The organism is Aneurinibacillus danicus (genome assembly GCF_007991215.1).
GTDB classification, from domain to species: Bacteria; Bacillota; Bacilli; order Aneurinibacillales; family Aneurinibacillaceae; genus Aneurinibacillus; species Aneurinibacillus danicus.
On sequence record NZ_BJXX01000045.1, the window covers coordinates 1 to 57,671 of the forward strand.

The window sequence follows — 57,671 nt, forward strand, 5'->3', positions numbered from 1 at the left end:
TAGACAAGGAGGGATATGGATGGATTGGGATTTAGCACATATTATTTACGCGTCAGGAGCCGTCACTGTTGTGCTGGCAATGCTGTTCCGCAAAGGGGTTATTATTCCTTCGCTCGTCACTACATTTTTGCTGGGCTGGGCTTATAAAGGCGGATTCGGGGAAGGTATCGTAGCGGGACTGGCCGCAATCTACAACGCAAATATTATGGCAGCCAAAGAGTTGTTCAGCATTATACTGCTGATTGCGTTTATGGTAGGGATGCTGAACGCTTTAAAAGAGCTCGGAGCTGACCGAAAAATGATTGCGCCCATTCAGGGCGTCATCGTAAACGGGCATATGGCATACTGGATTTTATTCGGCGCAACCGCCCTGTTATCGACCGCATTCTGGCCGACGCCGGCCATTCCGCTTGTCGCTGCGGTGCTTATCCCGGTAGCGCTGCGCGTCGGGTTACCTCCGATGGGCATAGCCATTGCCGTAACGTTGGCCGGCCAGGGGATGGCGTTGGCTGCTGATGCGTTGATGCAGGTGGCTCCCGCGTTATCTGCCAAAGCGGCCGGCGCACCGCAAATAGCCGAAGACGTATGGATGAAGTCTATCGTGCTAACGCTCGTTGTAGGAGGAGTGGCAAGCGTTATCTCTTATGCCCGTATTGCTAAAACCATTAAAAAGCCGGTGGACACCTCTGAAGAACAGGATAACTTGAATAAAGAGTACTTCGGGGAAGGCGAAGCAGAAGCGGCGGCAACTCTGGAGTTTATGCCGCAGAAAGAGTCCGGCACGATTGCTGCATTCTTTGCTATATTTACTATTGTAGCCTTTCTGCTCGATATTGTCGCGATGAGTGTATTCGATATCAAAGGCGGAGACGCGGGCGCATTAATTGGCGGTACTGCAGCGCTTATTATGCTGGTAGCCACGATTGCCAGGCATAAAGGCGAAGCCTTTGAAGAGATTGGAGAACGGCTGACCGAGGGATTCGGGTTTGCCATTAAAATTATGGGTTCGATTATCCCGATTGCCGCCTTCTTCTTTCTGGGTGGACAGGAGCACTCTGTGGCCGTGTTCGGCGAAGGGGCACCTGGTTTTTTGTTCGATATCGTGGACGGTATTCAGGCGTATATTCCAAGCAATGAATTTATCGCGGCATTCGGCGTGCTATTGGTCGGTATTTTGTGCGGTATTGACGGTTCAGGCTTTGCCGGCCTGCCGATTACCGGCGCACTTGCCGGTGCGCTATCGCACGGGACAGGCATTGACACATCCATGCTGGCGGCCGTTGGTCAGATGGGATCGATTTGGTCCGGCGGCGGTACATTTATTGCCTGGTCTTCGCTGGTAGCGGTTGCCGCTTTCGTCGGTGTATCGCCCATCGAATTGGCCAGGAAGAACTTTTTCCCTGTAATAACCGGACTTGTCGTTGCGACTATGCTGGCCGTGCTCATCTGGTAAGCGCAAATGCAAGCAAAAAGCCGTTGAGTCGGTGGTTATACCACTTCATCGACGGCTTTGTTATGCCTTTTTGCCGCTGCGTTAAACAAAGCGGAAGCAATGGTCTTAGCCATGCTGCGTACCGATTTTTCGTTTGCGGTCTGCAGCATCATATAGTTGTACGGACCGGTCGTATTCACGATGCCTTTTATGTGGATATCGCCTACTTCGGGCAACTGCTTTTTCATACTGTTGCCAGGAAAGAGCGGGCCTTCGAGCAATTGAATGTAGCCGATATGGTGCAGGTGGCCGAGCGAGGCATCAATGGCTACCACAAATGGATTGTCGTATTTTTGCTGAATTTCTTTCATCGTATCATGCAGATTCAATGCGTGCACCGGCTCCTTAATCGTGCCGTATACATGCGCGTTCTTCAATTCGCTGTCCTGAAGCAGCGTCCCAATCATCGGCCCGAGCGCATCGCCTATCGCTTTGATTGTGCCGATGCAGACAAACACAAGGGGGCGGTCTCCTGCCGCACGGAACAAAAGCGCCAGACCTTTGCTTAATTGCTCTGCTGCTGTTCTTTCTTTATAATGCGTTTGTACAATCATGGGAATCTCTCCAATAAATTTTTTCGCTCTATTATACCACATGCTACGGTACCTTCTTTTCTCATGATTTTCACAGAAACAAGAGTATGGATATATCAAGACATATTCACATAAGGACTATCCATCATTTAAATTATGGTATACAATATACAGTATAAAAGACAAAAAAACAATCAGGCAGGGAGGAGTAGTTGTGAACATTTATGATCTGCAGCAAATGACCTGGCCGGAAATTAAAGATGCGCTTACGAGCGCCAGATTGGCGATTGTTCCAATTGGCGCGCATGAGCAGCACGGACCGCATATGGTGGAAAGCTGCGATGCGGTGCTGGCGAAGCGAATGGCCGATAGGCTTGCGGAACGCCTTCATCCCCTCGCGCTTGTCGCTCCCGCTGTAACAATGGGAATCTCGCCGCATCACTTGAATTTTCCCGGTACGATTTCGCTTCAACCCGAGACGATGATTAGCCTGTTGCGGGATATTACTGCGTCGCTCAAGCATCACGGTATCACTACGTTTTTGTGGCTGAATGCACACGGGGGGAATCAGTCTACGCTATCGGTAGCCTGCCAGAAGATAAGCGTGGAGCAAGACGTCACCATTTATTATGCAAAAACAACGGCGAGTGCAAGCGACGTTTATAAGGAATATATCGCTTCCTCTCCTTTTGGGCATAGCTGTGAACGGGAAATATCGGAGGCGTATTATCTTGCGCCGGAGCTTATTAGGGAGGATAAATTGCAGAAGGGGCAGTTGAACCCGAATCCACGTTGGCGTCATCTGCGGCCAGGCAAGCCGCTTCAGGGATTCTATCGTTACGAAGAAATGACCGAGAACGGTTGCATTGGGGACGCCACGTGGGGCAGCTACGAACTTGGAGAAAAGATTGTAGAAACCGCGCTGGATCGCTTAGAAGAAGAGCTGCGGTATATGCTCAATGTACAGGGGTCTATAAAAAGTTTATAGAAAACTCGAATTTTTAGATAAATTCTATTGACAGGTTGTTTATATGTGTTAATATAAAAACAAGAAACGATTTGGTATACAATATACTAAAAGAGCAGCCATTTATCTTATTGTTAGAAATACATAGAAGATAAATTTGGACAAGCTCTTACTCTTTCACCAAATTGGTATACAATATACAAGGAGGAATGAACAATGGCAGAATTGATGGACAAAGAAGTGTTTCGCGAGAAGCTGGAAGCGGCGGTAAAAGGCAACAGCAGTGAGGTAGCTCCGTTTACAAACGCATGGGCTGAAGGTCAGCTAACACGCGAGCAGTTCGCAAAATGGGTAGAGCAGCACTATCACTACGTAGGGCCGTTCGCAGACTATTTAGGATACATGTATTCCAATTGTCCGTATGAAGATGCGAAAGATTTCCTCTTGCAAAACATGTGGGAAGAAGAGCTTGGCGGCGACCGTCACACAGACCTGCTGATTCGCTTCGGCGAAGTATGCGGCACGACGCGGGAAAAGGTGGAAAACCCGGACAATATGCTGGCTACGACGCTTGGTCTGCAAAGCTGGTGCTACGCGATAGCCATGCGCGAGAATTTCATCGTAGCAACGGCGGCGCTCATCATCGGACTTGAATCACAGGTGCCGGGCATCTACCGCAAACAGACGCCGATTCTGCGTGAGAAGTATGGATTCACCGATCATGAAATCGAATTCTTCGACCTGCACATCGTCTCCGACGAAATTCACGGCGAGCGTGGCTACCAAATCGTACTGAAATATGCCAATACGCCTGAATTGCAGGAACGCTGCTTGAAAGCGGTACAGAAAGCGACGGAAATGCGCCGCATGTATATCGATGGCATCTACCGTGCTGTCGTAGAAGAAAAGCCGTATGCAACATTATAGAGAATAGAGTGACTGGAAGTAAGAAGTTGGATATATGGTAAGCGTAACCGTGATAAAAGTCAAAATTATACCGTATGCAAGCAGCTCTCTCGGACAGAGAGAGCTGTTTGTACTAAAAATGAAATAAGGATAAAGGTTGAAAGTAGATACGATAAGCTCTTTCTCTTACTTTCTTGTCTAACTTCTAAAAGTTGAGGTGATTGACTTGACAGCAGCGACAGGTGTAACAACGTACCAGAACCTAATTGACGGTGAATGGGTGGCACCTTCTAGCGGTCAGTACTTCGAAAGCATTAATCCTGCCGATATCGAAGATTGCGTAGGCCGCTTCCCGGCTTCCGATGTTCGCGACGCCGAGCGGGCGATTGCGGCGGCGCGGCGGGCGCAGAAGGAATGGGCGAAGCATCCTCCTTCGAAAAAAGCAGCCATTTTATATAAAGCGGCCGATTTGCTGGAGGAGCGGGCAGAGCAATACGGACGGGAACTTACACGGGAAGAAGGAAAAGTGCTGGCGCAGGCCATTATGGAAGTTAAGCGTTCCGCCCAGACGCTTAGATATTACGCATCCGAAGGATTGAATGTAACCGGGCAGACACTTCCTGCTGACGATGGCAGTTTTCTTTATACCAAACAGGAGCCGCTTGGGGTCATTTCTGTTATTACACCGTGGAATTTTCCAATTTCCATTCCGGCGCGCAAAATCGCGCCTGCATTGGTGACAGGAAATACGGTTGTTTTCAAACCGGCTTCTGATACGCCGCTTATCGGACTTCGTTTGACCGAGTGTTTGTATGAGGCGGGATTGCCGGCCGGCGTGCTGAACTTTATCACCGGGTCGGCATCTAAAATCGGCGGCATTCTTGTCTCTCACAAAGATATCAATGCGGTGACATTCACCGGCTCCACATATGCCGGAGAGCAAATTCACAAGAACTCTTCCTTTAAGACACGCTTACAGCTCGAACTGGGAGGCAAGAATCCGCTGATCGTGATGGATGATGCGGATGTGGAGCAGGCGGTGCGGATGACTATTGCCGGCGGCTTCAGTCTGACTGGCCAGGCCTGCACCGGAACAAGCCGGGTATTCGTAATGGAAGCTGTATATGACAGCTATGTGGAAAAGCTGGTGGAAGCTACACGCACGTTGACCATCGGAAGCGGAATGGACGAAGGTGTTAAGTTGGGACCGCTCGCCAATGAAAGCCAACTGCGTACCGTGCTCGAGTATGTAGAAAGTGGTAAGGCGGAAGGGGCGACGCTTCTGACCGGCGGCGAACAGCTGACAGAAGGCGAATTGAGGAAGGGGTATTATGTCTCGCCGGCCGTGTTCGTTGATGTAACGCCTGAGATGCGTATTATGCGCGAAGAAATCTTCGGTCCGGTCATCGGTGTCATGAAAGTTTCTTCATTCGAGGAGGCGTTGGCGCTGGCGAATGATACGGAATACGGGTTGGCCGCGGCCATTTGCACGGCTGACGAAAAAACAGCCACCAAATTTGTCGATCAAATTGAAGCCGGCATGGTAAAAGTGAATAAGCCGACAACGGGAGTGGCATACAACGCTCCGTTTGGCGGCATGAAAAATTCCAGCACGGCCACCTATCGTGAAAGCGGCCGAGACGCACTTGCATTTTATGTCCAAGCAAAAACTGTTTATCGTTAAGTTTGAAGCATAGAATGAAAGAGGAAGGGAGAATCAACTATGCGGCAAGTACTGAGACTTGAACTTGAAGAAGCGAAAATTATGATTGAAGCGGCACGGAAAAAGGCGGAAGAAATCGGCGTGCTGGAGACGATATGCGTGGTGGACGACGGCGGTTATGCGATTGCGCTTGAGAGAATGAACGGCTCGCGCATTACCGGCGTAGAGATTTCAATGGCCAAAGCCTTTACTGCGTCCGGCCATAAGCGCTCCACACATCTATTTAACAAAGAGGGAGGTCCTGCAGCCGTTGGCGGAGAAGCTTTTGGTATTCAGCAAATGATTCCCGGCAAGTTTGCCATCTTCGTAGGAGGATTCCCGGTCGTCGTAAACGGGGAGGTCATCGGTGGCGTCGGCGTGAGCGGCGGAAACGGCGAACAGGATACAGCGGTCGGCACTGCCGCCTTAGAAGCGCTCCAGAAACATCTGGGCAGCGAGTATGAAGTGATGGTAGAGGCCGACATTAAAAAATAACCGAAGAAGGAAAGCTTCTCCAATGAAAAGGGGCGGTACGGATGGCACAACCTTTAATCAGGTCGAGCAGCGCCGCTCCCGCCGCACGCCCCGCCGCGCGGATGGGAGAGCTGAATCGCATGCTGCTTGCGATTTGCCTGGGGGCGTTTGTTTCCCATTTGACGGCGGGCATCGTAAATGTTGCGCTTCCGGGTCTATCCATACTCTTTCAGCAGGACATCTCCCTTGTGCAGTGGGTAGCTTCCGGTTATCTGCTGGTCATCGCTTCCCTGCTTCCGATGATGGGGAAATGGGGCGATAGGTTCGGGGGCAAGCGCATTCATAATACAGGTTATATTATTTTTGGAGTTAGCTCTGTTTTGACGTTATTTGCGGAAACGCTCTATGGTTTGCTTGTCCTGCGGGTCGTTCAGGCGCTTGGCGCGGCGATGTTTCAGGCAACGAACATCGGGCTTGTCAGCCGCTATTTTCCACAAGAGTCGCGTGGAAGAGCGTTGGGATTCGTGAGTACTGCTGTCGCGTTAGGGGCTTTAAGCGGGCCGATGATCGGCGGGCTGATTATGGATTGGCTGAACTGGCATTGGTTGTTTCTGATTCACGTGCCGGTGCTGGCTATCGCTACGTTCCTGGCGATTCGCTACATTCCGGCAGATGGTTCCGGATCGTTTCAGACCCCGGACTGGGTAGGCGGGGTGCTGTTTGCGGCAAGCATTATCGCATTTATTTTCGGTATTTCCAACGGTAACGCCTGGGGGTGGACTTCTTCGGGCATTCTGATTGCGTTTGGCATAAGTGCAGCAGCGCTTGCCGGGCTGTACGGATGGCTGGGTAGACGCATGAGACAGAAGCGGGAGCCGTTTTTGAACCTTTCCCTGTTCGCCAATCCGGCGGTTTCGGTCGGAATGTATGTCGGGCTTGCTACCTTTGTCGCCGTATTTGCGACCCAGGTTACCCTTCCGTTTTATCTGCTGGGTGTACGGCATTTCAGTCCCACACAGACCGGCATTATGATTATGATGTATCCGGTGGCGCTTGGGGTTATGGGACCGATTAGCGGTTCGTTGTCTGATAAACATGGGTCGTCGAAAATTACGTTGATTGGTCTTAGCTGCATGTCCGGTGCACTCCTCCTGCTAAGCTTTATCGGCGCACAGACGCCGATGCTTCTTATCGCGGCAAGCCTGCTGGCCCTCGGATCCGGCATGGGAATGGTTACGTCGCCGAATTACAGCTTAATCTTGGGGAGCGTGGACAAATCGAATTTGGGCGTCGTCGGCGGCATGGTGGCGCTCGTTCGCAATCTCGGACTTGTGCTTGGCACGGCACTCGGTATCGCGCTTCTGGACTTTGCGTTTCCGGGTTCGATCTCCGAATGGATGGTAACGAAAAAGGCTGCGTTTGCGCCGTATGTCGTGGATGGATTAAGAATGGTATTTGTGGTTTCTCTGGCGTTCTGCCTGGTCGGCGTCGCGCTTTTGCGGCTCGTGCCGCGGGCTCGAATTCCACAATTAAAATAAGAAAGGGGGGAGCGCCATGAGCTATGGGCAATTGTTCAACGGTTTTTTTCGCGCCGGTATCCTGGGTTACGGCGGGGGCCCTTCCATGCTTCCGCTTATCCATGCGGAAGCCGTCAAAAAATACAGATGGATCGATGACGAGGAGTTTTCAGACATTGTAGCGCTGGCCAATGCGCTGCCAGGGCCGATTGCCACTAAAATGGCCGCCTATATCGGGTACAAACAAAAGGGGTTTCTCGGCGCCTTTGTCACCATTTTCGCCGTCTCGATTCCGGTGCTGGTGCTGATGATCGGGCTGCTGGGATTTTTGTTCCAGTTCCGGCATTCACCGATAGTAAAAGGGATGGTAGCGGGTATCCAACCCGTTATTGGGGTGATGATGGCAGTACTGGCATATGAATTTTTCAGTAAAGCATGGAAACAGGTAGAGAAAAGAGGAAAAACGTTTGTTATCCTGCTGACAGTAGCCTCAAGCATCCTGCTGACGGTGCTTTCGGTTTCTCCCGCCATTCTGATTGCCGTAGTACTGGCTGGCGCATTTTTGTTCTCGACACGAAAACAGCGGGCAGAGCGAAAAGTGCGGTCTGAAGCTTCGTATGAGACAGACCAAACCAGTACGGAACGGAGTGGATAGGCATGGTGTTATGGCACTTATTCTGGGCCTTTTGCGTAGCGAACATTCTGGGTTACGGGGGAGGGCCTCCTAGCATTCCGCTGATTCAGAATGAAGTGGTAAACCACTATGGATGGATGACGAATCAGGAGTTCGGAGAAGCATTCGCATTTGGAAATGCGCTGCCGAGTCCAATCGCTACCAAGCTGGGCGGCTACATTGGATATCAAGTGGCTGGCGTTCCTGGAGCTATCGCCGCGCTGCTGGGTACGATTGCCCCTTCGGCCATCGCGATGATTGTCCTGCTGCGGTTTCTGACACTATTTAAGACCGCTCCGCAGGTTAAAGCGATGACGCAGGGAATCCGCCCGATTGTCGCTGTGCTGATGGGCCTCCTCGCTTACGAATTTTTTCGGGATGCGGTGATCGGACCTGCCGGTATTCTGCATACCATTTTATTGGCCGGGCTTAGCTATCTATTTATGGAACGCATCAAGGTACATCCCGCCCTTGTCATTAGTTCCTCCCTGCTCTATGGAGCTGTGTTTCTGTCATAAACTTGTACATTTCCACAGCATCCAGTAAGCTTAATAGAAAGAGAATGAAGGAGGAATATTGTATGCAAGCTGATGCCTGGGTGAAAGAAGAACTAAGTCCGATTCGGGATAAAGTATACCGCTATATTAAAGACATGATTTTAAACGGTGAGCTGGTGGCGGGTGAGCGGATTGTAGAGCGGGAATTGGCGGACAAACTGAACATCAGCCGTACGCCGATTCGCGAAGCATTATTTCGCTTGGAGTCGCAGGGATTTGTCAAAACGTTGCCGCGCAAGGGCGTCGTTGTATCGAAAATGTCTACGGAAGAAATTATTGAAATTTTTACGATTTTATCTTCGCTGGAGAGTCTTGCAGTCAAGCTGGCGGCAACCAGGGTAACGGAAGAAGACAAGGCGAAGCTTGCCTCACAGATTGAGGAAATCGAGAAGCTGCTGGCCAGGGACGACCTGGATACGAAGCATCTGACCGATTTGCATATCGATGTAAACGAAACGATTTATAAACTGGCCAGAAGCCCGCGCCTGTATGAAATGCTGCACAGTTTGCTCGAATATATCCAGGCTTTTGCCACGGTCGGACAGGAAGTACCGGGAAGGCTGCGCAAATCGCTTGAAGAACACCGGGCCATTGCAATCGCCGTGCAGAGCGGAGACAGCGAGCTGGCCGAGCACCTGGCGAAAATTCATATCGCCAACTCCAAAGCAGCCTATCTGGAAGCGCTGCAAACGTAATGAATGGTTAATAAGGGGGCATACGATGAGCAACAAAATCAAAGTGGAATTTTGTCAGAGTAACATGAGCCGCCATGCTTCTTCCCGCGACGCCTTTGCGTTCGTGAAGGAGCATGCTCCGGCGGATGCGGTAGATGTAGTGGAGATGAAATGCGGCGGTATTTGTGTTGCCTGCAAGATGAGCCCTTACGCGTTAATCAACAAAAAATACGTAACCGCACTGGATGCGGACGAATTTTTCCAGCGCTTCAAAAAAGAACTGGAGAAGCAAACCGCAGCGGATACGACCAGGAAGGCGATATAATATGCGGGTAGAAAAGAAGTTGGCTCAGAGCGGTATCGTGCTGACCGATAACCCGGACATCACCAAATCGTATGTCACGTTGATACACGATAAGTACCATGTATATGTAAGCGGGATTCAGGCTCACTGTCCGAGCCATCTCTTCTATGATGGTAATATTATTGGCAGGCAGTTATCCCTGGAATGGTTGAAAGTGTGCGCACGGCGCAGCATAAGCAATCAGCTCAGCATGCTGAAGCGTATCGTAGAGGATTTAGATACGATTGACCATATTATTAAAGTCGTCTATTATATTAACGGTATCGGGACAAAAGAGGACTGGCGTCAAATTACGAACGAGACGACTGGTATATTGCGTGATGCATTTGGTCAAGCGGGAGACTGCGAAATATGCACCATCGCGCCGGTTCCGCTTCCGCCAGGCCAACCGGTGCAAGTTGACATTCTCGTCTCACTGCCTGCTTCAATTTTTCCGGGTTACCCATGGATGTATGAAGGAGTTAAGAGTAGTGGGTAGATCTATAATTTTTCGGTATACAATATACGAAAAGCCGGAGCTTATTTCTGTGAAAATCATGAGAAAAGAAGGAGGGGAAGAAGGAAAAAGATCCAGGGAAGAAAAAGGCCGTCGCCTTTTTCTACATTAAAATCCTCTCCTCATTCCTTCATCTTTTTTCCTTCGTACCACTAAAGTCAGCTGTTCTTCCCATCATTTTTATGTCGGTTGGTTTTCACTTCTTTGCTGTTCTTCCATTTTATTCACCCCGCTAATATTACAAATAGTGTTTACGAAAAAATGATACAGGGAAATCGCCGTTGGTACACGGGGTGTTCGCAGGAAAGAATTCCACGTGCTTCAGCTGCGGGAGAAGGTCAAACTCGAAATTTAGTAATTTCAGCCTGCAGTTCCTGAGCAAGCCTGCTAAGCGAGTCGGCGGCAGCCGTAACCTCTTCGATGGAGGCCAGCTGCTCCTGGGTGGAAGCGGCGACACCCTGTGTTCCGTCTGCAATTGTCTGGGAGATAAGCAGTAGTTGTTCTAAGGAGGATATCAGTTGTGCCGAACTGGCTGAAATCTCTTCTGCACCGGCTGAGACTTCTTGGATTTCTTCCGCCACATGCTGGACTAGTGTCACAATGCGGGCAAACGCTTTGCCTGCTTCACCTGCAATGGCGGTGCCGGCTTCCGCTTCATTCGTCCCATAATCCATCGCCTGAACGGCCTGCGCCGTACGATGTTGAACTTGGGAGATAAGCTCTGCAATATGTTCCGTTGATTGGCGGGATTGCTCGGCCAGCTTCCGCACTTCATCTGCCACGACGGCAAATCCTTTACCATGCTCGCCCGCCCGTGCTGCTTCAATTGCTGCGTTAAGGGCCAGGAGGTTTGTCTGGTCAGCAATCTGCTGGATGGTTTGGATGATATTTCCGATTTCTTGTGAGCTTTCTCCCAGCGTATGTATGACATTTGCAGACTCTTTCACCGAGTTTCGGATACTTTGCATCTGCTGTATCGTTTTAGTAATGACAGCCTGTCCTTGACGCGCTTCTTTTAACGTATCGGCGGCTGATTCGGATACCGTTGTGGTCGCTTCGGCGATACGGTGGATTGCCCGAGCGTTTTCTTCAACGACCCGCTTGCCTTCATTTACGCTTTTTAGCTGCTGGTCCGCTCCGCCTGACACTTCCTGGATAGCAGAAGCGACCTGGGTAGCGGCTTCAGACGTTTGTTCGGCGCTGGCGTACAGCTCTTTTGAGGAGACTGCTACCTGTTCGGAAGTAAAGCTGGCTTTTTGAATCAGCGCTCGAATGTTTTGCTTCATCTGATTGAAAGCATTTCCCATCTCACCCAGCTCGTCTCTGTTTTTAACCTGTACATCCGCACCGGATAGAACGCCGGTTGCGATTTCCCCTGCACTTGCGGCAATTGCCCGTACCGGAGCAGATATCAGACGGCTAATATACAATGCAATAAGACAACCGGCAGCCAGTGCAGCAAGAGAAATAACGAGAACAATCATCTCTATGGACGCTACGCGGGCAGATGTTTCTTCGCTTCCTTTTTGAAGCATTTGCTTTTGTATCTGGCCGAATTCTTCAGCTTTGGCAATAAACTGCATGGATAACGGACGTTCTTTTTCTACGATTAAACGCAAGTATTCTTTCGTGTTGTTTTGGTCCTTATAGAAAATCATCTGTTCGGCCGCGTTACCGTAAGCGGCCTGCAATCGATTCAGTTCACTCAGGCGCGCTTTGTTTTCAGGCGTATGGATGGCGGTGGACATTTCCTGGCTGGTCTTAGTATACTCGTTTTTCGCCGCCTGATAGTTTTGCAGACTACCTTTTTCCCCTGTCAACAAATAAGAGCGTAGCGACGCAGATTGTTTATTGGCAAGAGTAATAAGTTTTTCCACAATGATTATTTTTTTTACACGATCGTCAATAAGCTGCTTGTACACCTGGTCGACCGCTCTTAATTGGTAACTGGCAATGCCTGCAGCCACGCTAAAAATCAGAAGGACAGCAAAAAAACCAGAGAATAGCTTTTTTCTAATTGTCATCTGCATTGTTTTTTCTCCTTTTTCATCTTTATTTCGGTTCAATACCAAGCCATGTGGTTGACCGTTTGAAGCGTACCCATGTGTGGCGAGGGACAGGCGACATTTGTGTAAAAAAGAAGCCGACCACAGAGTAGGATGATGAGTCTTTTTGCATTACGTAAAACATTAAATATTAAGACTATTATATCATTTAATAAATATAATTTGTTACAAAAATAACAGGCATAAAGACCCTGTTTGTTATTAAACAAAAAAATCCCGGCACCAATTCGTCATTTTCGAATGGTTACCGGGGAGAAAATGGATTATACACCCGTTACAAAAGGTTCAGTATACTGCCGCAGCGCTTTCACAATACTCATCGCCACAATGTAGCCCGTTTTAGGATTGCCTGCTGAAGGGGTATTCTGCAGCGAGAGTTCAATCTTTCCGGCAAACCCTTCCGCGATAATTTGATGCGTATTGCGGGTAAGGGTCGGATCTACATATACCTGTACACGCGTCTTTTGAAAACCTACACCGGCCAGGCTAAGCGCAGCGGAGACATTTATACTCTCTGGAAATAGGAGCGCCGATTCATTGGCCGTACCGCTAAAAATAAGTGTAGGCTCAGTCACGGAATCCAAATCAACCTTTTCTTCTGCTATCGTCCCGTACCAGGCAGCCGGCGGTTTGCGTGTAATCAGCTCCACACGCTCGATATGTTCAAGCGTCATCGCCCGAATCCGATCCAGCCCTCCGATGGCAGCGGAAGGAACAATTAACCGGGTTCCATGCCGCGCTGCCGTCTCTTTTAATTCCTGCAGCAGCTTTTCTTCCGCAAGGGCTCCAATGCTTGCTACTACAAGGGAGGCCTGGTTTAATGCACGCGCCCCATAAGCTTTTACTGCTGCATGTCCGGCCGCTTCTACTATAACGTCGAGCTGTTGGGCAAAGAATCGTTCTTCGTCTGAAGTAATCAGGCAAGAGCCTGGCAGGTGGTACTCCCGCGTTTCATCCCGGACCAATGCCGCTTTTACTTCGATTTGCTCTCTATAGCGTTCCATACTATAAGAGGCGACCGCATGCCCGATAGTTCCCAGGCCAATGATTCCGATTTTTAATGTATTCACATTTTCCACCTACTTTTTGTATTTTGTATACCAAATAGTATATAAGAAAATGAGGAAACAAGCTAGATTTAAGTTTTGTCTTGTTAAAAAATAATAAATTTTAGTATATTGTATACCAAAAATAAATATGATATAGTATGAATAATTAGAAAACGAAAGGCAGGGAATATACAATGCAAACGATTGATTTCAAAACCAGCGGCAAAAGAATCGAGGTCGAAAAGGAATCAAACCTGCTGAGAATGTCCATTCGCTATGAAGGTGGAATTCCTTATAAATGCGGAGGAGGCATCTGCGGCACCTGCGTAGTAAAAATTGACGGCGGAGAAGAGAACTTAAGCAAAGTCAGCAAGAAAGAAATTGAGAAATTAGGAGAAAATTTGATTGCGCAGGGATATCGGCTCGCTTGTCAGACGTTTGTGAACGGCGATGTGGAATTGAATTGGGAAGAGAATCCGATTCGTCCGAAGCGAAAAGCCGCCGCAAAATAACTTTTTATTCGACAACCTCTCCCCCTGTACAGATGTGCGCAAAACAGGGAAAATAATAACAAAAGGAATGCGCAGGGGGAAGCGGCACGGTGAAAAAGCAAGCGGGAATGGTGCGGTGGAGCAGATATTTTTTGGTTCTCGTCACAGGGCTTGTGGTTGTACGTATTTTCTTTTTCGCGCCGTATGTAGTAGAGGGCATTTCTATGTATCCGACGCTTGAGAACCATGATCGTATCGTAGTAAACAAATGGATTTATTATATGAGAAATCCCCAATATGGTGATGTCGTCGTATTGCACGCCAACGACAAGGAAGATTATATTAAGCGCATTATCGGGATGGAAGGCGATGAACTGGAGCTTAAGGAAGGCGTTTTATATCGAAATGGAAAGGTGGTGGACGAGCCGTACATTAATGAAGCGACCCTGGGGGAGTTCGATAAAATCAAAGTCCCCCGCGCTTCGTACTTTGTCATGGGGGACAACCGGAACCGAAGCATGGATAGCCGAGAAATCGGGTTTATTTCCCGCAGCAGTGTAGTCGGAAGGGCGGAATTTATATTCTACCCGTTTCAGGATATGCAGCGTATCGAATAAGAGATAGAAAAAGGAGGATCAGGGTCGATCCTCCTTTTTATTTTCTAAACATCTATATCTGCGTATAGGTGTTTTTTCATCTGCGTCCATTTTACTTTGAAAATAAGCTTGCTCTTTGCTCCGTAGCCCATCATCCAGAAACCGTACGTCTCGTACATGAAGCTTGAGAAGTGCATCTTCTGCCAGAAAAGCAGATTTTCCGGAGCGCTCTCCAAAATGATGACCCAGTGGTGTTCTTTGGCCCATTCTTTCATGATGCCAACAAGGTCGGCACCGATGTTCTTTCCGCGCAGCGAATGAGGAATGCGAATCATACCGAGAAACATGGCCTCGTTTTTGTAATCGAAGACCAAATCAAGCATCACATTGTCAGGTGTCATGCCGGCATCCCTCATCTCTTCATCCGTACGGTAGAGATAATGGTTCTCGTTTTTTTGTTCCAAACGATACGGGATACTGTGTGTCTCGAAAACACGTTCGAACTCTCGCAAAATCTTCATCGTAATTCCTTTCCATCCATGTTTTGGCCGCGCATCTGGATGTTTGTGTGGATTGCTAGAAATTGTTTCCTCACTCAATATACATGGATTTTTCACAGGCCGCAAATATTGTTTTTAAACAATTTGTGAACAAAGAATAGACGCGGTTCAAACAAAGCGCTTTCACAGGAATGGGCTGTATTTTCGTGCTTTTTCACGGCTGAACGAGTACAATGAATAGAGAGAAAACATCGATGTGGAGGATGGAAAATAATGTATAAAGTGGTAGTGACGAACGATGACGGTATCCATGCACTTGGTATTCATAAACTGGTAAAATCGCTCGACGGATTGGCCGAGATTATTGTTGTAGCTCCCGATACGGAGCGCAGTGCCGAAGGACATCGGATTACGGTACGCGAAGGATTGACCGTGAAACAGGTCGATTTTCATGGCATGAATCATGTACAGGCATGGGCGGTCAATGGCACGCCTGCCGATTGTGTGAAGATGGCGATTAACGTCATTTTGCAGGAGAGGCCCGACCTGGTCATCTCAGGTATTAACGCCGGATTGAATCTGGGTAAAGACATTTACTATTCGGGAACCGTGAGTGCGGCCCGTGAAGCCGTTATTTATGAAGTGCCGGCAATAGCGGTATCTTATGATAATCATTTCTATAAAGACGACTTCGGCGAAGTAGAGAAATTAGTTCGTCCGATCTGGGAAGAGATTAAAATTCACGATATTCCTGTAGATGTATTGATTAATGTCAATATCCCGCATATTAAAGTGGACGAATTGCGGGGCGTAGCGGTCACCGGGCTCGATATTCATCATTACCGTGATCGTATCGATGAGAAGCCGGGTGTTTCCGGTGTGCCGGAATACTGGTTAGACCGTGAGTACGGTGAACTGAAAAAAATCAATAACAACGACTATCACATGATTCAAAATAAATACATTACAATGACACCGGTCCATATTGACTCCACGGATTACAAGTTCCTCAAAGAAATGGAGAAGTGGAAAGTGATCAAGAAGAACTTTCTTGAGGAAAAGTAGAGGAGGTGCGGTTGTCCATGACAGATGAATGGAGAACGATAAAGCCGGAGGTGCTCCTGCCTGCAGGGCGCATCTCTCCCGGTGAGGAAACAATGGGAGACACGCTAAACCGGCTTGTGTTTCAGGATATATACAGAGCAGTCAGCGAGGATGGCGCTCGGTACTTTCCCCGGTTAACCGCCGCAGGTGACGTGGAGATCTGTATCGTATATGAAGACATTGAAAGCTTCAGCGAACAGGTGGACGCCCGTGTGTACCTGGATTTCTCGAGTTACAGGCAGAACTGGATAGCTGTGCTGTGGGTGGTGACGGACCCGGAGGACCCGCTCGGATATCCGCTCTCATTTCGTACAATGAATGAGGAAGAACGCTATCTGGCGGTTCGCTTTCTTGAACAGGAACACGTCTGGGTGCATTATTTGGCGGATATCGAAGAGGGAATCACTCATCTCTATTCGGAAGCTATTTCTTTTTCCGAAGAAGAAAAGGAAGAGGCGGGAAAGCTCCTTCTCGCTGCGTATCGGTATGATCCGGTCGGGCAAGAGGAGGAAGAGATGCCGGAGAAAACGATGGGCGGAGAAGAACTGGCCCAAAATCGCCTCCTTGAGAGAGGATTCGCCTTTTATTTTGATTATCGGTTAATGGAGAATAGGTTCGGCGAAGAGGGGGCGCGGGAGCAAGTCATGGGAGCTGTATATCGTTCCCTGTGGATGATGCATCGTCATCCAAATGCACAGGCGCGCGATGCCGAGTTGCTTATATGGGTCGGTGAGAAAACGGGAAAAAACCGGGCAGGGGAAGACACGCGCCTGCTGGTGGTAGCTATGACCCCGCAGTTGCTTGACGTGTACCAAATCGTGCATATGAGCGAGCTGGAAGCCAATCCGCTCGCCACGATGCTGATGGCGCTGACGGAGTATCAGTATCTCGAAGAGGAATACCCTCTTGAATACGGATACATCCCGATTGTCGGGTACGATGGCGGTACGATTACCCATATAGAATGGAACGAGAATTCGTTTTTTTGGCTGGATGAAGCATATATTGCTATGTATCCGGAGCATACTTCCAGCCCCTACCGCCTGTAGTCTAGGCTGAAAAACCATCACGTGTAGCTGTCTAGTTCACAGGATTTGTGGTAAGATAAGGGGAGAGGAAAGGAAGTGAGTTCGATGGGAAATTCTATCGTATAGGAGAAGTGGCAGCACGTGCACAGCTAAGCAAGCGTACGATCGATTACTATACGAACCTGGGACTTCTGAATGCGCAGCGTTCAGAAGCGAATTACCGCCTCTATCCGGAAGAGACATTGGAACGCCTGAGGCTAATTGAGTGCTTTAAGCGCCAGAAACTAACGCTTGAAGAAATTAAAGAGCGATTGGAGCAATGGCAGGTCGGCAGGGCACAGGGGGAAACGGCGGATGTTATGAAGTGCATGCAGGAGATACAAGGGGATATGCGCGAACTTGAAGAACGCGTACAAGAATTAACGCTGCGTCTGAAGAAGATGGATGAGAAGCAGGCGCGTCTGGTTGCCAGACAGCTATCGCTGCAGGGCAGTTCGCTTCTGCATACGCTGATGCTTTTGCTTGGCGATGCATCGTTTTAAGAACATAATCTTTGTGGAAATTTTTGAGACAAAGATAAGGAGGCAATATAACCGTGGTATTTACGTGGATGACTCCCTTGATTTTAGCGGCTTTTGCGCTGACCATCTGGGCGCAGTTCAAAGTGAAAGGGAATTTCAATAAGTTCTCTCAGGTTTCCGCACGCTCCGGAATGAGCGGTGCGGAAGTGGCACGGCGTATTCTTGATGATAACGGCTTGCACCATGTACCGGTGGAACCTGTACCCGGCACGCTGACGGACCATTTCGATCCGATATCCAACGTAGTGCGCCTGTCGGAGCCTGTATACTATGGCAATTCCATTTCTTCGATTTCTGTTGCCGCACATGAAGTAGGTCATGCCATTCAGTACAAAGAAGGCTATAGCATGCTGGTGCTTCGCCATCGCATGTTTCCGGTCGTAAATCTGACGTCCGGCATTGCGCCGTTTCTTTTGCTGGCAGGAATTTTCTTCAAGATGACGAACCTTCTGCTCATCGGGATTATTCTTTTTGCCGCAGCAGTGGCATTCCAGCTGGTTACCCTGCCGGTGGAATTTAATGCAAGCGCCCGGGCGAAGCGTTTGATGCTTGCGGAAGGGTTCGTGGCAAGCGACGAGAAGCGGGGCGTCGATAAGGTGCTGGGTGCCGCAGCGCTGACATATGTTGCATCTACGCTGGTGGCGGTATTGCAACTGCTCGAATACATTTGGATTTTCACGTCTAACAATGAAGACTAATAGAAAATACAATGGGCTGCGTGTAATGTTCGCAGCCCGTTTATAAATCATTCAACCTGTGGTATAAATAAAACTATATGGGTAGATGCGTGAGTTTTATATTTTTTGTTGCGACAAAGGAGGTGTATCTGTCATTCTCTAGAGTGACAGAGACTAGTTGAGTACTGACCCATTGTCTGCCTTACTTTACCTTGCTGCCGTCTTTTTTCTGGTCTTTTTAAACGGTTTTTTTGTGGCAGCGGAATTTGCGATTGTGAAGGTGCGGAGCACAAGGATTAATCAGCTTGTAATGGAAGGGAATAAGCGGGCCAATCTGGCGAAAAAGCTGACTGACAATCTGGATGCCTATTTATCTGCGACCCAGCTCGGCATTACGCTCGCGTCATTGGGGCTTGGATGGATCGGGGAGCCGGCCATCGCAGAGTTGCTTGGACCGGTCATGCAGGCGCTGTATGTACCGGAGACGCTTGTCCATACGCTCTCGTTTGTAATTGCTTTTGCGACGATTACGTTTCTTCACATTGTGCTGGGGGAATTGGCCCCGAAATCAATGGCCATTCAAAAAGCGGAGCCGACGACATTGTGGACAGCAGGACCATTAATTTTATTCTACAAAATTATGTACCCGTTCATCTGGGCGTTAAATCGCGCCGCATTTTTCTTCCTGCGCTTTATCGGCATTCAGCCGACGACGGATCATGATTCGGCACATACCGAGGAAGAAATCCGAATTTTGATGCAACAAAGCCACAAGAGCGGTTTAATTGACCAGACGGAATTGACATTGGTGGACAACGTATTCGAATTTGCGGAGCGCAACGCCCGCGAAATTATGATTCCGCGTACCGACATGGTATGCGTATTCCAGGATGATCCGTTTGAAGACATATTTAAAACCGTCATGGAAGAGATGCACACCCGTTATCCGGTAGCTGACGGAGATAAAGACAATATTGTCGGGTTCGTCCATATTAAGGATATTTACCGTTTGTATATGAGCGAGAATCAGAATGAATTAAGTTCGATTGTCCGCCCGGTAGAGCGCGTGCCTGAATCGATTCATATCAGCGACTTGCTGAAGCAAATGCAGCGGAATCGTTCGCAGATGGCGATTGTTATCGATGAATATGGCGGTACGGCGGGTCTGGTGACCGTTGAGGATATCCTGGAAGAAATCGTAGGAGAAATCCAGGATGAATTCGACGAAGAACGCCCGCATATCGAGCAGAAAGCCGATACGACGTATTCGGTGGACGGTCGTCTGCTGATTGAGGAAGTCAATGATCGTTTTGGTTTGGAAATTAATTCCGATGACTATGACACGATCGGCGGTTGGGTATTCTCCCAGGTTGAATTTCCGCCTCAGGTAGGGCAGGCTGTATATGCGCACGGCTACGAATTCAGGGTAATTGAAGTAGATCACTTGCGGATTGTTCGATTGATGTTGCGCAAGCTGGATAAAGCTGAGGAAGCGGCCCTGCTGAAGAGCGAGAGCACCGGGGAAGAAGAAATATATGCAAGTGGAATGAAGGAATAGCGAAAGGCCGCGGAGACGCGGCCTTTTTTATACTTTTAATTCTTAACCTCTATTTTCTTTTTTTTCGACTTAGCCGGAAAACGGAAAAAGGACCAGGAAAATCCTTTTTTCCTTTTTTCCTCCTGCTTTTGCATCGCGCCGATCATCTGAATTTCGAAATTCATTTTACGCATTTCAAGTCGCAAATTTTCTTGCTTCTTCTCTATTTCTTCCATTTTACGGAGGATTTCTTTGTAGTATTGCGTAAGCATTAAATCTTCCGGCAGCGCCGTCTCTTTCTGCCGCTGGGCGGCTTGAGTCTCATAGGCCTGTCCGAGTTCATGGATAGTTTCGAATAGCTGCTGGCTTAGATGGCGTTCCATTTCGTTTATCCGATTAAATAGATATTGCGCTGTATCATCCGTTTCCAGGCGGAGAAGCGGCTCGTCTTCTGGGGGAAGCCCGTAATCAATATCCAGCGTTTTTTTCTCAGGGAGAACTTTTTCGAGCAACAGCACTTCTTCGACTTCTTTTAGCGTCTGGACTCCGGAATCTTTGACCCGCTTAATCTCGATGAGCAAATTGAACGCCTGCTCGCTTAAAAGAAAGTGTCCCTGACTGTTTTTCTGCAGTACCATATAAGGGCTGAACGTATCGATCCAATTTCGGATTGTCCGTACACTTACATCCAATTTTTCCGCTACATCTTTTGAGGCCATCCACATGCTATTGCTTTGCATTGTATTCATCCTCCTTGTCGTCACACGCTTTACAGTAAGAATACGGCATAAATGAAAAAGTTCCTACCTACTCGACAAAGGTTATCAAAAGAAGTGCCGTTTCGCTTTTTTCGACAAAAAAAGCATAAAAAACGCAAGTGCAGGCATACTATGAGTACTTTCACGGAAAGGACGGGAGATGTATGGCTTTCATGAGAGGCAAACAGCAGGCGGAAGAGGTTCCTCTATTTGAGATGAGCGTATGGAACTGCACGAATGACGCGTGTAATGGGTGGATGCGGAAGGATTATTCGTTCTCGGTGCAGCCTGTCTGCCCTCTCTGTCAGTCCGGCATGAGTGAGGGGGTGCGCATGCTGCCGCAGCTATCTCATTACATCGGATCATAAAATATTGTTACAGGGGCTTTTGCACATGCAGAAGCCTTTTTTCTGTGAAAATCATGAGGAAAGAAGGAGAAAAAGAGGAAAGGAGATCCAGAGAAGAAAAAGGCGAACGCCTTTTTCCCCATTGAAATCCTCTCCTCCTTCTTTCCTCTCTTTTTCTTCGTACCGCAAAAGTCAGTTGTTCTTCCCACGATTTTCATGCCGGGGTTGCGGCTGAGAAGCCGTAGTGGTTTTGTATACAAAGCAATTTATATAAATTGTTCTTAAATTCTTCCCAATTTATATATTGCTAAAAATAGGAAGTTGGTTATATAGTTAAAAAGTCGGAATTCGACAAATAGGGGGAGGAGAATGTCATGAAGTCGTTGAGAAGCAAATTACTGGGAATGGTTTTGCCTATCCTGATTGTGTCGCTGTCGACCATTGCCTGGATTAACCATTCGAAAGCAACGGAGTTTCTCGAGCAGAATTTCAACGAAAAAGCGAATCTGCAGCTTACCGATTTGAAAAAGCAAATCACTACATGGCTTTCTGTACAGCAGAGTATATTAAATACTATTTCTCAAGCGGATGTTTTGAAAGAGAGTCCTCCTGAGACGGCCATTTCGTATTTGAAAAAACAATTAGAGATAAACCAGGAGTTCGATTATTTTTTTGTCAGCGATGAGAAGGGAAATACGTTAACCACGAACGGAGATCGGGCCAATGTTGCAGAACGTCCGTATTTTAAACAGGCGATGAGCGGGCTTTCCGCCATTTCCGATGTTATGGTAGCGAAGACCACCGGCAAAAAAATTGTTGTATTCGCCGTGCCGCTGGAGACAAAGACCGGCGAGCGCAAGGGAATTCTTGCCGGAGTCATTACGGCAGATTACATTACGAGCGTGATCTCGGACGTGAAACTCGGCAAAACGGGCTATGCCTTTATGACTCAGAAAGACGGAACAATTATCGCCCATCCGAAAAAAGATAAAATTCTTAAAGAGAATGTGCTGGAAAACCCAAACCAAGATCTCGTTTCCATTATTAAAGACTCGCAAAAGGGACAGACCGGTGCGAAGCGTTACGATTATGAAGGCGTCAGAAAAATAGGCTATTATACATTCATTCCAAAGACAAACTGGTCGCTTGTCATCACTGCTCCGGCACATGAAGCGACAGAACAGCTTTCGTATCTTGCAAAAATTTCACTGGCTACCGTTGTCGGAGTCTTAATTTTTACATGCATTGTCCTTATTCTTTTTGCATCCCGCTTTGTGCGTCCGATTCGCCAATTGAGCGATTTGACGTCTGAATTAGCGCAGGGGAATTTAACGGTACGTGCCAATGTGCGCGGCGAAGATGAGGTAGGAAAGCTAAGCGAGAACTTCGATAAGATGATCGAAAACATGAGCGGTATCGTAGAGACTATGAAGACAACCTCTGCACACCTGGAGCAATCGTCGCAAAATATGACGATTTCCAGCGAGGAAACGAAGCGAGCCGCCGAGGAGGTAGCGCTTACTATTCAGGATTTGGCGACCGGATCGACCAATATTGCCGACTCGGTCAGCGAGGTGACCGGGGAGATGGGGGCGATGAAGCATACGATTGACAACATTTCACGTGAGGCGTCCCGTATGGTCGGGGCATTTACGAAAATGAACGGTCTATCCAGAGAAGGGCTTGATGCTTCCGAGCAGGCGATCAGCCGAATGCAGGATGTAGACGAGCGCATTCACCAATCTGCCCGGATGATGCACGAGCTTGAGGAAAAATCGAACGAAATCGGCAGCATTGTCACGCTGATTGCAAACATCGCCGAGCAGACGAATTTGCTTGCGCTCAATGCCAGTATTGAAGCGGCGCGGGCAGGTGAGCACGGTAAGGGATTCGCGGTCGTTGCGGGCGAAGTGCGTAAGCTCGCCGAGCAGACCAATCGGGCGACCGCACAAATACAGACGCTCATCTCCGATACGCAGAAAGAAGCGAATCGCGCTTCGCAATCGATTGCCGGAGGTGTATCCATCGTTCAAGAAGGCCGTACGATGGTTGAGAAAACCGGAAGCTATTTCTCGGAGATGGCCGGCATGATCGACGAGGTGACCGAGCTGGCCCGAGCGATTGCCGAGGAGCTTAAACAGGTAGAGCACAACGCCGTGATTGTGGCGGAATCGATGGAGAGCATTGCTGCCATTACAGAGGAAGCGTCGGCGAGCACGGAGCAGGTCAGTGCTTCCAGCCAGCAGCAGGCCGCATCAGCACAGGAGATTCTCATTGATAGTCATCGACTAAAAGAGCTGTCCATCCAGCTCCAGGAAGCCGTCAACCGTTTCCGTGTTCAACAATAACCGTGTACGATTTAACTTACCTCCGGGTATGCATCCCACAGGTCTTTTGCTGCTGGTTGCAAGGTCAAATAAGCTGTAGTACGATACTTTTATTGGCATATCAAAGGTAAGGAGAGAAAGAAAGACATGGATTGGTTAGCTGTAGCGTTGCTGGGACTTTTACTTGTATTTATTTTCTTTCGCATACTGCCGCCGCGCGGAGTAAAAAGCATATCGGTGGATGAGTTGCAAGAAGTGTTGAAGCAGCCGAAAGGCAAACAGATTATTGATGTGCGGGAGCCGAATGAATACCGGAGCGGACATATTCAGGGGGCGCGTAACATTCCGCTCGGCCAGGTAAAGTCGGCGGTCAACGGTATTCCGAAAGACAGAGAGACGTATCTGATTTGTGAGAGCGGATTCCGCAGTTCGCAGGCGGCCCGCATCCTCAAGAAGGAAGGCTTCAAGAACTTGTACAATGTATCCGGTGGAATGAAACGCTGGCGGGGGAGGATCGTAAAAAAATAAACGTATCAAACGGGAGAAGGACAAAACGCCGACAGGCGGGATTCCTTCTCTATTTTGTTTTCGTATGGAACCGCTCTCTCTCTTCCATACTAAATAAGGAAGGAGATGAGCGGATTATGTTTATGCGTCTGGGAAAGAACAACCGTATTGTCCGCGGCCCGGTTCGGTGCGGACATATTACAAAACATGTAACAGGATCGCTTCGTCCGGGCGATATTGCGGTTATTGCACATACGAATATCGATGAGCTGGCGGCCCGCGGGCTTATTGAGCGAAAAGTAAGAGCGGTGGTCAACTGTGCTGTATCGTTTACCGGAGAATATGAGGCGCATGGAGCACGGCTTTTGCTTGAAACAGGCATTCCGCTATACGAGTGCCCGAGCCGCCCCTATCTTTCAAGAGAGCTTGCTGACGGTGAAGAGGTGGTCATTGACGGCCATTATTTATTCCGGAAACAGGACCGTACCATGTTGACCCGACTTGTGCCGGTAACGCGCGAAGAGTGGCAGGTGACCTATCGGAACGTGGAAAAAAACGCGCCCGAAAAGCTTGCTTCCTTTGTCGACAATACCATTCAGTACGCGCTGCAGGAGAAGGAGCGCTTATTTCGGCCGCTTGTCCGGCTCCCGCTTCGTACGACGCTTGCGGGCAGACATGTGGTGGTGGTCTCGCGCGGCAGGCATTACAAAGAGGACCTACAGGCGTTATTCAGCTATGTTGCTGCGTACCGGCCGACGCTTATCGGTGTGGATGGCGGGAGCGACGCGCTGCTTGAGCAGGGATGGAAACCCGATATTATCATGGGTGATATGGATAGCGTAAGCGATGTGGCGCTTCGTGAGGCGAAGGATGTTGTTGTACATGCGTATGCGGACGGAAGTGCACCCGGCGAAAGCCGGATAAAGGCGTTGGGGGTACCGTATCATCTGCTGCAGGCTCCGGGAACAAGCGAGGATATGGCGCTTCTGTATGCTTACGAGAGCGGTGCGTCGTTGATTGTAGGTGTGGGCACCCACACGGCAATGGATGATTTCCTGGAGAAAGGACGCCAGGGAATGGCGAGTACGCTGCTGGTGCGGATGAAGATTGGAGGCAGACTGGTGGATGCAAAAGGCATTCACCGCTTGTATCCGTCGATCATAAACACCGGACTGCCGTTCATGCGTTATTTAAAAATGCTTATGCAGGGAAAACGATGAAAGAAACGACCGCCATCATCGTTCCCGCTTACAATGAAGCGGCATGGATTACGGAGACACTGCGGACGTTGCGTCATTCTAAGGTGCTTGCCGGATTACAGTTGGTTGTAGTGGACGACGGAAGCAGGGATGATACGTCACTGCTTGCAGCACCGTGGGCGGATACGGTGCTGCGTCTTCCGCAAAATCAAGGCAAAGGAATTGCGCTCTGGCGTGGGATTGAATTGTCGGACTGTGAGCGGTTTTTATTGGTGGATGCTGATTTGGGAACGACCGCTGCCTATACAGCATTGCTATTGAATGAGCTGGAAAGCGGAACATGCGAGATGACGGTTGCCTGCCCGCCTCCTGCGGAGCAAGGAGGATTCGGGCTTGTCAAACGGCTGGCGCAGCGAAGCATCCGACAGATGACAGGCATTACTCTTCAGGCGCCGCTATCAGGTCAGCGGGCATTAACACGCCGGGCGGTGAAAGCGGTACGGGACTGGAACTGTGGCTTTGGTATCGAGGTTGCCATGACGCTCGATATACTGCGGGCCGGCTTTCCAATGCGGGAGATCCCGCTGCCAATTCGGCATCGTGAGCACGGTAGAAGTCTTGGCGGCTTCTGGCACCGCGGACGGCAGTGCGTGGCCATTCAAAAAGCGGTGGCGGGAAGGCGGGAGGCGAGAAGATGAGCGGTCTTATATTCGCGGTCGGTTGGCTTATGGGTTACATAGGAATGAGGCTGGCTTGTGCTATTTTCATCCGCATGAAGTGGGTAGCGTCCAATTATGCCGGACATGCTATTCCATTAGGGTACGGTTTGATATTGTCATTCGGTTTGCTGGGATTTGCCACCCTATCAGTATGGAGGATGCAAGGGTTTCTTCTATCGTGGGTCGTTTGTGCGGCGGTTGTTGTCTCACTGGCAGGCTGGTTGGATGACCGTTATGGACAGACAAGAGCAAAGGGGTTACGCGGCCACTTCAATGTGCTATGGCGTGAAGGCAAAGTGACGACCGGTATCGTGAAACTTGGTATAATTGGAATCTGCGCGGTAGCCGTGGCTGCTTCTGCATCCGCAACAGCCGTATCATTCATGGTAGATGCGCTGCTGCTTGGATTGAGCGCAAATTTTGTCAATCTGCTTGATGTGCGTCCCGGACGTGCGTTAAAAGGCTTCTGGTTTATTCTGATCATCTGTGCAATATTCGGAACTTTATCGCCCGCACTGGTACCGTTGTTTTGGTATATGCTTGGCTGCACACTGGCCGCTGCACCGTTTGATTGCTCTGCACAGGCTATGCTTGGAGATACAGGCGCCAATCTGCTGGGATTTGTGGGCGGTATTTTTTGTGTGTATTCGTTCGATGCATCGGTAAAATGGCTGCTTATCGGAACGTTATTTCTTATCCAACTGTATGCCGAAAGAGTATCGTTGACCGCTGTAATTGAAAGAAGTCCTGTGCTGAGCCGGATTGATCAGTGGGGCAGGCCGCCGGAAGCGAGATAGACAATAAAAAAGAACCGCAGTACGTACGATAAAGGACGGACAGTGCGGTTCTTTTTGCGTGTGTTTAGATCTGCTCTTTCTTTTGGAAGCGGGGCTGCACGAGATTTTTCTTGCGATCCCTGTGAAGGATAAAGCCGGCGATAATCGCGACACCAATCACAAACAGCACGAATCCGAGAAAAAACTTCCCCAGAAGGAACTGATTGACGGCCGGATCAAAGTATAAATACAGCGTATCCCGCATCGTTTTAAAGCCGTACGCCGCGACGGCACCCGGAATAACATAAATAATAAGCACGGCGACGAATCGTAATAGCATACATTCTTTCCTCTCTTTTCCTTCGTACCGCAAAAGTCAGCCGCCCTTCTCATGATTTCCATGTCGTGGTTGCGGCTGAAACGCTATGGTGGTTTTCTATGCCCTCATCTTATCTGTTTCTTTTGGGTTTGTCTACTATTGCTGAACCAGAGTTGTTCTGTTTAAATAAAAAAGAAGTGTGCAATTTTTTTCATGGTGAGGGAGGAAGCACATGAAAGTTGTGATCATGGGAGCCGGTCGTGGGGGTACGGCTCTTTTGCGTGTACTGCATCAGATGGATAGTGTGAATATTGTCGGTGTAGTCGATATTGACGGGAAGGCTCCTGGCCTTATGCTCGCCAGGGAGCTTTCCATTCCGGTCGCTGATACGATAGACCGCTTTTTTAAGGAAGGCGTAGACGTCGTGCTGGAAGTGACCGGTGACAGCCAGATGTATAGAAAACTACAGGCGGTAAAGCCGGAAGAGACCGTCATTATTCCAGGAAGCGTTGCTTCTGTGATGATGCAGCTAATCGAGGAGCGTACCCGGCTGGTCAATGTGCTGCACGGTAAGCGGAGGGAAATCGATACCGTGCTTAATTCTACGCATGACGCACTGATCGCAGTCGATAAAAATGGAATGATTTCGCTGTACAATCGTGCCGCCGAGCGAATTTTGGGTATAAAGAAAGAGGATGCGTTTGGAAAAAAGGCAGAGGAAGTCATTCCGAACTCCCGTCTGCATATCGTGCTCAAATCGGGAGAGCCGGAGTTGAATCAGGAACAGTTCCTTGGTGAAGCCCGTCGTATTGTGACTAACCGCGTCCCGATTCTGGAGCGGAACGGGGAGGTTATCGGTGCAGTCGCTGTATTTCGGGATGTTACGGAAGTGGCCACCCTGACCCGTGAAATTACAACGCTCAAAGATATGCAAAGCTTGCTTTCCGCCATTATCCAATCATCCAATGATGCGATTTCCGTGGTAGATACGCAGGGGAACGGTCTAATGATAAATCCCGCTTATACCCGTCTGACCGGACTGAGTGAGGCGGATGTCATCGGTAAGCCAGCCGATGTGGACATCTCTGAAGGGGAAAGCATGCATATGCAGGTACTCAGAACGAGCCAGGCGGTGCGCGGTGTACCGCTCAAGGTGGGGCCAAAAAAGCGGGATGTCGTGGTGAACGTGGCACCGGTCGTCGTTGACGGCGTGCTTAAAGGCAGTGTCGGAGTTATCCATGACGTTTCCGAGATTAAGAAGTTGAACGAAGAGTTAGAGCGTGTTAAGCGCCTGGTGCGCAAGCTGGAAGCGAGCTACACATTTGATGACATTGTCGGTAAAAGCGAAGGAATGCTGCATGCGATCGAGCAGGGGCGCAAGGCGGCCCGAACGCCGGCTACGGTGCTGTTACGGGGAGAATCCGGTACGGGCAAGGAGTTATTCGCCCATGCCATTCATAATGAGAGTACACGAAAATACAACCAGTTCGTTCGGGTAAATTGCGCTGCCATTCCGGAAGCGTTGCTTGAAAGCGAGTTGTTTGGCTATGAAGAAGGAGCGTTTACCGGAGCAAAGCGGGGCGGAAAAAAGGGATTGTTCGAAGAGGCTAGCGGCGGCACAATCTTTCTCGATGAAATCGGCGAGCTGTCGATGAGTACGCAGGCCAAGCTCTTGCGCGTGCTGCAGGAGAAAGAAATCGTGCGTATTGGGGGTACAAAGGCAATCGCGGTCGACGTACGGGTCATTGCGGCTACTCATGTCAATTTAGAGCGGGCGATGCAGGCAGGCACTTTCCGCGAAGATTTGTATTACCGAATTAACGTGCTTCCGATCGTAATTCCACCGCTGCGCTATCGGGTGCAGGATATGGTTGAGCTTGTGGAGCACCTTATTCACAAATACAACCAGGAATACGGAAGAAACGTACGGAATATAGAGCCGGAAACGCTGCAGCGTCTGATGGAGTATTCATGGCCGGGGAATGTGCGCGAGTTGGAAAACGTCATTAGCCGTTCCCTCATTAATATGAAGTTTCAAGAGACATCAATACAGCCGTATCATTTGCCGGACCTTGCAGGCACGGAAGAAGGGCGGCCCGATGTCCAATACGGCAGCGCGTTATCCTCCGCAAGCCCGCAGGATACCCGAACGCTGAATGAACGGCTGGAAGAAGTGGAAGCGGATATTATCCGGGAAGCGTTGAAACGCAATAAAGGAAATAAAACAGCAACGGCTAAGCAATTGGGTGTTTCCATTCGTAACTTGTATTATAAAATTGAAAAGTATAAGTTATAGAAAAATATTGCTTGCAATTTTTTGCGCACTATGAATTTTTTTGCAGGGATGATGGCGGCTTCCGATCCGTTTCCTGAGAAAAAATTCAGGTGTGCCGCTACCTTTTTCGGAAGCGTTTACAAAACTAAAGTTGGCATTTTTGTTGCATGTTAACAATAACAGGAGACAATAATAAACCATATTAAAAACAAAGAATATTGGTTGGCTGTCGTTTAATGGTACGAGGTTAGAAGATGAAGGTAAGAAATTGGAAAAATAATTGGTCCATTCATTTTCTAATTCCCCTTGTTTTTCTACCTTCTAAATATCTAGTTGCGTTGTGTGCCAGCGATAAAATGTACACTTCTTAGGAGGCATGAGTCTGTATGGGAATCTTTGAATATATGGAAAAATACGACTATGAACAGCTGGTTTTCTGTCAGGACCAGAACTCCGGTTTAAAAGCGATTATCGCCATACATGATACTACGCTTGGACCTGCACTGGGCGGTACGCGCATGTGGACATATGATACGGAAGAGGAAGCCATTGAAGATGCGCTGCGTCTGGCGCGCGGCATGACGTACAAAGCGGCCGGTGCAGGTCTTAACTTAGGCGGCGGCAAAGCGGTTATTATCGGCGACCCGCGCAAAGACAAGAACGAAGAAATGTTCCGCGCGTTCGGCCGCTATATTCAGGGGCTGAACGGCCGCTATATTACAGCGGAAGACGTGGGCACAACCGTAGCCGATATGGACACCATCCATATGGAAACCGACTATGTGACCGGTGTTTCTCCCGCATTCGGCAGCAGCGGCAATCCATCGCCGGTAACGGCATATGGTGTATATCGGGGCATGAAGGCTGCGGCGAAGGAGGCGTTTGGGACAGATGATCTGAGCGGCAAAATCATCGCTGTGCAGGGCGTGGGCAATGTAGCATATAACCTCTGCCGCCATCTGCACGAAGAAGGCGCAACATTGATTGTCACCGACATCAACAAAGACAATGTACAGTGTGCCGTTGACGAATTCGGAGCCAAAGCGGTGGACCCGAACGATATTTACAGCCAGGATTGCGATATCTTTGCCCCGTGTGCGCTTGGAGCAATCATTAACGACAACACCATTCCGCAGCTTAAGGCGAAAGTGATTGCCGGCGCGGCCAACAACCAGTTACGCGAAGAGCGGCACGGAGACATCATTCAGGAGATGGGCATTGTCTATGCACCGGACTATATTATCAACGCGGGCGGCCTGATTAATGTGGCTGACGAACTGCAGGGCTATAACCGCGAGCGGGCCATAAAAAAAGTCGAAACGATCTACGATACCATCCAGAAGGTCATCGAAATCTCCAAACGGGATAACATCCCGACGTATAAAGCGGCCGATCGTATGTGTGAAGAACGTATCGCCAGCATGCAGCGTTCGCGCAGTACATTCCTGCAGAACGGCAAACATGAGCTTTCCCGTATCCATCATAAGCAGTAAATACCGTCATATATTCTTTCTTCTTGATTTTTCACTAAAACGGAGGTGCCCTATGTCAAATGAATATGATGTAGTGGTGCTCGGCGGAGGCACGGGTGGCTATGTGGCCGCCATCCGTGCTTCTCAGCTGGGTATGAAGGTTGCAGTGGTCGAAAAAGATAGGCTGGGCGGAACATGCCTGCATCGCGGGTGTATTCCAAGCAAGGCGCTTCTGCGCAGCGCGGAAGTATATCACACGTTAAAAAACGGCGCTTATTACGGAGTTGAAGCCGGAGACATTGGCATTAATTTCGTGCGGATGCAGGAGCGTAAACAAGAGATTGTAAACCAACTGCATAAAGGGGTCCAGCATTTGATGAAGCAGGGCAAAATCGATGTATACGAAGGTACGGGCCGCATTATGGGACCGTCCATTTTTTCGCCGCAGGCGGGTGCTGTAAACGTTGAATATAAGAACGGCGAATCCGAGATTCTCGTACCGAAATTTGTGCTGATTGCTACAGGTTCCCGTCCGCGTACGCTGCCGGGGCTTACCATTGATAAAGAGACGGTTATCACGAGTGATGAAGCATTGGAACTTACAGAGTTGCCGAAGTCTGTACTAATTGTCGGCGGCGGTGTTATCGGGATCGAATGGGCGTCGCTGTTTAACGATCTGGGAGTAGAAGTGGAAATCGTTGAATATGCCGACCGTATCCTGCCGCTTGAAGATGAGGAAATCAGCAAGGAAATGACGCGCCTGCTTAAGAAACGAAAAATCAAAGTACATACGGGAGCAAAAGTATTGCCTGAAACGCTGGCGCGCAGCGAAGGAAACGCAACGATTAAGGCGGAGCAGAACGGAAAAGAGATGGTGTTTACAGCCGAGAAAATTCTCGTGTCCGTCGGCCGTCAGGCCAATATCGAAGACATCGGGCTGAACAACGTGGAGGCGCAGGTAGAGAATGGCTACATCAAAGTGAACGAGATGTTCCAAACCGGAGAATCTCATATTTATGCGATCGGCGATGTTATCGGCGGCCTGCAGTTGGCGCATGTGGCGTCGCATGAAGGCATCGTCGCCGTCGAGCATATGGCCGGACAAAAACCGCACCCGATCGATTATACGATGGTACCGAAATGCACATACAGCCGCCCTGAAGTGGCCAACGTGGGCTTAACCGAAGCGGAGGCAAAAGCACAAGGATATAGCGTGAAGACCGGAAAGTTCAATTTCCGCGCCATCGGCAAAGCGCTTGTATATGGCGAGTACGATGGTTTCGTCAAGCTGGTTGTAGATGAAAAAACGAATGACGTGCTGGGTGTACACATGATTGGACCGCATGTCACCGATTTGATTGCGGAAGGTGCGCTGGCGCGTGTGCTGGATGCGACTCCATGGGAAATTGCGCACACGATTCATCCGCATCCGACGCTGTCCGAGATTATGGGCGAAGCGGCACTGGCGGTGGACGGCAAAGCAATTCATTCATGATAGAAAGTAGAGGTAAGAAATTGTAAGTTGGAAACAGAATGTATCTTACGTTCTAACTTCCTACCTCCATCTCACCAATATTTAAGGAGGCGATTGTTTATGGCGGAAAATCGTCATCAAGCGGCAGGCTTAACCGATGAACAGGTTTTAGATATGTACTACACTATGCTTTTGGCCCGTAAAATTGATGAACGGATGTGGCTTCTCAACCGCGCAGGCAAAATTCCGTTTGTTATCTCCTGCCAGGGGCAGGAAGCGGCACAGGTAGGTGCGGCGTTCGCGTTTAATCGAGAAACGGATTATGCGTGCCCGTACTATCGGGATATGGGCGTCGTACTGGCGTTCGGCATGACGGCTAAAGATATGATGCTGTCGGCGTTTGCGAAGGCGGAAGATCCGAACAGCGGCGGACGTCAGATGCCGGGCCACTTTGGCAGCCGCAAACATAATATCTTAACCGGATCAAGTCCGGTAACGACCCAGGTACCGCATGCCGTAGGTCTTGCGCTGGCAGGTCGGATGGACGGTAAGAATCCGGTCGTATTTACTTCGTTCGGCGAAGGATCAAGCAACCAGGGCGATTTCCATGAAGGGGCGAACTTCGCCGGAGTACACAAGCTTCCGGTTATCTTCTTCTGCGAAAATAACAAGTATGCCATTTCCGTACCGATTACGAAGCAACTTGCCTGCAAGAGTGTGGCGGACCGGGCGCAGGGCTATGGATTTCCGGGCGTGTCTATCGACGGAAATGACCCGATTGAAGTATATAAAGCGACGAAAGAAGCGGTGGACCGGGGCCGCCGCGGCGAAGGCCCGACGCTGATCGAGGCCGTTACGTACCGTCTTGTACCGCACTCGAGCGACGATGACGACCGTTCGTACCGTTCGCGCGAAGAGGTTGAAGAAGCGAAGAAGAAAGATCCGATCCTGCGCTTCTCCGTCTATCTGCGCGAAGTAGGCTTGTTGACAGAAGAAAAAGAGAAAGAGTTGAACGAACAGGCGGCGCGTGAAGTGGACGAAGCGACCGAGTACGCTGAGAATGCGCCTTATCCGGAGCCGGAGTCCGCGCTCAATCACGTATATGCGGAATAAGAGGGGGTAGAATAGGATGGCAATCATTTCATATATCGATGCGGTAACCCAGGCGCTGCGCGAGGAAATGCAGCGCGACAGGCGCGTGTTTATCATGGGCGAAGATGTGGGGGTGCGCGGCGGCGTATTCCGTGCGACGAACGGACTGTACGAAGAATTCGGGGAAGAGCGCGTGATTGACGCACCGCTTGCTGAATCCGCGATTGCCGGCGTGGCAATTGGCGCCGCTGCCTACGGGATGCGGCCGGTAGCAGAAATGCAGTTCGCTGACTTTATCATGCCGGCGGTTAACCAGATTGTCAGCGAAGCAGCGAAAATGCGCTACCGTTCCAACAATGACTGGCACTGCCCGCTCGTTATCCGCGCCCCTTATGGCGGAGGCGTGCACGGTGCGCTCTATCATTCACAGAGTGTAGAAGCGATGTTCAACAGTACGCCGGGTTTGAAAGTTGTGGCTCCTTCTACCCCATACGATGTAAAGGGCATGTTGAAAGCGGCGATTCGTGATGATGATCCGGTACTCTTTTTTGAACATAAGCGTTGCTACCGATTGATTAAAGGCGAAGTCCCAGAGTCGGATTATACCGTGCCGCTGGGTAAAGCCGACATAAAGCGCGAAGGTGAAGACATTACGGTTATTAGCTACGGTCTGACGTTGCATTTTGCGCTGCAGGCAGCGGAGAAGCTGGCTGAAGAAGGTATTAATGCCCACGTTCTTGATTTGCGCACGCTCTATCCGCTCGACAAAGAAAGTATCGTGGAAGCGGCTCGCAAAACCGGTAAGGTGCTCATTATCCATGAGGACAACAAAGAAGGCGGCGTTGGCGGCGAGGTAGCGGCTGTAATCGCCGAAGAATGCTTGTTCGATCTAGATGCACCGATTAAACGTCTGGCAGGACCGGACGTACCGGCGATGCCGTACAGTCCGACGCTTGAGAAATTCTTCATGCTTACTCCTGACAAGATAATGGCCGCAATGCGCGAGCTGGCCGAATTTTAATATCCGGATTTTTTCATGATTTTCTCAGATAGAAGGAGGCAACACGCGTTATGGCAACCGAAGTGTTTATGCCCCAGTTAGGCGAATCCGTTACAGAAGGCACCATTGCGAAATGGCTGGTCAAACCGGGCGATAAAGTAAAAAAATACGAACCGTTGTGCGAAGTAACGACTGATAAAGTCAATGCCGAAGTTCCCTCGACCTTGGAAGGTACGGTAGCGGAGCTGGTAGCCGGCGAAGGCGATACGCTTGCTGTCGGCGAGCTGATCTGCTATATCGAAACCGAAGGCGGCGCCGCGGCTGCACAAGCGGCAGCACAGCCTGCCAATACGCAGGAGACCGCGTCTGAGATGCCGGCGGCCGAATCTCCCAAAACGCCGGTAGCATCGGCACGGCCGAGTGATGCGGGCGGCGCGGCGGCAAAAGCAGCCGGCAAGCGTTATTCTCCGGCCGTGATGCGTCTCGCCCAGGAAAACAATATTGATTTGAATCAACTCGAAGGTACGGGCAAAGAAGGACGGATTACCCGTAAAGATGTAATGAGCTTTATCGAACGGAGCAGGACAGCGGCACAGCCGGTTCCGCAGGCAGAACCGGCAATCCAGGCAGTATCGGCTCAACAGCGGACTGCCACCCGGCAGCCGACTGCAGCGGCAGAGCCGGAGCCGAGCGTACGTCCTGCGGTGGGCACGCTGGAAGTCAGCGTTTATCCGGGCGATACGGAAATTCCGGTTACCAGCGTTCGAAAAACGATTGCAAACCGCATGGTGCAGAGCAAGCATGACGCGCCGCACGCCTGGACGATGGTCGAAGTCGATATGACCAATCTGGTGAAGTTGCGCAACAGCTTGAAAGACGAGTTCAAAGCAAAAGAGGGCTTTAATCTGACGTTCCTGCCATTCTTTATCAAGGCGGTTGTGGAATCGATCAAACAATTCCCGATTATGAACTCCGTCTGGGCAGGCGATAAAATCATTATGCGCAAAAATATCAACATCTCCATCGCCGTAGCCACTGATGACGCGCTGTTCGTGCCGGTCATTAAAGATGCCGATCAGAAGAGCATCTATGGTTTGGCGCGTGCAGTGGACGAATTGGCGGCGAAAACGCGTCAGGGGAAGCTCTCGATGGACGATATGTCTGGCGGCACATTTACCGTAAACAATACCGGTTCATTCGGCTCCGTGCTGTCCGCGCCGATTATCAATCAGCCGCAGGCGGCTATTGTTAGTATGGAGTCGATCGTCAAGCGTCCGGTCGTTATCGATGATATGATTGCCATCCGCGATATGGCCAATCTTTGTCTGTCGCTTGACCATCGGGTGCTTGACGGATTGGTGTGCGGCCGCTTCCTGCAAAGTGTGAAGCAGAAACTGGAAGCATACGGCTCGCATACAAGCATTTACTAAGAGGATATGATAAGGAGGAGCGGGACGAACGCCTCCTCTTTTCTTTTTCTTTGAAAATCATGAGAAAAGAAGGAGGGGGGAAGAAGAAAATGAGATCCAGGGAGGAAAAAGGCGTTCGCCTTTTTCCACATTAAAATCATCTTCTCGTTCTCTTCTTTCTTTTCTTTCGCATCTCAAAAGTCAACCGGTCTTCCCATGATTTTCATGTCGGGGTTGCGGCTGAGATGCCATGGGAGTTTTTTGTGTGAAATTTTGTCGAAACAAGCAGGAGTTCAAGGGAAAAAGAAGAATATATAGAAAGATTGGAACAATTCTTTTGTTTCAAAAATAGAAACAGATACAAAGAAGAAATGATATGGAGTGCTCTATGAGGAGGGAAACCATGGGCAAAAACAAAGCGAAGAAAGCGCTTCAAGCGTGGGAAGAGAAAGTGGAAGCACGCCTTGCCAAAGTGCCGGAGCGCAAAGAGAAATTCGAAACCTCATCAGGTATCGAGGTGGAACGCGTCTATTTTCCGGAGGAGCTGACGGACGAGTATATGGAAAAATCCGGCTTGCCGGGTGAATATCCGTATACGCGCGGCGTACAGCCGACCATGTACCGCGGCCGCTTCTGGACAATGCGCCAGTACGCCGGATTCGGTTCGGCGGAAGAGACGAACAAGCGTTTCAAGTACCTGCTGGAGCAGGGACAGACGGGCTTAAGTTGCGCGTTTGACCTGCCGACACAAATCGGCTACGATTCAGATGATCCGATGTCCACCGGCGAGGTGGGAAAGGTGGGCGTAGCCATCGACTCGCTCGAAGATATGGAGATTCTGCTGGACGGCATTCCGCTTGACAAAGTTAGCACATCCATGACAATTAACGCGCCGGCGTCTGTACTGCTCGCCATGTACATTGCAGTCGGCGAGAAGCAGGGCGTGCCTCCGGAGAAGCTGTCCGGTACAATCCAGAACGATATTTTGAAAGAATACATCGCGCGTGGCACATACATTTTCCCGCCAAAACCGTCCATGCGCTTAATTACCGATATTTTTGCATACTGTGCCAAGAATGTGCCGAAGTGGAATACGATCAGCATCAGCGGCTACCACATTCGTGAAGCCGGTTCGACGGCTGTGCAGGAAGTGGCGTTTACGCTTGCCGATGCCGTGGCGTATGTTGAAGCCGCGCTCGAAGCCGGCCTTGATATTGACGATTTTGCGCCACAACTGTCTTTCTTCTTCAACGGGCACAACAATTTCTTTGAAGAGATTGCTAAGTTCCGGGCGGCCCGTCGTATCTGGTCCCGCCTGATGAAAGAGAAGTACGGCGCGAAGAATCCGAAGTCCTGGCAGTTCCGCGTGCATACGCAGACGGGCGGTTCGACGCTTACCGCGCAGCAGCCGGATAATAACATTGTGCGCGTGACGATTCAGGCGCTGGCAGCAGTGCTTGGCGGAACGCAGAGCCTGCACACGAACTCCCGCGACGAAGCGCTGGCGCTGCCGACGGAAGAGTCAGCCCGCATCGCGCTGCGTACCCAGCAAATTATTGCGTATGAGACGGGCGTAACTGATACGGTTGATCCGCTTGCGGGCTCATACTATGTAGAAAGCCTTACCGATCAAATCGAGCAGCGGGTGCTCGATTATCTGAAGAAAATTGAAGATATGGGCGGCGCGGTTTCCGCCGTTGAACAGGGCTACATGCAGCGTGAAATCCATGAGAAGGCCTACGAGTTCCAGAAGAAGGTAGAATCCGGCGAAGAAGTTGTCGTCGGTGTAAACCGCTTCCGTATTGAAGGCGAGAAGCAGCCGGAGCTGCTGCGCGTAGATCCGAGCCTTGGCAAAATACAGCGCGCCAAGCTTGAGAAGTTGCGCGAACGCCGTGATAATGACAAAGTAAAAGAAACGCTGGCGGCGCTTAGAGAAGGCGCGAAAGGCAGCGATAATCTAATGCCGCTCATTCTAGACGCGGTCCGCGCATATGCCACCATCGGAGAAATCTGTGGCGTTCTGCGTGAAGAATTCGGCGAATACCGTCCGGTGTAAGGAGAGGATGAGAGAGATGGAGAGAAAAATACGCGTACTTGTAGCTAAACCCGGCCTTGACGGACATGACCGCGGCGCGCTGGTTATCGCGCAGGCGCTGCGTGACGAAGGAATGGAAGTAGTATATACAGGCTTGCGCCAGACACCGGCGCAAATCGTAGCGAGCGCCATTCAGGAGGACGTGGACGTTATCGGTCTGTCCTGCCTGTCCGGCGCACATAATGAGCTATTTCCGGAAGTCATCCGCCTGCTGAAAGAGCAGGGAGCGGAAGACATCGTCGTCATCGGCGGCGGCGTTATTCCGGATGAGGACATTCCGTTCCTCGAAGAGCAGGGTATTGCCAAGATATTTACCCCGGGAACCAAGACGAAGGACACAGCGGATTTCATCCGTCATAAAGTAAGAGAAAAACAGGGTTCCGCTGAGCCGCTTATGAGCTCGCCGGAAAAAATTGAACACATCGGTATCGCAGTGAAAAATCTTGATGAGTCCGTTAAATTTTATACGCAGATGCTCGGCCTGAAGCTGGTAGGCTTTGAGACGGTGGAGAGCGAGCATGTACGCGTGGCGTTTCTTGAAATCGGTGAGACGCACATCGAACTGCTGGAGCCGACAAGCGAAGACAGTGCTATTGCCAAGTTTATTGCCAAGAAGGGAGAAGGCATTCACCATATCGCGCTGAAGGTGGATAACCAGCAGGAGCGACTGAACAAATTGAAAGAAGCGGGTGTGCAGTTAATCAGCGATACGCCGAAGCTGGGCGCGCATAACAATATGGTTGCGTTCCTGCATCCGAAAGCGACGAACGGCGTACTGCTCGAACTGTGCCAGAAAGCCGATACAGCGGAACTTTCTGATCACGCAGACAAACACTAGATCGGATGTAAGAAGAGAAGATTAGAGAAGTAGAGAATAGAAGTCGTAGAAGAAGAAGGCGGGCGGATTCCTGCCTTGTTTTCCATGTGTGATGGATAGGAGGACTATACAAAGATATGAGCACCATGTACGAGAAAATTGACGAGATGTACGAACGGCGCCGCAAAGTGGAGCTTGGCGGCGGCGATAAGCGCATTGACGCGCAGCATAACCGCGGTAAATTGACCGCACGCGAACGCATCGATTTACTGCTTGATGAAGGCACATTTGTAGAGTTAAATCCGTTTATTGAACACCGTGCCACTAACTTCGGCATGGATAAAATGGAAGGGCCGGGCGAGGGCGTAGTAACCGGCTATGGAAAAGTGAACGGCCGCCTCGTATTTGTTTTTTCGCAGGACTTTACCGTATTCGGCGGCGCACTGGGAGAGATGCACGCCTTAAAAATTGCCCGCATTATGGACCTGGCGGCAAAAAACGGTGCCCCGATTATCGGTCTGAATGATTCGGGTGGCGCCCGGATTCAAGAAGGAGTCGAATCGCTGGACGGATACGGTCATATTTTCTATCGCAACTCCATCTATTCCGGGGTCGTTCCGCAGATTTCCGTTATTATGGGACCGTGCGCCGGCGGAGCGGTTTATTCACCTGCGATTACGGACTTTGTCTGCATGGTAGAGAATACAAGCCAGATGTTTATTACAGGACCGAAAGTGATCGAGGCGGTTACCGGAGAGAAGATTTCTGCGGAAAATCTGGGCGGCGCCAAAGTGCATGCCTCAATTAGCGGCAACGCGCATTTCACCGCACCGAGTGAGCCGGAAATGCTGGAACAGGTGCGACGTCTGTTGAGCTTCCTGCCGCAGAACAGCCAGGAGCAGCCTCCCGTTGTTGCGCTTGAGCATCAGGATGACGGTTGGGATGATGAATTAGCGGAAATCGTGCCGATTGCCGGAACAAAAGTATATGATGTACGCAAGGTTATCCATAAGATTGTCGATGGCGGCGATTTCCTGGAAGTGCAGCCGGATTTTGCGAAAAATATTGTGATTGGTTTCGGACGCATTGACGGCCATAGCGTAGGCATTGTTGCCAATCAGCCGAAGTTCATGGCAGGTGGTCTGGACATAAATTCGTCCGATAAGCTGTCACGGTTTGTCCGCTTCTGTGATTCATTTAACATTCCGCTCATTACGTTCGAAGACGTATCCGGCTTCTTTCCGGGCGTCAACCAGGAGCACGGCGGTATTATCCGTCATGGCGCAAAGATTTTGTATGCATACTCCGAAGCGACCGTGCCGAAGATTACGGTCATTCTGCGTAAAGCGTTTGGCGGCGCGTATGTGGCGCTGAATTCCAAAGCGATTGGCGCGGATGTCGTATACGCATGGCCGAACGCTGAAATCGCCGTTATGGGTGCGGAGGGTGCCGCTAATATCATCTTCGCCCGCGAGATTGAAAACAGCGAGAACCCGGCCGAGACAAGACAGGCCAAAATTGAAGAATACCGTGAACGCTTCGCCAATCCTTATGTGGCGGCGAGCCGCGGAATGGTTGATGATGTCATCGATCCACGCGAGACACGGAAAAAGCTGCGCGAAGCATTGGACATGCTGCGCAACAAAAAAGAAGAGCGTCCCGCAAAAAAACACGGCAACATTCCGTTGTAATAAATGGACGAAACAATACAAACAAAAACCGGGGAGGTTCCCCGGTTTTTTATATGGCTATCTCAACAGCTTGAATGCCGCATGGACGAACATTTTCACGCCTTTTTCCAGCGCATCCTCGTCAATTGTAAAACGAGGGTGATGGTGCGGATACGTAATGCCTTTCGCAGGATTACCTGCTCCTACGTAAAAGAATGTACCGGGTGCTTTCTGCTGGAAAGCGGAGAAGTCCTCACCACCCATATTGGGACGTAGCATCTCCAACGCTTCCTCGCCGAATACTTCAAGTACGGTCTCGCGAATTTTCTCCGTAACTTCTGCATCATTAATTACAGGGCGATAGCCGAACTCGTATTTGAATGTGTAAGTGGCGCCATGAGCGTCTGTAATCCCTTTTACTACCCGTTCCATTAGTGCGGGCACCGACTCACGCAGCGTGGCATCGAAACTGCGTACGGTTCCGCAAATTTCAACCGAGCCCGGAATGACATTGTGGGTCGTGCCTCCAATAAATTGGGTTACCGAGATAACGAGGTTATCGAGCGGATCGGTATTGCGCGAGACAATATGTTGCAGGTTGGTGACAACCTGTGCAGCGACGGCAATGCTGTCGATCGTCTGATGCGGAAGCGCCGCATGACCTCCCCTGCCCTGCACCGTGATCCAGAACGTATCCGGTGCCGCCATCATCGGGCCGAAAGTCACTCCGATTTTTCCGATTTCAAGCGGGGACCAGAGGTGGGTTCCGATGACATAGTCCACCCCTTCCATCACGCCCGCCTGCACCATTTCTTCAGCGCCGCCTGGAGCAATCTCTTCTGCATGCTGGAACAAAAAGCGAACCTCTCCCTGTAGCTGGTCTTTAAGAGCAGTAAGCACTTTGGCGCATCCGAGTAGCATGGCGGTATGGCCGTCGTGACCACAAGCATGCATGACACCGGGGTTTTTGGAAGCGAATTCAAAATCGTTTTCTTCTTGAATCGGAAGGGCATCCATATCGGCCCGAATCGCGAGTGTTTTGCCCGGCTGTTTGCCGACAAGACGGGCCATGACGCTGTTTTTTGTCGGGCGGGAAAGTTCGAGTCCGCCGAATGAAGACAGCGTATCGTATACGAATTGTGCGGTTTTTTCCTCGTAGAAAGACAATTCCGGATGTTCGTGAAGATAACGTCTCCAAAGGATTACTTCCTCGGCAATGTCGCGAATCAAAGCATCTGCCGTATGCGTTGTCATCATGGACTCCCCCTTGCTTTTTTAATGCATCGTTACGTTTATATAGCAGTTACGTCTTATGATGTATAGTGGTATTTATAGAGTAGCATAGATACCACGGAAGCATATAGAGTAAGCTTGCTGTGAATTGGCAGCCGTTGTTGAATTTTCCCCTGGATTGATAAACAATAGAAAAAGACGATATCACAAGAATAGGTGGGAATACATAGATGGTACAAGAGAACCGGATTGTCAGCGAATTCATGGAACTTGTGCAGGTGGATAGCGAGACGAAGCATGAGAGAGCCATCTGCGATACACTAAAAGAAAAGTTTTCCGCGTTGGGATTGGAAGTGGTGGAAGACGATGCGCATGAGAAAACGGAGCATGAAGCCGGTAATCTGGTAGCAACGCTTAAAGGTTCGGTGGATGGTTGTCCGACTATTTATTTTACATGTCATATGGATACGGTCGTTCCCGGGAAAGGAATTAAGCCGAGCATAAAGAACGGCTATATTGTTTCCGATGGTACGACGATTCTTGGAAGCGATGACAAAGCAGGTATTGCTGCGATGCTTGAGGCGGTACGTGTACTTAAAGAACGGGAAATTCCACACGGTACGATTCAATTCTTGATTACTGTCGGCGAAGAGTCGGGCCTTCAGGGGGCAAAAGTGTTCGATCCTGTATTGCTCCATGCCAAATATGGATTCGCATTGGACAGCAACGGCAAAGTCGGAGACATTATCGTAGCCGCTCCCTATCAAGCCAAAATTACTGCAACCATTCGTGGCCGTTCCGCCCACGCGGGAGTGAATCCAGAAGCCGGTATCAGCGCCATTCAAGTCGCCAGTAAAGCGGTCGCCCGCATGCCGCTCGGTCGCATTGACGCAGAAACGACCGCCAATATCGGCAGTTTCCAGGGAAGCGGTCCGACAAATATCGTTTGCGAACAGGTACAAATTACAGCGGAAGCGCGCAGTCTCGTCGAAGAGAAGCTAAACGCGCAGACAGAGAAAATGAAGCGTGCATTCGAGGAGGCGGCGCAGGAGTTCGGGGCGACAGCCGACGTAGACATCACGCTCGTCTATCCCGGCTTTAAATTTTCCGAAGAAGATGTAGTTGTCAAGAAAGCGATCGAAGGCGTAAAAGCGGTGGGACGCGAACCTCGTCTGCTTGCAAGCGGTGGCGGGAGCGACGCCAACATTTTGTCCGGCCATGGTATTCCGACGGCTAATCTTGCCATCGGTTATGAAGACATTCATACGACCGGCGAGAAAATTTCAGTCGAGGAGCTGGTAAAGAGCGCGGAGCTTGTCGTAGCCCTCTGCGAACAGGCAGCGAAATAGCTGAAAAAGATGGAGTCCCGAAGCGGGCTTCATCTTTTTTTGTCCTGCCTTTTCCCTCTTTTGCATATTCTTGTTGTAGAAAAGGAGGGAGCGAGATGATTGTATGGTCATACGGAACAGTGATGCGTATCATACGGGAGGAAGAGACGCTTCAAGAAGTGGAAGTACGAGTAGGAGAGAAAGATTTGTCCGCTGCTTTAAATTATCCGCAGTTGACCGGGCGTATCGAGCCGGGAGAGAAGGTTATCATGAATACGACTGCGTTTGAACTTGGACTCGGCAGCGGAGGAAAGCACTTTGTATCAGCTCGAATCGGGGCAGACGGACAGCCGATTATAGACGCGGAGGCGGCGCAATGCGGTCATATTATAAAACTGAGGTATACTCCGTTTCAGCATGCTGTGCAGACAGCGGAAGAAGGAAAGATCATAGCTGAGTCCCTTGATATGGCAGAAAAGGCGCTGAAGCAGACGCCGGTCATTATCGGCGAAACACACAGCATGCTGCCTGCTTTCGTTCTCTCCATCCGGTATTTATCACAACGGGAAGGAGAAGGAAAGATGCCGCGCATCTGCTATATTATGAGCGAGGGAGGCGCACTGCCACTGGCGCTTAGTGATCATATACGACACTTGCAATCGCTCGGACTTCTGGTGGGTACAATTACATATGGCCACACATTCGGGGGACAGACAGAATGCGTCAACCTTTATACAGCATTGTTGGCTGCACGTTTTGTATGGGAAGCGGATATGATTGTGATTATGCCTGGACCAGGTATTGTGGGAACAGGTACAGCGCTTGGCTTTAGTGGAATGGAACAAGTCGCAATAATCGAAACCGTGCACAAACTGGGAGGGATACCAATCCTGATTCCCAGAGTAAGCAGGGCCGATTCCAGAGAGCGTCACGCAGGCATAAGCCACCATACAGCTACCGTGCTGCGATTCGTCCGCAATACGCCGCTTTTATTGAATCTGGAGCAAAATCCTGAATTGATTGCGCAAATAGGAGAGCAGTCCAGACATCATACCCTTATTCTGCATGACCCGTTGAACAGGGAAGAATGGCAGGCAATTGAGGCTTCCTATCCGGGTTCGCTTACGACAATGGGGCGGACTGCCGAAGAAGATCCGGCATTCTTTGTCCATACGTATTATGCGGCCCGGCTGGCTCAGAGCCAGTACGAAAAGCGGGAAGCAGTACGGAAAATGGATTTGTTTGCCTGAATATGCTTCAATAGAGAGGAACACTATGTCGGAAAGGATGAACAGGAACTCGATGATTGAAAAAACAATCACAAGCAAGTCGATATACGACGGGAAAATTATCAAAGTAAAAGTAGATGACGTAGAGTTGCCCAACGGTAAAACGGCGAAACGGGAAATCGTGACCCATCCGGGCGCGGTCGCGGTCATGGCGATTACAGAAGATGATCGAATGATTATGGTGCGGCAATTCCGCAAGCCGCTGGAGCGGATGCTGGTAGAGATTCCGGCCGGAAAACTGGAGCCGGGTGAAGAGCCGGAAGTATGTGCAGGACGTGAACTTCAGGAAGAAACCGGTTATACATACACCTCCCTGCATCATCAGGCATCTTTCTATACGTCACCGGGCTTTGCCGATGAAATTGTGCATCTTTACCGGGCAGAAGGAGTGGTACCCGGTAAAGCGCGGCCGGATGAAGATGAGTTTGTGGAGCTTTTGCATGTGACAAAGGAAGAAGCGCGTGATCTGATTGCTAGTGGCGACATTCGCGATGCGAAAACGATTCTGGCTGTGTACGCGTGGGAACTAGAGGCGAAATGACGGCCTACATGAATGAATGTTTTGCCGATCTGCATATTCATATTGGGCGGACAATGTATAATCGTCCGGTAAAAATTACGGCATCCCGTACGCTTACTCTGACAAGCATCGTTGAAGAAGCGGTAAAGCGTAAAGGCATGCACATGGTCGGTATTATCGACTGCCATTCGCCCGAGGTGCAGGAAGAGATTGACGGACACCTGCAGACGGGACGGATGGAGGAACTTCCCGGTGGCGGCTACCGCTATGCCGCACCGGAAGGAGAAGTGACGCTCATTGCCGGCGTTGAAGTAGAGCTTAAGGTAGGGCACGGACTGGCGCACTTCCTTGTCTATCTGCCGGACCGGACCGCGTTTGCCTCCTTTCGCGATTGGTATCAGACAAAAGTTAAAAACATTCACCTCAGCACCCAGCGTATGTATACGGACATAGATACGCTTATTTCAAAGGCAGACAGGCTGGGCGGTATCGTGATACCCGCTCACGCGTTTACGCCTCATAAAAGTGTCTATGGCGCATGTGTGGATAGCTTGTCTTCCGTGATTGCGGTGGAGCGATTTGCGGGGCTTGAATTGGGACTAAGTTCGGATTCAAACTTGGCCGATGGCATCGCAGAGCTTGGTCCTCTTACCTTTGTCACGAATTCGGATGCTCATTCCACCGCTAAAATTGCGCGGGAATACCAGAATCTCTATGTAAAACGCGCTGATTTTACGGAACTGTGCTTAGCGCTAGGACGTAAGGAAGGTCGCCATATACGAGAGAATTACGGTTTACACCCGCAGTTAGGCAAGTATTATCGAACACGCTGTACCAATTGCGAGGAACTGGTGGCGCAGACGGATACATCTCGCTGCCCGCATTGTGGCAAAGAAGGGAAAAAAGTTATCACGCGCGGCGTATACGAACGATTCCAGGAAATTTCAACACAGTCGCCTGCTACGCATCCGGCACATCGCCCGCCGTACCGATACCATATTCCTCTTGAGTTCGTGCCGGGGCTTGGCGCGGGCCGGATGAAAAAATTGCTGGCTGAATTCGGGACCGAGATGAACATTTTACACCATACTTCGGTAGAGAAGCTCGCAGATGTGGTCGGTGCCGCCGTTGCAAAAGCGATTGACCGCAGCCGACGCGGCGATGTATCGTTTCTTGAAGGTGGAGCCGGCATCTACGGAAAGATTTCGCTCGAGTAATACGTCCCCCCTGTCCTACATATATATCGTGATAAGAGAAGGACAGGGGGGATTCCCATTGGTAAGGAGTAAACTTGGACAAACATTGCAGCAGAATGTACGGGAGAATTCGTCGCTCTACTTGTTTATCATTGTGCTGTTCATCATGGGAGTGGGGTTCGGCGCGGTTGTCGTCAACTCGCTTGGCCTGACGCAGAAGCAGGAACTGTTCATGTATGTCAGCCAGTTTTTTCACGAACTGAAAAACGACAATATTACCGACCCGCTGCGCAGCTTTCAAAGCTCGCTCGGTCATTATTTAAAATATGTAGGTTTCATGTGGATTCTTGGACTGTCCATTATCGGACTTCCGCTGATTCTTGTGATGGTATTTCTAAAAGGAGTTGTCGTCGGATTCACGGTCGGCTTTCTCGTCAACCAGCTGCAGTGGAAAGGTCTGTACTTTGCCGTGGTGTCCGTGCTTCCGCAAAATCTGCTGGTTATTCCTGCGGTTATCATCGTAGCAACTGCCGGCGTCTCATTCTCCTTGCATCTTGTGCAGTCCCGGTTTTTGAAGCGCGGTGGGGCACTATATCCGCGTTTTCTCGTTTACAGTGCGTTAATTTTAATCATGGGAGGCGTCATGACGGCGGCTGCGGCCTTTGAAGCATTTATTTCTCCCGCATTGATGAAGCATGCCAGCATGACACTTTTAAAATTTATAATAATTATTATTTAATAAGAATTATATTTGACTCCCTATTCCGGCTCCACTATAATGAGGATGTAGGAAGCTGCTCGGGGAGGTCTTTTTATGAGGGAAGAAAGAATTGATAAGATCAGACAGCAACTGCATGCGCACAGTTATAAGCTGACTCCGCAACGCGAAGCCACGTTGCGTGTTCTGTTGGAGAACGAAGAAGACCACTTATCCGCCGAAGATGTCTATTTGCTCGTCAAAGAGAAGGCTCCTGAGATCGGTCTGGCTACCGTATATCGTACGCTCGAATTAATGAGTGATTTGCATATTCTGCAGAAGATTAACTTTGGTGATGGGGTAGCTCGATACGAATTCCGCAGCGAAGACGCCGAGCATCACCATCATCACTTGATTTGCGTTATGTGCGGTGCGGTGGATGAGATTCACGAAGACCTTCTTGGAGAGGTAGAGCAGGCGGTAAGCGATAAATTTAAATTTCATATTCTCGATCATCGCTTATCTTTTCATGGCGTTTGTCACCGCTGCATTGATAAAGTGGATGCAAGTGAAATTGCCAACGTGAAAAGCAATATTCCAGGCTAAGAAGCAGGGGCTCATGAGAGAGCCGCTGCTTTTTATATTTTTTTTAAATCCCGTGGTAAAACATAAGAATAGTAAGAGAAAGGCCATGGTGGCTTTATTGTGTTTTGCCTGCTTTCTTATTGTTTTGCTTTTTTCGCTGTTTGCCCCTCATCCGGTACTGCCGTAGCCGGATCATACGGTTTGTCCGTCGGTCCCAGCCCAACATACTTGTCGTATGCGTCATAAATGGCGCGGGCGATGCGACCGGCCGATGGTCCGCCGTATCCGCCTTCCGGAACGACAACGGCTACCGCCAGCTTCGGATTTTCGAGCGGCGCAAACGAGATGAATACCCCATTGTTGATTTCTTTGTATTTATGCCAATTGACCCCTTTTTCAAAATCAAGGGAATCCGGCACATAAATATCCTGCTGAGATGTGCCTGTTTTTGCTGCTACACGGTACGGGAATCCGGCGAATACGCCTGCCGCCGTTCCGCCCTGCTGGGTAACCATGCCCATTCCCTCATGCACGATACGCCAGTAGCTGTCCGGTTCATGTAGCTGGCTTAACACTTCTGATTTAAAAGACTTAATAACTTTACCGTTATTATCCGTGATACGGTCAACCAATTGCGGCCGCATGCGCGTTCCTTTGTTGGCCAGCGTTGCCGCATATTGTGCAAGCTGCATTGTCGTGTATCGTCCCTGCTGACCGAAAGAAGCCTGTACCATGGCTGCCAGCGGGCCATAGCGTTCATTCATAACCAGGAAGTCTTCGCCGCCTGCCGATTCGCCCGGAAGGTCCACTCCGGTTTTTACTCCAAGGCCGAACGCATGGTAGTACTTCTGGTATACGCTTACTGAATTCTTCTTGTATTTCTGGCTTAGCAGCTTTCCGATGTTTGCCATATACGTATTGGACGATTTTTGAATGGCCGTTTGCGGCGTCAGCATACCGTAGTTATGTCCGTTGTCATTGCGGACGACATCCCCGGCGCCGCCGTAACGGTATGCACCGGGATCGGGCCAGTAGAAGGGGGCTATTCCTTCCGACAGACCCATTAATACAGTCGCAGGCTTGACAACGGAACCGGCCGGAACAACGGATGCAGGATGTTTGTAGTTCTCCATCTCCGCATCTTTGCCGGTTTTTGGCCGCACGTCATGCGGTGCACTGCGGATGGTACCGTTTGTAAACGAATATTTATTTTGTTCGTACGTTTCTTTGTCCGGACCGGATGTCCAGATATTCGGGTCATATTCGGGATAGCTGACCATAGCTACAATCTTTCCGGTTTTCACTTCCATCGCTACGGCGTATGCATTTTTTGCATAGTAGGCGTTACGGCCGGTGGCGCGCAGCTTCGGCAGGAAGTTCTTAATAAAATCGCGTGTCTCAAGTTGTACCCGCTGGTCAATCGTCAAGTACAGGTTACTTCCCCGCTTAGGCGGCACTTCTTTAATTTGCTGAAGAATGGTTTGATCCGCCGCTACCTGATACATACGGTAGCCGTTTTCTCCGCGCAAATCTTCCTCATAACTCCGCTCGATGCCTTCGTAACCGACCATCTGGTTTGGCAGATAGATGTCTTTATTCTTTCGATAGTACTCGATTCCTTGATTATCTGCTACGTTAAACGGTCGTACATAACCGATGGCCTGCACCGCCACCTGTTTTTTGTCGTATTCCCGAATGGGCTTGGTTACGACGGATACGCCGTCAAGTTCATTACGGTGCTCTGCCAGGTAGGCGATTTCTTTCTGGGATAAATCGTACTTCAAGTCTTTTTCGAGAAATTTCAATGTCATGCGTGCCGTTTTTTCGACTTTGCCGTTTTTGTATTCGTAGCCGACATCCATTTTTTTCAGCAAATCTTCCTTGGTAGTGCCGGACAGAATTTTTTCCAGTTTGGTGACAAGGCTTATGTAGTAGTCTTTGTCCATATAGTCTTTTTCCTGAAAAACGGCAGTAAAAGAGCCGCGGCTATGCACAATAAGATTACCGTTTTTATCGTAGATATTACCGCGCAGGGCCGGGATCGGAACTTTCTTGTCAGATTTAGCGGTCGCTTTCTGCTCGTATTCTTCGCCATCTATAATCTGTACGTACGATAGGCGGAAAATAATGGCGGCGAACACGAGAAATACAAGTAAGAGCAGCAAATTTAGACGATTGAATACTTGCCTGGTTCGGCTGTTTTCTTTTTCTTCGTGAGTGTACATCGGTTGACCACACCTTGCCGTGAGTTTAATCCAAAAATAGATTGTATCATGTGAAACACAAATTGAAAATGAACAAAAGGTATAAAATTTTCATAGAAGGAATAGGCTTGAAGAGAGGCATACCGGAATTAAGAAAGGAGAAAAAATATGTTTATTCCATACAACCGTGTTATGGACGCTATCAGGCTGCTTGCCATTTTCATTTTTTGCACGTTTGTGTTTTATACGGTGATTACATATGTGAGCGATGCGATAAAACCGGCTGAGCCGTACAAAGAACCCCAGGGTAAAGCCATGAAAGTAATGAAGCATACATCCACATTCGAAGGTACGTACGAAGAAATGAAACAGCGCCTCTTTGATTTCTACTGGTATGGGGAATAATTTTTTGTCTATGAGCAGGAAACGAGAGAACATTGTGGAATAAAGTAATTAAAGAATAGGTATGGATAACATTTATAGAGAAGATTGGATGTTGAGGAGATTAAGAGATGAAAGAGTTAATTACCCAATTTATCCATTATTTAACAGTGGAAAGAGGGTTAGCGAAGAATACGCTGGAGTCGTACCAGCGGGACCTTCATGCATACTGCGCCTACTTAAGCCGTGAGGGTATTACGGATTTAAATGGGACAAGCCGCATGCAGATTATGGGTTATTTGCTTTATCTTCAGGAGCAAGGACGTGCGACGGCGACATTGTCCCGTAATTTGGCTTCTATTCGTGCGTTTTATCAATTTTTACTGCGAGAAAAATTTATTGATAAAGATCCGAGTGTAAATCTGGAATCTCCGAAAATTGAAAAAAAGCTGCCGCAGGTGTTGTCGGTAGTGGAAGTGGAAACACTATTGAACGGACCGGATACACGTCTTGCTTCGGGTATGCGCGACAAAGCGATGCTTGAACTTTTGTATGCGACAGGTATCCGTGTATCGGAACTTGTATCGCTTAATCTATCCGATGTGAATTTAAATATGGGCTTTATTAAATGTTTCGGTAAAGGATCGAAAGAGAGGATCATTCCGCTTGGACGCCTTGCGATTGAAGGCGTAAGCCGTTATCTGGAGCGCGGTCGGCCGATGCTCAAGAAGCGGGGGCAGGAAGAGGCGCTGTTTTTAAACCATCATGGCCGTCGCTTGTCCCGGCAGGGATTCTGGAAGATTATTAAGAAATACGCTCAGTTGGCCAATAGCCACAAAGAGATTACGCCGCATACGCTTCGTCACTCGTTTGCGACGCATCTGCTGGAGAATGGAGCTGATCTCCGTTCCGTGCAGGAAATGCTCGGGCATGCCGACATTTCGACCACTCAAATTTATACGCATGTTACACGCTCACGTCTGAAAGAGGTGTACGCCAAGGCCCATCCGCGGGCATAAAAAGAGGTACTTCGGGGTAATGTTTGAAGTGCCTTCCTTATTTTCAGTAAAAGATGTGAGGAAAGAAATTGGAGGTTAGAACAGATGAAGCGATTTAAGCGGATATTTCTAATCGTGTTAGATAGCGTTGGCATCGGCGAGCTGCCGGACGCGAAAGAGTATAATGACGAAGGGGCGCATACGCTCGGCCATATTGCTGAGAAGATGGGCGGTTTGAACGTACCGAATCTGGCCGGACTTGGACTTGGGCATATCGAGCGGCTCCAAGGTGTTTCCGCCGATGCGCCACCTATGGCCGCTTTCGGCAAAATGAGAGAGATTTCGCTTGGCAAAGATACGACGACCGGTCACTGGGAGATTATGGGGCTTCGTGTAGAGACGCCGTTCAAAACGTGGCCAAACGGATTCCCCGACAGTCTGCTGGGACCGTTCTCTGAGAAAATCGGGCGCGGTGTGTTGGGCAACAAGCCTGCCTCCGGCACGGAGATTATCGAAGAGCTCGGCGAAGAGCACATGAAGACGGGGGACGTAATCGTCTATACATCAGCGGACAGCGTATTCCAGGTCGCGGCGCATGAAGAAGTGGTACCGCTTGAGGAATTGTATAAAATTTGCCAGGTTGCGCGTGAGCTCACGCTTGAGGATGAGCACTCCGTCGTACGCGTTATCGCCCGTCCGTTTGTCGGCGAGCCTGGCCATTTTACCCGTACGGCTAACCGGCGTGACTTCTCGGTATCCCCTCCGGGCAAGACCGTAATGAATTTTCTGAAGGAAGCGGGTTTAGATTCCATTGCTATCGGTAAAATCTCGGATATTTATGCGGGACAAGGGGTAACCGAATCCATCAAGACGAAGTCGAATATGGATGGCGTGGACAAATTGCTGGGTACGATGAAAAAAGATTTCACAGGTCTTTCGTTTGTCAATCTGGTCGACTTTGACGCGCTGTATGGCCACCGCCGCAATCCAATCGGCTACGGCGAAGCGCTCGAAGAGTTCGATGCCCGTCTTCCGGAAATTCTCGATGCGTTGACAGAAGAGGATCTGTTAATCATTACGGCGGATCATGGTAACGATCCGGTACACCACGGTACGGATCACACCCGCGAATATGTGCCGCTGCTCGTATACCATAAGGGGCTTACAGGCGGAAAGGCGCTTGGTATACGCGAGACTTTTGCCGATATCGGCGCCACAATTGCGGATAATTTCGAAGTGACTCAACCGCGTTTCGGCACAAGCTTTTTGAAACAAATTACCGAGTAATAAAGTCTGCGGGAGGTAGATAGGATGTCGATAGCAGCACACATTGCAGAAGTCCAGGCTTATATCGCAAGCAAGACAGATGCAAAACCGGAAATTGGCTTGATTCTTGGATCCGGTCTGGGTGTACTGGCGGATGAAATTGAGAATCCGACCGTAATTCCGTACGGAGACATTCCGCATTTTCCGGTGTCTACCGTGGAAGGTCATAAAGGCCAATTGGTCATCGGTACGCTGGAGGACAAGCCTGTGGTGGCAATGCAAGGCCGCTTTCATTATTATGAAGGGCACGGGCTTGAGGCCGTTACGTTTCCCGTGCGTGTCATGAAAGCGATCGGCGTCGACAAAATCATTGTCACGAATGCAGCCGGCGGGGTGAATGAAAGCTATCGCCCCGGTGATTTAATGCTAATTAAAGACCATATTAATCTTACCGGCCAGAACCCGCTTATCGGGCCGAATGACCAGGAGATGGGTGTGCGTTTCCCGGATATGTCTACTGCCTACTGTCCGGATCTGCGTGCGATTGCGCGTAATGCGGCCGAGCAGAACGGTATTCAAGTACAGGAAGGCGTTTATGTGGGAATGCTGGGTCCAAGCTATGAAACCCCGGCAGAAATCCGCATGCTGCGCATTCTGGGTGGTGATGCGGTCGGAATGTCTACCGTGCCGGAAGTAATCGTGGCGCGTCATGCTGGTATCCGTGTGCTTGGCATCTCCTGCATTAGCAATATGGCGGCCGGTATCTTGCCGCAGCCGTTGTCACACGACGAGGTAATGGAGACAGCGGAGAAAGTGAAGCATACGTTCTTAACGCTAGTCAAAGCCGTGATTACGAAAATGTAGAAGTATTCAGAAAAAGCCTGAAACAACATGTTGTTTCAGGCTTTTTCTGTGAAAATCGTGAGAAAAGAAGGAGAGAATGTCATGGTGGTTCTGTATAAATAATACGAAAAACGTATATTTTTTTAAAATATACTGATAAAATCGCAGCATAGAAATTCCGAATAGCCATTCGTTTTAAGATGTAAGGAGGTCAATTGCTGTGAAGAAAAGTTTCTCAATCATGTTGAGCCTTGTTCTGCTGCTTATGTTAGCGCTTACAGGGTGTGGTGGCGGTAATGGAGAAAAAAAAGCGGCCGGCGGCAATACAGAAGGCAAAGTAATGCGGGTAAATAACTCATCCGAACCCGGCTCACTTCATCCGGCGAAATTGCAGGGGACACACGAATCATGGCCGCTTCGCCATCTATTTGTAGGTCTGACAATGAAAGAGCCGAAAGGGGATAACGGCGAATTCGAAGTTGTTGGTGCTATGGCGGAAAAATGGGATAGCAGCGAAGACAAAAAGACATATACGTTCCATCTTCGTAACGGACTGAAATGGTCTAACGGCGATCCGTTAACCGCAGAGGACTTTGAATTTGCATGGAAGTATGCATTGAACCCGAATACAGCTTCCGATTATGCTTATCAGCTTTATTACATTCAAGGTGCTGAAGAATACAATTCTTCCAAAGAAAAAGACCCGGCAAAATTAAAAGCCCTTGAAGATAAAGTAGCCGTAAAAGCAAAGGACGAGAAAACGCTGGAAGTCAGATTGGTAAATCCGACTCCGTACTTCCTTGAACTTGTGTCCTTCTATACGTATTATCCGGTAAATAAAAAAGTGCAAGAACAAAACAAAGATTGGGCTAACGATGCAAAAACATTCGTGTCTAACGGTCCGTTCAAGCTGACGGAATGGAAACATAAAGAAGGCCTGAAAATGGTCAAAAATGAGAACTATTTTCAAAAAGACCGCATCAAACTTGCCGGTATTGATTGGGCAATGGTAGAAGACGAAAACACGGCATGGCAAATGTACCGCTCGGGTCAGCTTGATCTGTCTTATCCGCTGCCGGGCGACGTAGTAGGTCAGTTGAAAGGCCAAAATGCTCCGGATTTCAAGATTGTTCCGGAATACGCAACATACTTCTATCGCTTTAATACTCAGAAGAAACCGTTTACTAATGTAAAAGTACGTAAAGCATTGGCAATGGCTATCGAGCGTAAGACCATTACGGAAAACATTACGCAGGGCGGACAAAAGCCGGCGTTTGCGCTTGTGGCCGAAGGTTCTGAGGATACAAACGGTAAAGATTTCCGTAAAGTTGGCGGCGATTACTTTAAAGAAGATATAGCGGAAGCGAAGAAACTGTTAGCTGAAGGCCTGAAAGAAGAAGGCATGGACAAAATGCCGAAATTCAACATCATGTATAACAACCTTGATCTTCATAAGCGCATCGCCGAAGCCATTCAAGAGATGTGGCGCAACAACCTCGGCATTGAAGTGGGACTTGAGAACGTAGAATTCCAGGTGAAAATCGATCGTGAACACAAACTTGATTATGACGTATTACGCGCAGGCTGGATTGCGGACTTTATTGATCCGATGACGTTTATGGACATGTTTACGAGTGTAAGCACGCAGAACGACACCGGCTGGAAGAGTAAATCGTACGATGCGGAAATAAACAAAGCGAAGCAATCAAGCGATGCGAAAGTTCGCATGGAAGCGATGCATAAAGCGGAAGACATCATCATGAAAGACATGCCGATTATGCCGATTTATTTCTATACGAAAGCCTACACGCTGAAAGAAAATATTACTGGCGTATTCACTCCGCCGGATGAATATCCGGAATTGAAGTACGCGGAAATCAAGTAATAGCGCATGAAATCAGGGGAATGCTTAAACTTAGGAGCGTTCCCCGTTTTTCAAGTAAAAATAGAATGGAGGGTATACGTTGTTACGATATACTTTACAGCGCTTGGGCTGGGCCCTCTTAACTTTGTGGGTCGTTGTGACTCTCACGTTTTTCCTGATGCATATGATTCCCGGTAATCCGTTTGCCAAGGAAGGCAAAATGCCGCCGGGGGTTTATGAGAACTTAATGAATTATTACCATTTGAATGAACCGCTGTATGTGCAGTACGGGCTGTATGTGAAATCTTTGCTTTCCCTTGATTTCGGTCCGTCTTTGAAATCGAGCACGATTACGGTGAATGATTATATTACAGAAGGGTTTCCGGTGTCCCTGCATCTTGGATTGCAGGCACTGGTTATCGGTGTAACGCTTGGTATTATTTTCGGTGTGATTGCCGCGCTTTACCATAACCGTTTTCCTGACCATGTATCTATGATTCTAGCGATTATCGGTATTTCTGTACCAAACTTTATTCTTGCAACCGTTCTGATTCACTATGTCTCCGTTGAATGGGGACTGCTGCCTGCGGCCACATGGGGCACGTGGAAGCATACAATTTTACCTTCGCTGGCGCTGGCCGCGATGCCGATGACGTTTATCGCACGCCTGCTGCGTTCGAGCATGCTTGAAGTGCTCGGACAGGATTATATTAAAACCGCCAAAGCCAAAGGATTGGCGCGCAATGTCGTTATTATCAAGCATACGCTGCGCAATGCGATTCTGCCGGTAGTTACCGTTCTTGGGATTATTACTGCAAATCTTGTTACTGGAAGTTTTGTTATCGAACATATCTTTGGGATTCCGGGAATGGGTGAAATGTTTGTTAAGGGCATTTTCAACCGTGATTATCCAGTCATCCTGGGTTCCACCATTTTCTACAGCGCGATTCTGATCTTCTTAATCTTCCTGGTAGACGTCATGTATACCTGGATCGATCCGCGCATCAAAGTTACAGGGGGGAGTAAGTAATGCAGCCTGAAACACGCTTAACCGCCGATATGTTCCGTCCTGTAACGGATAACTTTAAAGATGCGGAAAAAATTGAGCGCCCCAGCATCTCCTACCGGGCGGATGTATGGCGCCGTTTAAAACTGAATAAATTGGCGATGGCCGGTCTTTTTATCATCATCGTGCTTGTCATTATGGCGATTATCGGGCCGATGATTAGCGGCTATACCTACTATAAGCAGGATTTCACGGCCAGGAACCTGCGGCCGAGCGCGGAGCACTGGTTCGGTACGGATTCTTCTGGCCGGGATATTTTCACCCGTATCTGGTATGGGGCACGCATCTCCCTGTTCATCGGGGTTATGGCGGCATTTATTGATTTTGTGATTGGGGTTATCTATGGTGGTATCTCCGGTCTGAAAGGTGGCCGTGTCGACAATATCATGATGCGTATCGCTGAAGTGTTATATAGTGTGCCATACTTGCTGATGGTCATTCTTCTGATGGTCATCATCGGTCCCGGTCTGTGGACAATTATCATGGCAATGACGCTAACTGGCTGGATTCCGATGGCGCGTCTGGTGCGCGGACAGGTTCTACAACTGAAGGAGCAGGAATACGTTCAGGCGTCGATCGCGCTGGGCGCTGATGCAAAATGGATTCTCATGAAGCACATCCTTCCAAATACGATGGGACTGATTCTTGTAAACGTAACGCTGACCGTTCCGACGGCGATTTTCGCAGAAGCGACGCTAAGCTTCTTAGGTCTCGGGATTCCGGCGCCGCGCGCAAGCTGGGGAACGATGGCCAACGATGCGCTGGTAAGCTTGCTAATCGGAAACGCGTACCAGCTATTCATTCCGGGCTTCTTCATTTCACTCACAATGTTCGCTTTCAACGTATTGGGAGATGGCATGCGTGATGCACTCGACCCGAGAATGCGCAAATAACCTGAAAAGTAAAGGGTGAAAAACCTATGGAAAATATACTCGAAGTACGTGATTTGCATATCTCGTTTCATACTTATGCAGGCGAAGTGAAAGCTGTACGGGGCGTTAACTTTGAAGTGAAAAAAGGCGAGACGATAGGTATTGTAGGTGAGTCAGGATGCGGTAAAAGCGTAACTGCTCAATCCATTATGAAACTATTGCCGCAGCCGCCGGCGCAATACAAGCAGGGAAGCATTATGTTCAACGGCCAGGATTTGCTTAAGAAAAAAGAAAAAGACATGCAAAAAATTCGCGGCAATGAAATCGGAATGATTTTCCAGGATCCGATGACGTCGCTAAACCCGACAATGAAAATCGGGGTGCAAATTACAGAAAGTTTGATGAAGCATCAAGGCATGTTTGCGGGAGAGGCACACAAGCAGGCGATTGAACTGTTGAAGATGGTAGGTATTCCACAGCCGGATAAGCGGGTGAACCAGTACCCGCATGAATTTTCCGGCGGAATGCGGCAGCGCGCCATGATCGCAATTGCGCTTGCCTGCCGTCCGAAACTCCTGATTGCCGATGAGCCGACAACGGCGCTTGATGTAACGATTCAGGCACAAATTCTGGAGTTGATGAAAGAACTGCAGGATAAGACCGGTACATCCATTATTCTTATCACGCACGATCTCGGCGTTGTGGCTGACATGTGCGATCGTGTCGTCGTCATGTACGCAGGTGAAGTAGTAGAAACCGGTACGGTGGATCAGATTTTTTACAAGCCGCAGCATCCGTACACGAAAGGACTGCTGAAGTCTGTGCCGCGTCTTGATATGAATAAAAACGAGCCGCTTGAACCGATTATCGGCACGCCGCCGGATCTGCTTTATCCACCGATCGGCTGTCCGTTCTTTGCCCGTTGTGAATATGCAATGGAAGTGTGCCGGAACCATAAGCCGGCCCTTGAAGAAATGGGCGAAAACCATCAGGCGGCCTGCTGGCTACACCACCCGTTGGCAGGCACCCGGAGGGAGGAATTCGCACAATGAAATCGACCGTAACGGAAATTCCGGTGCAAAATGGACA

General features: G+C 49.4%; 56 protein-coding genes (1 of these 56 running past the window's edge). 48 read left to right on the top strand and 8 right to left on the bottom strand.

Going from position 1 to position 57,671, the window contains the following annotated elements; translation table 11 throughout:
* The first annotated feature begins 19 nt into the window (after positions 1-19).
* Positions 20-1,453: a hypothetical protein gene (locus tag ADA01nite_RS04440; protein WP_146808704.1), complete on the top strand. Its 1,434-nt coding sequence runs from the start codon at positions 20-22 to the stop codon at positions 1,451-1,453.
* A gap of 35 nt (positions 1,454-1,488) precedes the next feature.
* Here the strand turns inward: ADA01nite_RS04440 and yyaC are convergent, their stop codons facing one another.
* Positions 1,489-2,046, bottom strand: coding sequence for a spore protease YyaC (gene yyaC, locus ADA01nite_RS04445; RefSeq protein WP_170230148.1), 558 nt, complete (start codon positions 2,044-2,046; stop codon positions 1,489-1,491).
* Between the two features lie 193 nt (positions 2,047-2,239).
* Between yyaC and ADA01nite_RS04450 the strand changes: the two genes are divergently transcribed.
* The 10 genes from ADA01nite_RS04450 to ADA01nite_RS04495 all read left to right on the top strand — a co-directional run bounded on the left by ADA01nite_RS04450 (position 2,240) and on the right by ADA01nite_RS04495 (position 10,337).
* Complete coding sequence (locus tag ADA01nite_RS04450; RefSeq protein WP_146808706.1) at positions 2,240-3,013, top strand: creatininase family protein; 774 nt, start codon at positions 2,240-2,242, stop codon at positions 3,011-3,013.
* A 195-nt stretch (positions 3,014-3,208) separates the two neighbouring features.
* A complete protein-coding gene (locus ADA01nite_RS04455) occupies positions 3,209-3,919 on the top strand; it encodes an iron-containing redox enzyme family protein (protein WP_146808707.1) in 711 nt (236 codons plus the stop codon).
* Positions 3,920-4,115: 196 nt separating this feature from the next.
* Positions 4,116-5,582: an aldehyde dehydrogenase family protein gene (locus ADA01nite_RS04460; RefSeq protein ID WP_307724479.1), complete on the top strand. Its 1,467-nt coding sequence runs from the start codon at positions 4,116-4,118 to the stop codon at positions 5,580-5,582.
* Between the two features lie 39 nt (positions 5,583-5,621).
* Positions 5,622-6,095, top strand: a complete 474-nt coding sequence (locus ADA01nite_RS04465) for a GlcG/HbpS family heme-binding protein (RefSeq protein ID WP_146808709.1) — start codon at positions 5,622-5,624, stop codon at positions 6,093-6,095.
* A gap of 41 nt (positions 6,096-6,136) precedes the next feature.
* A complete protein-coding gene (locus ADA01nite_RS04470; RefSeq protein WP_146808710.1) occupies positions 6,137-7,612 on the top strand; it encodes an MFS transporter in 1,476 nt (491 codons plus the stop codon).
* Between the two features lie 16 nt (positions 7,613-7,628).
* A complete protein-coding gene (locus ADA01nite_RS04475; protein WP_146808711.1) occupies positions 7,629-8,246 on the top strand; it encodes a chromate transporter in 618 nt (205 codons plus the stop codon).
* A 2-nt stretch (positions 8,247-8,248) separates the two neighbouring features.
* Positions 8,249-8,782, top strand: a complete 534-nt coding sequence (locus tag ADA01nite_RS04480) for a chromate transporter (protein ID WP_146808712.1) — start codon at positions 8,249-8,251, stop codon at positions 8,780-8,782.
* Positions 8,783-8,844: 62 nt separating this feature from the next.
* A complete protein-coding gene (locus ADA01nite_RS04485; RefSeq protein WP_146808713.1) occupies positions 8,845-9,516 on the top strand; it encodes a GntR family transcriptional regulator in 672 nt (223 codons plus the stop codon).
* A gap of 25 nt (positions 9,517-9,541) precedes the next feature.
* Positions 9,542-9,820: a DUF1450 domain-containing protein gene (locus ADA01nite_RS04490; RefSeq protein ID WP_146808714.1), complete on the top strand. Its 279-nt coding sequence runs from the start codon at positions 9,542-9,544 to the stop codon at positions 9,818-9,820.
* Between the two features lies 1 nt (position 9,821).
* Positions 9,822-10,337: a hypothetical protein gene (locus ADA01nite_RS04495; protein ID WP_146808715.1), complete on the top strand. Its 516-nt coding sequence runs from the start codon at positions 9,822-9,824 to the stop codon at positions 10,335-10,337.
* Positions 10,338-10,693: 356 nt separating this feature from the next.
* On the opposite strand, the gene ADA01nite_RS04500 is transcribed toward ADA01nite_RS04495, so the two are convergent.
* Positions 10,694-12,385: a methyl-accepting chemotaxis protein gene (locus ADA01nite_RS04500; RefSeq protein ID WP_146808716.1), complete on the bottom strand. Its 1,692-nt coding sequence runs from the start codon at positions 12,383-12,385 to the stop codon at positions 10,694-10,696.
* A 299-nt stretch (positions 12,386-12,684) separates the two neighbouring features.
* Positions 12,685-13,491 (bottom strand): aspartate dehydrogenase, encoded by an 807-nt coding sequence (locus ADA01nite_RS04505; RefSeq protein WP_146808717.1) that lies wholly within the window; start codon positions 13,489-13,491, stop codon positions 12,685-12,687.
* A gap of 173 nt (positions 13,492-13,664) precedes the next feature.
* On the opposite strand from ADA01nite_RS04505, the gene ADA01nite_RS04510 reads away from it, so the two are divergent.
* On the top strand, positions 13,665-13,982 hold the full coding sequence (locus tag ADA01nite_RS04510) for a 2Fe-2S iron-sulfur cluster-binding protein (protein WP_146808718.1): 318 nt from the start codon (positions 13,665-13,667) through the stop codon (positions 13,980-13,982).
* Between the two features lie 89 nt (positions 13,983-14,071).
* Positions 14,072-14,578: a signal peptidase I gene (gene lepB / locus ADA01nite_RS04515; protein ID WP_246147216.1), complete on the top strand. Its 507-nt coding sequence runs from the start codon at positions 14,072-14,074 to the stop codon at positions 14,576-14,578.
* 44 nt (positions 14,579-14,622) lie between these two features.
* On the opposite strand, the gene ADA01nite_RS04520 is transcribed toward lepB, so the two are convergent.
* Positions 14,623-15,078, bottom strand: a complete 456-nt coding sequence (locus ADA01nite_RS04520; RefSeq protein ID WP_146808719.1) for a hypothetical protein — start codon at positions 15,076-15,078, stop codon at positions 14,623-14,625.
* Positions 15,079-15,330: 252 nt separating this feature from the next.
* Here ADA01nite_RS04520 and surE point away from each other — a divergent pair, with 252 nt between their 5' ends.
* From surE to ADA01nite_RS04545, 5 genes are all read left to right on the top strand, one after another.
* Complete coding sequence (gene surE / locus ADA01nite_RS04525; protein WP_146808720.1) at positions 15,331-16,122, top strand: 5'/3'-nucleotidase SurE; 792 nt, start codon at positions 15,331-15,333, stop codon at positions 16,120-16,122.
* Between the two features lie 17 nt (positions 16,123-16,139).
* Complete coding sequence (locus tag ADA01nite_RS04530; RefSeq protein WP_146808721.1) at positions 16,140-17,210, top strand: hypothetical protein; 1,071 nt, start codon at positions 16,140-16,142, stop codon at positions 17,208-17,210.
* 101 nt (positions 17,211-17,311) lie between these two features.
* Positions 17,312-17,731, top strand: a complete 420-nt coding sequence (locus ADA01nite_RS04535; protein ID WP_146808722.1) for a MerR family transcriptional regulator — start codon at positions 17,312-17,314, stop codon at positions 17,729-17,731.
* 68 nt (positions 17,732-17,799) lie between these two features.
* Positions 17,800-18,468, top strand: coding sequence for a zinc metallopeptidase (locus ADA01nite_RS04540; RefSeq protein WP_146808781.1), 669 nt, complete (start codon positions 17,800-17,802; stop codon positions 18,466-18,468).
* Between the two features lie 157 nt (positions 18,469-18,625).
* The gene (locus ADA01nite_RS04545) at positions 18,626-20,005 is read left to right on the top strand and encodes a hemolysin family protein (RefSeq protein ID WP_146808723.1); all 1,380 of its coding nucleotides are present in this window, start codon (positions 18,626-18,628) and stop codon (positions 20,003-20,005) included.
* 35 nt (positions 20,006-20,040) lie between these two features.
* Here the strand turns inward: ADA01nite_RS04545 and ADA01nite_RS04550 are convergent, their stop codons facing one another.
* On the bottom strand, positions 20,041-20,724 hold the full coding sequence (locus tag ADA01nite_RS04550; RefSeq protein ID WP_170230149.1) for a MerR family transcriptional regulator: 684 nt from the start codon (positions 20,722-20,724) through the stop codon (positions 20,041-20,043).
* A 182-nt stretch (positions 20,725-20,906) separates the two neighbouring features.
* Between ADA01nite_RS04550 and ADA01nite_RS04555 the strand changes: the two genes are divergently transcribed.
* From ADA01nite_RS04555 to ADA01nite_RS04580, 6 genes are all read left to right on the top strand, one after another.
* Positions 20,907-21,110 carry a cold-shock protein gene (locus ADA01nite_RS04555; protein WP_146808725.1) on the top strand — a complete coding sequence of 68 codons (204 nt, stop codon included), beginning with the start codon at positions 20,907-20,909 and terminating at the stop codon, positions 21,108-21,110.
* Positions 21,111-21,463: 353 nt separating this feature from the next.
* A complete protein-coding gene (locus ADA01nite_RS04560; RefSeq protein ID WP_146808726.1) occupies positions 21,464-23,437 on the top strand; it encodes a methyl-accepting chemotaxis protein in 1,974 nt (657 codons plus the stop codon).
* A gap of 126 nt (positions 23,438-23,563) precedes the next feature.
* Positions 23,564-23,944 (top strand): rhodanese-like domain-containing protein, encoded by a 381-nt coding sequence (locus ADA01nite_RS04565; protein ID WP_146808727.1) that lies wholly within the window; start codon positions 23,564-23,566, stop codon positions 23,942-23,944.
* A gap of 116 nt (positions 23,945-24,060) precedes the next feature.
* Positions 24,061-25,143: a putative cytokinetic ring protein SteA gene (steA, locus tag ADA01nite_RS04570; RefSeq protein ID WP_146808728.1), complete on the top strand. Its 1,083-nt coding sequence runs from the start codon at positions 24,061-24,063 to the stop codon at positions 25,141-25,143.
* Positions 25,140-25,820: a glycosyltransferase family 2 protein gene (locus ADA01nite_RS04575; RefSeq protein WP_146808729.1), complete on the top strand. Its 681-nt coding sequence runs from the start codon at positions 25,140-25,142 to the stop codon at positions 25,818-25,820. The genes steA and ADA01nite_RS04575 overlap by 4 nt, the downstream gene beginning before the upstream one ends.
* Positions 25,817-26,638, top strand: a complete 822-nt coding sequence (locus ADA01nite_RS04580; RefSeq protein ID WP_146808730.1) for a hypothetical protein — start codon at positions 25,817-25,819, stop codon at positions 26,636-26,638. Before ADA01nite_RS04575 ends, ADA01nite_RS04580 begins: the two co-directional genes overlap by 4 nt.
* Positions 26,639-26,702: 64 nt before the next feature.
* On the opposite strand, the gene ADA01nite_RS04585 is transcribed toward ADA01nite_RS04580, so the two are convergent.
* The gene (locus ADA01nite_RS04585) at positions 26,703-26,957 is read right to left on the bottom strand and encodes a DUF2627 domain-containing protein (protein ID WP_146808731.1); all 255 of its coding nucleotides are present in this window, start codon (positions 26,955-26,957) and stop codon (positions 26,703-26,705) included.
* A 211-nt stretch (positions 26,958-27,168) separates the two neighbouring features.
* Between ADA01nite_RS04585 and ADA01nite_RS04590 the strand changes: the two genes are divergently transcribed.
* The 9 genes from ADA01nite_RS04590 (at position 27,169) to ADA01nite_RS04630 (ending at position 40,261) form a co-directional block, all read left to right on the top strand.
* Positions 27,169-29,232 (top strand): sigma 54-interacting transcriptional regulator, encoded by a 2,064-nt coding sequence (locus ADA01nite_RS04590; protein WP_146808732.1) that lies wholly within the window; start codon positions 27,169-27,171, stop codon positions 29,230-29,232.
* Between the two features lie 365 nt (positions 29,233-29,597).
* A complete protein-coding gene (gene bcd / locus ADA01nite_RS04595; RefSeq protein ID WP_146808733.1) occupies positions 29,598-30,704 on the top strand; it encodes a branched-chain amino acid dehydrogenase in 1,107 nt (368 codons plus the stop codon).
* 52 nt (positions 30,705-30,756) lie between these two features.
* A complete protein-coding gene (lpdA, locus tag ADA01nite_RS04600) occupies positions 30,757-32,178 on the top strand; it encodes a dihydrolipoyl dehydrogenase (RefSeq protein ID WP_146808734.1) in 1,422 nt (473 codons plus the stop codon).
* 99 nt (positions 32,179-32,277) lie between these two features.
* On the top strand, positions 32,278-33,270 hold the full coding sequence (locus ADA01nite_RS04605; RefSeq protein WP_146808735.1) for a thiamine pyrophosphate-dependent dehydrogenase E1 component subunit alpha: 993 nt from the start codon (positions 32,278-32,280) through the stop codon (positions 33,268-33,270).
* A 16-nt stretch (positions 33,271-33,286) separates the two neighbouring features.
* Positions 33,287-34,270: an alpha-ketoacid dehydrogenase subunit beta gene (locus tag ADA01nite_RS04610; RefSeq protein WP_146808736.1), complete on the top strand. Its 984-nt coding sequence runs from the start codon at positions 33,287-33,289 to the stop codon at positions 34,268-34,270.
* 50 nt (positions 34,271-34,320) lie between these two features.
* Positions 34,321-35,679, top strand: coding sequence for a dihydrolipoamide acetyltransferase family protein (locus ADA01nite_RS04615; protein WP_146808737.1), 1,359 nt, complete (start codon positions 34,321-34,323; stop codon positions 35,677-35,679).
* Between the two features lie 382 nt (positions 35,680-36,061).
* On the top strand, positions 36,062-37,714 hold the full coding sequence (locus ADA01nite_RS04620) for an acyl-CoA mutase large subunit family protein (RefSeq protein WP_146808738.1): 1,653 nt from the start codon (positions 36,062-36,064) through the stop codon (positions 37,712-37,714).
* 16 nt (positions 37,715-37,730) lie between these two features.
* On the top strand, positions 37,731-38,591 hold the full coding sequence (mce, locus tag ADA01nite_RS04625) for a methylmalonyl-CoA epimerase (protein ID WP_146808739.1): 861 nt from the start codon (positions 37,731-37,733) through the stop codon (positions 38,589-38,591).
* Positions 38,592-38,707: 116 nt separating this feature from the next.
* Complete coding sequence (locus ADA01nite_RS04630) at positions 38,708-40,261, top strand: acyl-CoA carboxylase subunit beta (RefSeq protein WP_146808740.1); 1,554 nt, start codon at positions 38,708-38,710, stop codon at positions 40,259-40,261.
* A gap of 57 nt (positions 40,262-40,318) precedes the next feature.
* Here the strand turns inward: ADA01nite_RS04630 and ADA01nite_RS04635 are convergent, their stop codons facing one another.
* Complete coding sequence (locus ADA01nite_RS04635; protein ID WP_371863533.1) at positions 40,319-41,497, bottom strand: M20 family metallopeptidase; 1,179 nt, start codon at positions 41,495-41,497, stop codon at positions 40,319-40,321.
* A 206-nt stretch (positions 41,498-41,703) separates the two neighbouring features.
* Here ADA01nite_RS04635 and ADA01nite_RS04640 point away from each other — a divergent pair, with 206 nt between their 5' ends.
* The 6 genes from ADA01nite_RS04640 (at position 41,704) to fur (ending at position 47,109) form a co-directional block, all read left to right on the top strand.
* Complete coding sequence (locus ADA01nite_RS04640; protein ID WP_146808742.1) at positions 41,704-42,822, top strand: M20/M25/M40 family metallo-hydrolase; 1,119 nt, start codon at positions 41,704-41,706, stop codon at positions 42,820-42,822.
* Between the two features lie 95 nt (positions 42,823-42,917).
* Positions 42,918-44,051 carry a DUF3866 family protein gene (locus tag ADA01nite_RS04645; RefSeq protein WP_146808743.1) on the top strand — a complete coding sequence of 378 codons (1,134 nt, stop codon included), beginning with the start codon at positions 42,918-42,920 and terminating at the stop codon, positions 44,049-44,051.
* Between the two features lie 52 nt (positions 44,052-44,103).
* Entirely contained in the window at positions 44,104-44,631 is a 528-nt protein-coding gene (locus tag ADA01nite_RS04650) for an NUDIX hydrolase (RefSeq protein WP_281285978.1), read from the top strand.
* 8 nt (positions 44,632-44,639) lie between these two features.
* On the top strand, positions 44,640-45,827 hold the full coding sequence (locus tag ADA01nite_RS04655; protein ID WP_246147218.1) for an endonuclease Q family protein: 1,188 nt from the start codon (positions 44,640-44,642) through the stop codon (positions 45,825-45,827).
* Positions 45,828-45,885: 58 nt separating this feature from the next.
* Entirely contained in the window at positions 45,886-46,545 is a 660-nt protein-coding gene (gene spoIIM, locus ADA01nite_RS04660; protein WP_246147219.1) for a stage II sporulation protein M, read from the top strand.
* 75 nt (positions 46,546-46,620) lie between these two features.
* Positions 46,621-47,109, top strand: coding sequence for a ferric iron uptake transcriptional regulator (fur, locus tag ADA01nite_RS04665; RefSeq protein WP_146808745.1), 489 nt, complete (start codon positions 46,621-46,623; stop codon positions 47,107-47,109).
* 116 nt (positions 47,110-47,225) lie between these two features.
* Here fur and ADA01nite_RS04670 read toward each other — a convergent pair whose 3' ends face one another.
* On the bottom strand, positions 47,226-49,313 hold the full coding sequence (locus tag ADA01nite_RS04670; protein ID WP_146808747.1) for a peptidoglycan D,D-transpeptidase FtsI family protein: 2,088 nt from the start codon (positions 49,311-49,313) through the stop codon (positions 47,226-47,228).
* Positions 49,314-49,460: 147 nt separating this feature from the next.
* Between ADA01nite_RS04670 and ADA01nite_RS04675 the strand changes: the two genes are divergently transcribed.
* From ADA01nite_RS04675 to ADA01nite_RS04715, 9 genes are all read left to right on the top strand, one after another.
* Positions 49,461-49,697, top strand: a complete 237-nt coding sequence (locus tag ADA01nite_RS04675) for a DUF4227 family protein (protein WP_146808748.1) — start codon at positions 49,461-49,463, stop codon at positions 49,695-49,697.
* A 107-nt stretch (positions 49,698-49,804) separates the two neighbouring features.
* On the top strand, positions 49,805-50,692 hold the full coding sequence (gene xerD / locus ADA01nite_RS04680; RefSeq protein ID WP_146808750.1) for a site-specific tyrosine recombinase XerD: 888 nt from the start codon (positions 49,805-49,807) through the stop codon (positions 50,690-50,692).
* Between the two features lie 84 nt (positions 50,693-50,776).
* Positions 50,777-51,958, top strand: coding sequence for a phosphopentomutase (deoB, locus tag ADA01nite_RS04685; RefSeq protein WP_146808751.1), 1,182 nt, complete (start codon positions 50,777-50,779; stop codon positions 51,956-51,958).
* A 24-nt stretch (positions 51,959-51,982) separates the two neighbouring features.
* Positions 51,983-52,801, top strand: coding sequence for a purine-nucleoside phosphorylase (locus ADA01nite_RS04690; RefSeq protein ID WP_146808753.1), 819 nt, complete (start codon positions 51,983-51,985; stop codon positions 52,799-52,801).
* A gap of 199 nt (positions 52,802-53,000) precedes the next feature.
* On the top strand, positions 53,001-54,665 hold the full coding sequence (locus tag ADA01nite_RS04695) for a peptide ABC transporter substrate-binding protein (RefSeq protein ID WP_218029531.1): 1,665 nt from the start codon (positions 53,001-53,003) through the stop codon (positions 54,663-54,665).
* Between the two features lie 79 nt (positions 54,666-54,744).
* Complete coding sequence (locus ADA01nite_RS04700) at positions 54,745-55,674, top strand: ABC transporter permease (RefSeq protein ID WP_146808755.1); 930 nt, start codon at positions 54,745-54,747, stop codon at positions 55,672-55,674.
* Complete coding sequence (locus ADA01nite_RS04705; RefSeq protein WP_146808756.1) at positions 55,674-56,603, top strand: ABC transporter permease; 930 nt, start codon at positions 55,674-55,676, stop codon at positions 56,601-56,603. Before ADA01nite_RS04700 ends, ADA01nite_RS04705 begins: the two co-directional genes overlap by 1 nt.
* 26 nt (positions 56,604-56,629) lie before the next feature.
* Complete coding sequence (locus tag ADA01nite_RS04710) at positions 56,630-57,634, top strand: ABC transporter ATP-binding protein (protein WP_146808757.1); 1,005 nt, start codon at positions 56,630-56,632, stop codon at positions 57,632-57,634.
* Positions 57,631-57,671, top strand: partial view of an ABC transporter ATP-binding protein gene (locus ADA01nite_RS04715; RefSeq protein ID WP_146808758.1) — the beginning only. It continues 988 nt past the right edge of the window; only the first 41 of its 1,029 coding nucleotides appear in the window; it begins with the start codon at positions 57,631-57,633; its stop codon lies beyond the right edge, outside the window. Before ADA01nite_RS04710 ends, ADA01nite_RS04715 begins: the two co-directional genes overlap by 4 nt.

What these genes read in the sequence shown, in the direction of transcription:
- lpdA (WP_146808734.1), top strand. Translation starts at nt 30,757, where the DNA reads ATGTCAAATGAATATGATGTAGTGGTGCTCGGCGGAGGCACGGGTGGC.
- ADA01nite_RS04705 (WP_146808756.1), top strand. Translation starts at nt 55,674, where the DNA reads ATGCAGCCTGAAACACGCTTAACCGCCGATATGTTCCGTCCTGTAACG.
- ADA01nite_RS04500 (WP_146808716.1), bottom strand. Translation starts at nt 12,385, where the DNA reads ATGCAGATGACAATTAGAAAAAAGCTATTCTCTGGTTTTTTTGCTGTC.
- ADA01nite_RS04615 (WP_146808737.1), top strand. Translation starts at nt 34,321, where the DNA reads ATGGCAACCGAAGTGTTTATGCCCCAGTTAGGCGAATCCGTTACAGAA.
- ADA01nite_RS04690 (WP_146808753.1), top strand. Translation starts at nt 51,983, where the DNA reads ATGTCGATAGCAGCACACATTGCAGAAGTCCAGGCTTATATCGCAAGC.
- ADA01nite_RS04555 (WP_146808725.1), top strand. Translation starts at nt 20,907, where the DNA reads ATGGCTTTCATGAGAGGCAAACAGCAGGCGGAAGAGGTTCCTCTATTT.
- ADA01nite_RS04465 (WP_146808709.1), top strand. Translation starts at nt 5,622, where the DNA reads ATGCGGCAAGTACTGAGACTTGAACTTGAAGAAGCGAAAATTATGATT.
- surE (WP_146808720.1), top strand. Translation starts at nt 15,331, where the DNA reads ATGTATAAAGTGGTAGTGACGAACGATGACGGTATCCATGCACTTGGT.
- ADA01nite_RS04530 (WP_146808721.1), top strand. Translation starts at nt 16,140, where the DNA reads ATGACAGATGAATGGAGAACGATAAAGCCGGAGGTGCTCCTGCCTGCA.
- steA (WP_146808728.1), top strand. Translation starts at nt 24,061, where the DNA reads ATGTTTATGCGTCTGGGAAAGAACAACCGTATTGTCCGCGGCCCGGTT.
- ADA01nite_RS04580 (WP_146808730.1), top strand. Translation starts at nt 25,817, where the DNA reads ATGAGCGGTCTTATATTCGCGGTCGGTTGGCTTATGGGTTACATAGGA.
- ADA01nite_RS04630 (WP_146808740.1), top strand. Translation starts at nt 38,708, where the DNA reads ATGAGCACCATGTACGAGAAAATTGACGAGATGTACGAACGGCGCCGC.
- ADA01nite_RS04610 (WP_146808736.1), top strand. Translation starts at nt 33,287, where the DNA reads ATGGCAATCATTTCATATATCGATGCGGTAACCCAGGCGCTGCGCGAG.
- fur (WP_146808745.1), top strand. Translation starts at nt 46,621, where the DNA reads ATGAGGGAAGAAAGAATTGATAAGATCAGACAGCAACTGCATGCGCAC.
- mce (WP_146808739.1), top strand. Translation starts at nt 37,731, where the DNA reads ATGGAGAGAAAAATACGCGTACTTGTAGCTAAACCCGGCCTTGACGGA.
- ADA01nite_RS04620 (WP_146808738.1), top strand. Translation starts at nt 36,062, where the DNA reads ATGGGCAAAAACAAAGCGAAGAAAGCGCTTCAAGCGTGGGAAGAGAAA.
- deoB (WP_146808751.1), top strand. Translation starts at nt 50,777, where the DNA reads ATGAAGCGATTTAAGCGGATATTTCTAATCGTGTTAGATAGCGTTGGC.
- ADA01nite_RS04440 (WP_146808704.1), top strand. Translation starts at nt 20, where the DNA reads ATGGATTGGGATTTAGCACATATTATTTACGCGTCAGGAGCCGTCACT.
- ADA01nite_RS04565 (WP_146808727.1), top strand. Translation starts at nt 23,564, where the DNA reads ATGGATTGGTTAGCTGTAGCGTTGCTGGGACTTTTACTTGTATTTATT.
- ADA01nite_RS04495 (WP_146808715.1), top strand. Translation starts at nt 9,822, where the DNA reads ATGCGGGTAGAAAAGAAGTTGGCTCAGAGCGGTATCGTGCTGACCGAT.
- ADA01nite_RS04455 (WP_146808707.1), top strand. Translation starts at nt 3,209, where the DNA reads ATGGCAGAATTGATGGACAAAGAAGTGTTTCGCGAGAAGCTGGAAGCG.
- ADA01nite_RS04520 (WP_146808719.1), bottom strand. Translation starts at nt 15,078, where the DNA reads ATGAAGATTTTGCGAGAGTTCGAACGTGTTTTCGAGACACACAGTATC.
- bcd (WP_146808733.1), top strand. Translation starts at nt 29,598, where the DNA reads ATGGGAATCTTTGAATATATGGAAAAATACGACTATGAACAGCTGGTT.
- ADA01nite_RS04480 (WP_146808712.1), top strand. Translation starts at nt 8,249, where the DNA reads ATGGTGTTATGGCACTTATTCTGGGCCTTTTGCGTAGCGAACATTCTG.
- xerD (WP_146808750.1), top strand. Translation starts at nt 49,805, where the DNA reads ATGAAAGAGTTAATTACCCAATTTATCCATTATTTAACAGTGGAAAGA.
- ADA01nite_RS04710 (WP_146808757.1), top strand. Translation starts at nt 56,630, where the DNA reads ATGGAAAATATACTCGAAGTACGTGATTTGCATATCTCGTTTCATACT.
- ADA01nite_RS04650 (WP_281285978.1), top strand. Translation starts at nt 44,104, where the DNA reads ATGATTGAAAAAACAATCACAAGCAAGTCGATATACGACGGGAAAATT.
- ADA01nite_RS04590 (WP_146808732.1), top strand. Translation starts at nt 27,169, where the DNA reads ATGAAAGTTGTGATCATGGGAGCCGGTCGTGGGGGTACGGCTCTTTTG.
- ADA01nite_RS04655 (WP_246147218.1), top strand. Translation starts at nt 44,640, where the DNA reads ATGAATGAATGTTTTGCCGATCTGCATATTCATATTGGGCGGACAATG.
- ADA01nite_RS04470 (WP_146808710.1), top strand. Translation starts at nt 6,137, where the DNA reads ATGGCACAACCTTTAATCAGGTCGAGCAGCGCCGCTCCCGCCGCACGC.
- ADA01nite_RS04510 (WP_146808718.1), top strand. Translation starts at nt 13,665, where the DNA reads ATGCAAACGATTGATTTCAAAACCAGCGGCAAAAGAATCGAGGTCGAA.
- ADA01nite_RS04485 (WP_146808713.1), top strand. Translation starts at nt 8,845, where the DNA reads ATGCAAGCTGATGCCTGGGTGAAAGAAGAACTAAGTCCGATTCGGGAT.
- ADA01nite_RS04490 (WP_146808714.1), top strand. Translation starts at nt 9,542, where the DNA reads ATGAGCAACAAAATCAAAGTGGAATTTTGTCAGAGTAACATGAGCCGC.
- ADA01nite_RS04645 (WP_146808743.1), top strand. Translation starts at nt 42,918, where the DNA reads ATGATTGTATGGTCATACGGAACAGTGATGCGTATCATACGGGAGGAA.
- ADA01nite_RS04540 (WP_146808781.1), top strand. Translation starts at nt 17,800, where the DNA reads ATGACTCCCTTGATTTTAGCGGCTTTTGCGCTGACCATCTGGGCGCAG.
- yyaC (WP_170230148.1), bottom strand. Translation starts at nt 2,046, where the DNA reads ATGATTGTACAAACGCATTATAAAGAAAGAACAGCAGCAGAGCAATTA.
- ADA01nite_RS04475 (WP_146808711.1), top strand. Translation starts at nt 7,629, where the DNA reads ATGAGCTATGGGCAATTGTTCAACGGTTTTTTTCGCGCCGGTATCCTG.
- ADA01nite_RS04560 (WP_146808726.1), top strand. Translation starts at nt 21,464, where the DNA reads ATGAAGTCGTTGAGAAGCAAATTACTGGGAATGGTTTTGCCTATCCTG.
- ADA01nite_RS04640 (WP_146808742.1), top strand. Translation starts at nt 41,704, where the DNA reads ATGGTACAAGAGAACCGGATTGTCAGCGAATTCATGGAACTTGTGCAG.
- ADA01nite_RS04585 (WP_146808731.1), bottom strand. Translation starts at nt 26,957, where the DNA reads ATGCTATTACGATTCGTCGCCGTGCTTATTATTTATGTTATTCCGGGT.
- ADA01nite_RS04675 (WP_146808748.1), top strand. Translation starts at nt 49,461, where the DNA reads ATGTTTATTCCATACAACCGTGTTATGGACGCTATCAGGCTGCTTGCC.
- ADA01nite_RS04605 (WP_146808735.1), top strand. Translation starts at nt 32,278, where the DNA reads ATGGCGGAAAATCGTCATCAAGCGGCAGGCTTAACCGATGAACAGGTT.
- ADA01nite_RS04670 (WP_146808747.1), bottom strand. Translation starts at nt 49,313, where the DNA reads ATGTACACTCACGAAGAAAAAGAAAACAGCCGAACCAGGCAAGTATTC.
- ADA01nite_RS04550 (WP_170230149.1), bottom strand. Translation starts at nt 20,724, where the DNA reads ATGCAAAGCAATAGCATGTGGATGGCCTCAAAAGATGTAGCGGAAAAA.
- ADA01nite_RS04635 (WP_371863533.1), bottom strand. Translation starts at nt 41,497, where the DNA reads ATGATGACAACGCATACGGCAGATGCTTTGATTCGCGACATTGCCGAG.
- ADA01nite_RS04575 (WP_146808729.1), top strand. Translation starts at nt 25,140, where the DNA reads ATGAAAGAAACGACCGCCATCATCGTTCCCGCTTACAATGAAGCGGCA.